This is a genomic window from Microbacterium sp. A8/3-1 (genome assembly GCF_040267695.1).
Lineage (GTDB): Bacteria > Actinomycetota > Actinomycetes > Actinomycetales > Microbacteriaceae > Microbacterium > Microbacterium luteolum.
In genome coordinates this window covers 3,552,064-3,608,899 of sequence record NZ_CP158357.1, presented here as the reverse complement: position 1 = coordinate 3,608,899, position 56,836 = coordinate 3,552,064, and the positions used below count along the sequence as shown (strand labels likewise).

Sequence of the window (56,836 nt, the reverse complement as noted above, 5' to 3'; positions counted from 1 at the left end):
CGGCCACGGGGCGAGCGTCGCGCCGCGGTACCCGGGCCGCACCTCGTCGGCATCGAACGGCACGACGAGGTCGCGGCCGTCGAAGGTCAGTGTGCGCAACGAGGCGCCGACGCTCGCGATGATCGCCTCGTACCCGTGTCCGGCGAGGCGCAGCTGGCGTCCGGAACGCGGCCCGACCGTCATCACAGTCCCTGCGCGAGACGGTAGTACGCCTGGTTCCAGCGCACCTGCTTCTGGAACTCCGGCAGCGTGGTGCTGTCGTCGATCACGAGCAGCTCGACCTCTGCCATCTCGGCGAAGTCGCGGAACGCCTCGATGCCGACGGCGGTCGACATGACGGTGTGGTGCGCGGCGCCGGCGGTCAGCCAGGCGGCGGCGCTCGTGTTGAACTCCGGCTGCGGCTTCCACACGGCGCGACCGACCGGGAGCATAGGGAGGGACGCCCGCGGAGGCACGTTCTCGACCACGTTCGCGGTGAGGCGGAAGCGGTCGCGCATGTCGCTCAGCGCGACCACGACGGCGGGGCCGGGGTCGGCGGTGAAGACGAGGCGCACCGGGTCGTCCTTGCCGCCGATGCCGAGCGGGTGGATCTCGAGCGTGGGCTTCGCGGTCGTGAGAGACGGCGAGACCTCGAGCATGTGGGCGCCGAGGATCAGCTCGTCGCCCGGGGTCATGTCGTAGGTGTAGTCCTCCATGAGGCTCGCGCCACCGGGGAGCCCTGCACCCATGACGTTCGCGATGCGCACAAGGATCGCGGTCTTCCAGTCGCCCTCGGCGCCGAACCCGTAGCCCTCGGCCATCAGGCGCTGCACCGCGAGGCCGGGCAGCTGCTTCAGCGCGCCGAGATCCTCGAACGAGGTCGTGAAGGCGCCGAAGCCGCCCTCCTCCAGGAACGACCGCAGTCCGAGCTCGATCGCGGCGCCGTCGCGCAGCGACTGGTGCCGGTCGCCGCCCTTCCGCAACTCGGGGACGACCTCGTACAGCTCCTCGTACTCCGCGACCAGCGCGTCGATGTCGGCGTCGGATGCCGCGGCGACGGCATCCGCCAGCTCGTTCACGCCCCAGGTGTTCACCTGCACGCCGAACCGCAGCTCGGCCTCGGTCTTGTCGCCCTCGGTCACCGCGACGAAGCGCATGTTGTCGCCGAAGCGGGCGAGCTTGAGGTCGCGTGACGCGGCGAGTCCCGCAGCGGCGCGCTGCCAGGTGCCGAGTTCACGGCGCACGCGCGGGTCGGAGGCGTGCCCGACGATGGTCTTGCGCGGCACACCGAGGCGCGTCTGGATGTACCCGAACTCGCGGTCGCCGTGCGCGGCCTGGTTGAGGTTCATGAAGTCGAAGTCGATGTCGGCCCACGGCAGCTCGACGTTGGCCTGCGTGTGCAGGTGCGCGAGGGGCTTGCGCAGAGCATCGAGACCGGCGATCCACATCTTCGCGGGGCTGAACGTGTGCATCCAAGCGACGAGCCCGATCACGCGGTCGTCGGCGTTCGCCTCGAGGGCGGTGCGCTTGATGGCGGCGGCATCCGTCAGCACGGGCTTCCAGACGATCTTCACCGGCACCTCGTCGGCGGAATCGAGCAGACGCGCGATCTCCTGCGACTGGTCGGCGACCTGCGCGAGCGTCTCGGGCCCGTAGAGGTGCTGGCTGCCGGTGAGGAACCAGACCTCGTAGCCGTCGAGGGAGGTGGTGAGGGCCATGGGTTATACCTTTCGGAGGCGGATCGGTCGCTGACGTTTCGTCTCGCTGCGCTCGCTCAACGAGCCGTGTGAGGCTAGGGGAGGGATGCGACGGCGGCGGCCTCGACGGCCAGCCCCGCCCGGTAGCGGTCGAGGTAGACCGCGAAGCCGGCGACGTCCGCCGGATCGGGTGCGGTCGTGGAGAGGGAGGCCGCGGCGAAGACCTGCTCCTCGAGGTACTCCCCCAAGGACAGCGAGTCGGCATGCGCCAGGTAGGAGGCGAGCACCGCGATGCCCCAGGCTCCCCCCTCGGATGCCAGCTCGCCGACGGCCACCGGCGCACCCAGGGCACTGGCGAGGAACCGCTGGGCGACTCCGGCGGTGCGGAACATGCCGCCGTGCGCGAACATCCGATCCAGCTCGACGCCCTCGTCGGTCAGCACCTGCATGCCGAGCGCGAGCGTGCCGAACACGCCGTAGAGCTGCGAGCGCATGAAGTTCGCGAGCGTGAAGGCGCTGTCGGGCGTGCGCACGAACAGCGGTCGGCCGGCATCGAGCCCGGCGATGGGCTCTCCGGCGAGATGGTTGTAGGCGATCAGGCCACCGGCATCCGCTTCGCCCTCGAGCGCCTCGCGGAACAGGGCGTCGAACACGGCGTCGTCGTCGAGCGGCTGCCCCGCGGCGGCCGAGAACCGGGTGAACAGCCCGGCCCAGGCTGCGAGCTCGCTGGCGCCGTTGTTGCAGTGGACCATCGCGACGGCGTCGCCGGCCGGCGTGGTCACGAGGTCGAGCTCGTGATGCACCTCGGCCAGCGGGCGCTCGAGCACGACCATCGCGAAGATGCTCGTGCCCGCCGAGACGTTGCCGGTGCGCGGGGCGACCGAGTTCGTGGCGACCATGCCGGTCCCCGCGTCGCCCTCGGGCGGGCACAGCGGGATGCCGGGCTGCAGGGTCCCGCTCGGGTCGAGCAGCGCCGCGCCCTCCGCCGTGAGAGCACCGGCGTCGGCACCCGCGGGGAGCACGGCCGGCAGGATCTCGGCGAGCGGCCGGGGAAGACGGTCGGCGGCGAGCGCGTCGTAGGCGCCGAGCATCCGCTCGTCGTAGTCACGGGTGGAGGAGTCGATCGGGAACATGCCCGAGGCGTCGCCCACGCCCAGCACGCGCCGACCGGTGAGCCTCTCGTGCACGTGGCCGGCGAGCGTGTTCACGCTCGCGATCCGCGGCACGTGCGCCTCGCCGTCGACGACAGCCTGATGCAGGTGCGCGATCGACCAGCGCAGCGGGATGTTGACGCCGAGAAGCCCGGTGAGCTCGGCGGATGCCACGCCGGTGTTCGTGTTGCGCCAGGTGCGGAACGGCACGAGCAGGTCGCCCGACGCGTCGAACGCGAGGTAGCCGTGCATCATGGCCGAGATGCCGATCGCGCCGAAGGACTCGGGGCGGATGCCGTGCTGCTGCTCCGCGTCGGTGACCAGTGCGGCGTAGGCGGCCTGCAGCCCGGCCCAGACCTCGTCGATCGCGTAGGTCCACAGGCCGTCCTCGAGGCGGTTCTCCCAGGAGAACGAGCCGGTGGCGAGCACCTCGGTGGGGTCGGACCCGATCAGGCAGGCCTTGATGCGCGTGGAGCCCAGTTCGATGCCGAGGCTCGTCCGGCCCGCGCGGATGTCTTCGGCGCTCATCGGCGGGCGTCCGCACTCTGGCCGTAGACGTTCTGGTATCGGTCGAAGAGGCTGTCGATCGCCGCCTGCGGGATCGGGACCAGCGGACCGGCCTCGCGCGCGAGGTGCACGGTGCGGGCGACGTCCTCGACCATGACCGCGGCCTTCACGGCATCCTTCGCGTCGACGCCGATCGTGAACGGGCCGTGGTTCTGCATGAGCACGGCCCGCGAGCGGTGGCCGCTGAGGGTCTCGACGATCCCCCGGCCGATCGAGTCGTCGCCGATGATCGCGAAGGGGCCGATCGGGATCGGCCCGCCGAACTCATCGGCCATGGCGGTGATGACGCACGGGATCTCCTCGCCGCGCGCGGCCCAGGCGACGGCGTAGGTCGAGTGCGTGTGCACGACTCCGCCGACCGCCGGCATGTTCCGGTACACGTAGGCGTGCGCGGCGGTGTCGCTCGACGGCGAGCGGTCGCTGCCGGGAGTGCCGGGGATGACGTTTCCGTCGAGATCGCAGAGGATCATGTTCTCCGCGGTCAGGTCGTCGTAGGAGACGCCGGACGGCTTGATCACGAACAGGTCGGCACCGGGAACCCGTCCGGAGACGTTGCCGCCGGTCCAGACGACCAGCCCATAGCGCACGAGCTCGCCGTGGAGCCGGGCGACGTCGGCGCGGACGGTGGCGATGGCTGCTTCGACGGCGGGGTCGAAGGCGGGGGCGTCGTTGCTCACAAGGACCTCGGATGGTTCGCGGCCGGCCGCTGTGACCGGTCACAGCAGTGTGTCACGGACGGGTTGCGGGCGTCAAGAGGAGCGGGCGCCGCGGCGGGCGGTGCACGATTCAGCAAGAACGCTCGGGGCAGTGGGAGCGACTCGCGGAAACGCGGGGGCCGACGACCCGCCAGACGGTGTTCTTGCGGAATTGTGCACAGCCGATCCGTGGGGCCGACCTCCCGCATGCCCCTGCCCAGGCGGCTCGACGGTCAGCCACGCGGCTCGACGGTCAGCGCGGCGGCGCGACCGACGCGCGCGCGACCAGCACGGGGGCGACCGGCGCGAGGGCGGAGGCCGCACTGTCACCGCCGATCACGACGGCGACGGCCCGTCGGGCGAGCTCCTCGAAGTCCTGGCGGACCGTCGTCAGCGCCGGCCAGTAGTACGCGGCGTCGGGCGTGTCGTCGAACCCGACCACGCTCACATCCCCCGGCACCGCGATGCCCGCCTCGTGCAGCGCGCTCAGCAGTCCGAGTGCCATCTGGTCGTTCGCCGCGAACACCGCGGTGGCGCCGGAACTCCGCACGGCATCGACGGCGGCGTAGCCCGACCCCGCGGACCAGTCCCCCGCGATGACCGGCCCCGGGGTCAGCCCCCGCGCGGAGAGCTCCGCGGCGAAGCCCTCGGCCCGCGACTCGGCCTCGAGCCAGTCCGCCGGTCCGGCGAGGTGCGCGATGCGGGTGTGTCCGGCGTCGGCGAGGGCCGCGACCGCCAGTCGGGCGCCGGCGGCCTGGTCGACCGACAGGCCGGCAGCGCCGAGTCCCGCGGAGTGCAGCGTGACCACCGGCACGTCGATCCGCAGAGCGGCGAGCGCCTCGAGGGTCTGCGAGTGCGGAGCCACCACGACGATCCCCTCCACGCCCTGGGCGATCAGATGATCCACCGCCGCCACGACCGCGTCGGCATCGCCCGCATCCGCGAAGGCCGCGCTGACCCAGTAGCCCGCGGCGCGAGCGGATGCCTCGAGCGCGGCGATGCTGCGCGAGGGACCGTACTGCAGCGCGTCGGAGGCCAGCACTCCGAGCGTGCGCGACCGGCGCGTGCCCAGCGCGCGGGCGGCGTTGTTCATCCGATACCCGAGCTCTGCCATGGCTGCCTGCACACGCAGCTGCGTGTCGGCGGCGACGTCGGGGTGATCGTTGAGCACCCGCGAGACGGTCTGCCTGGACACACCGGCGAGCGCCGCGACATCGCGGACACCGACCGTGCGATTCGATGTGCGGGGGGACTCAGTCACGCCGACGAGTGTACGACGCCCGACCCGCCTTGCTCGCAGCCGTGCCACTCTGGAAACATGCGCATCGCTCTCACGGGATCATCGGGCAAGCTCGGCCGCGTCGTCGCTCGCGAACTGCGCGCGAACGGCTACGACGTCATCGGCATGGACGTCGCCGGCGTCCGCGGGCCGGACTTCGTCCAGGTCGACCTCACCGATTACGGCCAGGTCGTCGACGCCTTCACCGCGGTGGGCGACACGCACGACGGCATCGACGCCGTGGTGCACCTGGGGGCGATCCCGGCTCCCGGCATCCGCAGCGATGTCGCGACGTTCCACAACAACATGCCGGCGACGTTCAACGTGTTCTGGGCGGCCGTGCGCCTCGGCATCCGCCGGATCGTCTACGCGTCGAGCGAGACCGTGCTCGGACTGCCGTTCGACGTGCCCCCGCCCTATGTGCCCGTCGACGAGGACTACCCGGCGCGACCGGAATCCGTCTATTCGCTGGTCAAGACGCTCGAGGAGCATCTGGCGACCGAGCTGGTGCGCTGGCATCCCGATCTGTCGATCACGGCGCTGCGTTTCTCGAACGTCATGGACCCCGAGGACTACGCCGCCTTCCCGTCGTTCGACGCCGACGCGCTGCTGCGCAAGTGGAACCTCTGGGGCTACATCGACGCCCGCGACGGGGCGCAGGCCGTGCAGCGGGCGCTCGAGAACGCGGCTCCCGGCTTCGATCGGTTCATCATCGCCGCCGCCGACACGGTGATGACGCGGCCGAACGCCGAGCTGCTCGCCGAGGTCTTCCCCGACGTCCCGGTGAAGGGCGAGTTCGGCCCGAACGAGACCCTGCTCTCGATCGACAAGGCCCGCCGCGTGCTGGGATTCGATCCGCAGCACTCCTGGCGCGACCACGTGTGACCCGCGGCCCTTCGACAAGCTCAGGGACCCAGGTACTTGGGTTGCTGAGCCTGTCGAAGCACCCCCGTGCTACCGCCGGGCGATCGTCGATCCGCGGATGACCAGCCGCACGGGAAGGTGGTGCGAGCCCTCGCCGATGTCGACGCCGTCGATCGCGTCGAACACGCGCTGGGCGGCCTGGCGCCCGAGCTGCTGCAGGTTCGCGTCGATGCTGGTGAGCTCGGGACGGGCGTTGGTCGCGAGCACCTCCCAGTTGTCGTATCCGATCACGGCGAGGTCGTCGGGCACCGAGCGGCCGAGGTCGCGCGCCGAGTCGAGCACGCCGCGCGCGATCTGATCGGAGCCGCAGAACACCGCGTCGATGTCGGGATGCCGCTGCAGCAGCAGCGCGCCGGCGTCTCTGCCCCAGTGCTCGGTCCACTCCGAGAACATCGGCTCGCCGACGAGCTCCAGTCCGGCCTCGCCGAGGGCGGCGCGTGCGCCGGCGAGACGATCCTGGGCCGCAGCGTATGACGGCTCGCCTGAGACGTGCGCGATGCGCCGCCGGCCGCAGGCGAGCAGGTGCTCGATCGCGAGACGCCCTCCGGCGTAGTTGTCGGGGGTGAGCGAGAGGTCGCGCGGGTCGTCCGACGGCGCGTACGCGTAGACGACCGGCACGGGCAGGTCCTGCCCGAGCGAGGGGCGCGGATCGGTCTGCCGCCCCACCACGATGATGCCGTCGACCCGCCGGCTCAGCAGCTCCTTCAGGTGGTGCTGCTCGCGGATGGCGTCGCCCCGGGCATCGCACAGGAACACGTTGATGCGACCGGCCCCGAAGGCATCCTCGGCTCCCATCAGGATCGGGATCATGAAGCGGCCCTCGAGGTCGCTCGTGAGCAGACCCACCGTGCCCGTGCGTCCGGCCAGCAGCCCCCGCGCCATCGCGTTCGGCGTGAAGGAGAGCTCGTCGGCGATCGCGAGCACACGGGCCCGCGTCGCCGCGGCGACGTCCCCTCGATCGTTGAGCGCCTTGGATGCCGTCGCGATCGAGACGCCCGCGAGACGGGCCACATCACTGAGCGTCGCCGCCTTGCCCGCTGGCTCGCCGTTTGCCATCTCGCCCCCTGAACGTTGCTGAAAGGTTATCGGAGCAGTCCTTGACCGCTGCGCAACATTCACGATATACCTTTTCGAAAGGGGTTTCGGAGTTTTCGGAACCGTTCATCCTCGCTAGACAGCGCCGTCGCCCGACGACAGCATCCGCTCACCGAAGAGTCCTGGAGGCATTCCATGCACACCACCCGACGCCGTGCGCTCCGACGCACCGTCACCGCCCTCGCCGTCACCGGCCTGCTGCTCGGCCCGCTCGCGGCCTGCGCCGCCGGCGGGACGGACACCGGCTCCGACGAGCCCATCACCGCGGAGGGCGTCGACGACGGTTCGACCCTGACGCTCTGGACCCGCGCACCCATCGAGCGCCAAGCGAAGCTGCTCGTCGACGCGTACAACGACTCGCACGAGAACCAGGTCGAGCTCACCGTCGTGCCGAACGACGACTACGTCGCCAAGGTCGGCGCCGCCGCAGGCTCCGGCGGACTCCCCGACCTCTTCGCCGCCGACATCGTCTACGTGCCCAACTGGGCGCAGCAGGGTCTCTTCGCCGACATCTCCGAGCAGATCGACGGCCTCGACTTCAAGGACGACATCAACCAGGGCCACCTCTCGGCCGGCACCGTCGACGACAAGGAGTACGTGCTGCCCTTCGCCCTCGACCTCTCGATGCTCTTCTGGAACAAGGAGCTGTTCGCCGAGGCCGGGCTCGACCCCGAGAAGGCGCCGGCCACGCTCGAGGAGTTCTCCGAAGCCGCGCAGGCCGTGCAGGCCCTGAACAAGCCCGACACCTACGGCACCGCCACTGGCCTGAACTGCGGCGGATGCCTCGTCTTCACGTGGTTCCCCTCGGTCTGGGCATCCGGCGAAGAGGTCATGACCGATGACGGCTCCGAGGCGCTGCTCGACGGCGACGCCGCGCAGGCCGTATACGACACCTGGGCGGAGCTCGAGAAGGCCGGTGCCGTGCTGCCCAGCTCCACGGATGAGGCCGGTCCCACCTGGACCGCGGCGTTCAGCGAGGGCAAGGTCGGCGTCATGCCGTTCCCGGCGACGCTGCTGCCGTCCCTCGAGTTCGACGCGGGCGTGGCCGGCATCCCCGGCGTCGACGGCGGCGTCTCCACGTTCGTCGGCGGCGACGGCATCGGCATCTCGAAGGACTCGAAGCAGTCGGCGCAGGCCTGGAACTTCCTCAACTGGATGATGTCCGAAGAGGCGCAGGTCGAGGTGCTCGCGAAGGACGGCAACGCGGTCTCGCGCGGCGATCTCGCCGACAACGAGTACGCCGCCGCCGACCCGCGCCTGGTCACGATCAACGAGGTCGCAGCGCAGGGCAGCACGCCCGTCGCCCTGAACTTCCAGCAGGCGTTCAACGCACCGGGCAGCCCGTGGCTCACGCTGGTGCGCAACCGGGTGCTGAACGGCGAGGACGCCGTCGAGGCCGACAACGAGGAGATCACCGCGATCCTCTCGCAGTGACCTCCGGTGGGGCGGCGCACGTCGCGCCGCCCCACCGCCCGCTCGCCCCCGATCGAAAGAGACTGAGATGACCTCGACCGCACCCCCGCTGCGCCGCCGCCGCGCGCGCACCGGATTCGGCGGCCCCGTGCAGGGCTGGCTCTACGCCGCCCCGACCGCGATCTTCGTGGCCCTGCTGTTCGTGGTGCCGCTGGTGCTCGTGCTGCAGATGTCGGGCTCCGACTGGCCGCTGCTCAGTGGCAACCGCGGCCCGAACTTCCCCGAGAACTACGTGGATGCCGTCAGCCACCGGCTCTTCTGGGACAGCATCCGCTTCACCCTGCTGTACACCGTCGTCACGACCGTGATCCTCATCGGACTGGGCCTCGGCCTCGCCCTCCTCGTGCAGGAGTCGACGCGCTGGAAGGGCCTCCTGCGCACGGCCTTCCTGATCCCGAGCGCGCTGGGGCTGGCATCCGCCTCGCTGCTCTTCTACGTGCTGTACTCCCCCATCGCCGGCCCCTTCGCTGGCCTGATGAAGTCGTGGGGCATCACGTTCCTCGGCACCCCCGAGGGCGCACTCTGGTCGACGATCTTCCTCATCGTGTGGCGCTTCGCCGGCTTCTACATGCTGCTCATGCTCGTGGGCCTGCAGGGCATCCCGGATGACATCTACGAAGCAGCGCGCATCGACGGCTCGAGCCGCTGGCAGACGTTCCGCTACATCACGGTGCCCCTCCTCAAGCCGACCTTCGCCCTCACGACCGTGATGTGCGTGACCGGGTCGCTGCTGGCGTTCGAGCAGTTCTACATCCTCACCAAGGGCGGCCCCGACAACAGCACCATGACCGTCGTGCAGCTCATCTACAACGTGGCCTTCCAAGGTCAGAACAGCCTCGGCATCGCCGGTGCCCTCTCGGTGATCGTGCTGCTCGCGCTCATCGTCATCAACGTCTTCCAGTTGCGCGCCTTCCGGCGTCCGGATGAGAGCTGAAGCCATGTCCCAGACACTGACGCGCACGATCGTCGCCCCGGACCACCAGCCCGCGACCCCGCGGTACCGCTCGAAGGCGGCGCGCATCGTCTTCGGCATCCCTTACTGGGTGTTCACGACCGCCCTCGCGGTGATCTTCCTCTACCCGCTCATCTGGACCGGGGTCTCGTCGCTCAGCCCGGTGGCGGGCACGAGCCAGACCGACGGCTGGGGCTTCGGCAACTACATCGCCCTCGCCGACTACCAGGCGGGCATCTGGGTGTACCTGGGCAACTCGCTGTTCGTCTCGGTGCTCACGGTCGCTCTCACCCTGTTCATCTCGCTGCTCGGCGGCTACGCGTTCGCCCGGTTCTCGTTCCCCGGCAAGAACGCGCTGTTCCTGCTCACCCTCGCGATCCTCATGGTGCCGTACGCGACGCTGCTGATCCCGCTCTACGTGATCCTCAACGCGGTCGGCCTGCAGAACTCGCTGGTGGGCGTGGCGCTCGTGATCACGATGTTCCAACTGCCGTTCTCGATGTTCATGATGCGCATCTCGTTCGAGTCGATCCCGAAGGAGATGGACGAGGCTGCGATGGTCGACGGATGCTCCAGCTGGGGCGCCCTGTGGCGGGTGCTGCTGCCGGCGGTCAAGCCGGGCCTCGTGACGGTCGGGCTGTTCGCGTTCCTCACGGCGTGGAACGACTTCATGGCCCCGCTGATCCTCATCAACGACTCCAACCGCATGACGCTGCCGCTCGCGGTCGCGAACCTCCGCGGGCAGGTGCAGGGCGTGGTCGACTACGGCGCGACCGAGGCCGGGGTGGTCGTGCTGGCACTCCCCTGCATCGTGCTCTTCCTGATCCTCCAACGACACTACGTGCGCGGCTTCATGTCCGGCGCCTTCAAGGGATGACGATGTACGACTTCACTGCACCGGCGGCGCCGGTGGTCCCCACGCGCGGTCGCCTGCGCCCGCTCGGCGTCTCCGAGGTGCGCATCGCCGGCGGGTTCTGGGGCGATCGCCAGGCCGTCAACGGCACGGCGACGCTCGACCACATCGAATCGCGCCTCGAGTCGGAGGGCTGGCTACCGAACTTCGATCTCGCTGCCGCCGGCACGCTGCCCGCCGGGCGCCGAGGTCGGGAGTTCGCCGACTCCGAGGTCTACAAGTACCTCGAGGCGCTCGCCTGGGAGATCGGGAGGACGGATGCCGCGGCAGACGCCGCGCTCGAGCAGCGGTTCCGGTCGGTCGTGGCGCGCGTCGCTGCCGCGCAGGAGGCCGACGGCTACGTGAACACGATGTTCGGCCGCTCTGGCCAGGGCGACCGTTGGTCGGATCTGGAATGGGGGCACGAGCTGTACTGCCTCGGGCACCTGTTCCAGGCGGCGGTCGCCAGACACCGCACACGACCTGAGGCCGACGACGGGCTCGTCGCGATCGCCCGACGCGCCGCGGATCTCGTCTGCCGCGTGTTCGGCCCCGACGGGCGCGATGCGATCTGCGGGCACGCCGAGGTCGAAGTCGGCCTCGCGGAACTCGGCCGCGCACTCGGCGAGCAGCGCTACATCGATCAGGCCGCGCTGTTCGTCGAGCGGCACGGGCGCGGGTCGCTCGCCGAGATCGAGTGGGGCCAGGAGTACTTCCAGGACGACGTTCCGGTGCGCGACGCCGTGGCGCTGCGCGGACATTCGGTGCGCGCGAACTACCTCGCCTCCGGGGCGACGGACGTCGCGATCGAGCTCTCCGACGACGGCCTGCTCGACGCGCTGCGCGGTCAGTGGGACCGCACGGTCGAGCGTCGCACGTACGTGACCGGCGGACAGGGCTCGCATCACCAGGACGAGGCGTTCGGCGCCGACTGGGAGCTGCCGAGCGACCGCGCCTACTCCGAGACCTGCGCCGGCGTGGGCTCGATCATGTTCTCGTGGCGCCTGCTGCTCGCGACCGGCGACACCCGGCACGCAGACCTCATCGAGCGGACGCTGTTCAACGTGGTGGCGACGTCACCCGCGCCCGACGGTCGCGCGTTCTACTACGCCAACACCCTGCACCAGCGCGTGCCGGGGGTCGAGGCCGATCCCGAGGGCACGTCGAAGCGCGCCTCGTCGTCGCTGCGCGCCCCCTGGTTCGAGGTCTCGTGCTGCCCGCCGAACGTGGCACGCACCTTCGCGAGCCTCGCCGCCTACGTCGCGACCGCCGACGACGACGGCGTGCAGGTTCACCAGTACGCGCCGGTATCCGTTCGCACGATGCTCCCCGACGGCCGCGCGGTGTCCTTCGACATCGTGACCGGATACCCGGTCGATGGCGGCATCCGTGTGACGATCGCCGAGGATGCGGAGTTCGCGCTGACCCTTCGTGTGCCGTCGTGGGCCGAGGGGGCGACGGTGCGCGTCGATGCCGGTGGCGAGAGTGCGCAGCGTCCGGCCGCACCGGGCACGATCGAGATCCGTCGGGCCTTCCGCGCCGGCGACGTCGTCGAACTGACCCTGCCTCTGGTCGCCCGGGTGAGCAGCGCCGACCCTCGCGTGGACGCCGTGCGCGGAACGGTCGTCGTCGAACGCGGCCCCGAGGTGTTCGCGCTGGAGTCGATCGACTTCGGTGCCGACATCGTCGACGCGGTGGTCGCCGGAGAGCCGGTCGAGCACGACGGCAGCGTGCGGCTCCCGGTGCGCAACCGCACGTCCGGCCAGGTCACGGACGCCGTGCTGGTGCCGTACCACGACTGGGCCCACCGCGGTCCGTCGACGATGCGCGTCTGGATCCCGACGGCCTGACCCGCGTCGGGGTGCTTCGACAGGCTCAGCAACCCAGGTTCACGGACCCTCGACTGCTGGGTCCCTGAGCCTGTCGAAGGGCCACCGGCTATTCCCGCTTCCGGGTCACCGCCCGCTGCAGCAGCACGAACACGAGCAGGATGCCGCCGGTGATGATCGTCGTCATCTCGGGCGGGATGCCGCCGTCGCGCGTGATCAGGACGTTCATCAGCCCCAGCACGAGGGCGCCGATCACCGAGCCGAGCACGTAGCCGTAGGCGCCGGTGAGCACCGTCCCGCCGATGACCGCCGCGGCGATCGCGTCGAGCTCCCACCCGATGCCGGTGATGTTCTGCGCCGTGCCGAGCCGAGCCGTGTAGAGCACGGCCGCAAGGCCGGCGAGCGAGCCGCTGATCACGTACACGAGCACCTTCGTGCGGTGCACCGGAAGCCCCATCAGCAGCGCCGAGCTCTCGGAGCCGCCGATCGCATAGACCGTGCGGCCGGTGCGTGTGCGGTGCAGGACGAAGAAGGCCACCGCGACCACGATCACGGCGATCACCACGGCCGGCGTGATCACGAGGTCGTTGACCTTCGGCCCGTCGACGATCTTGAGCTGCACCCCGATCCAGCGGATGGGCGAGTCCTCACCCAGGCGCTCCGGCTTGGTGCTGAGCAGAGACGCGAGACCGCGTCCGAGGAACATCATCGCCAGCGTCGCGATGAACGGCTGCACGCCGAAGTAGCGGATCAGCACTCCGGAGATCACGCCGAACAGCGATCCGATGCCGATCATCGCGACGATCACCGCGATCGCGTTCCATCCGGCGTTGGACAGCATCACCCCGGCCACCGACGACAGCGCGATGATCGAGCCGACCGACAGGTCGATGCCGCCGGTGAGGATCACGAAGGTCAGTGCCACGGCGAGCACGATCAGGTGCGCGTTGTTGATCAACAGGTTCGAGAGCGTGTTGGCCTGCACGATGCGGCCGTACGCGACCTCGCCGAACACGATCATGCCCACGAAGATGACCACCGACGCGATGGTCGGCAGCACGGAGGGATTCGCTCCGATCATGCGGCGCACGCGATCGAGCACGGTCTCCTGGATCTGCGGCGCTCGCGCCTCTGTCACGACGCTCATGCCGTCACCTCCTCTTTCGCGGTGAGCTGTTCGACAGGCGGCGCCTGGCGTCGACGGCGGAACCAGCTCCGCACGCGCTCGGACTGCAGCAGGCACAGCGCGACGATCACGATGGCCTTGAACGCGGGTGTCGCCGACGACGAGATGCCGAGATAGAGCACGGTCTTGTCGAGCGTCGCGATCAGCAGCGCTCCGACGAACGCCCCGCTGAGGGAGAACTTGCCGCCCGCCAGCGATGCCCCGCCGATGACGACCGCGAGGATCGCGTCGAGCTCCAGCTGGTATCCGGTACGCGAGATGTCGACCGTCATGACGGTGCCGACCGACATGATGCCGGCGATCCCGGCCAGGATGCCGCTGAGGATGTACGTGGTCAGCAGCAGTCCCTTGGGCTTGATGCCCGCCATCCGGCTCGCCCGCGGGTTGATGCCGATCGCCTCGATCATGAGGCCGAGAGCGCTCTTGCGCACGACCCAGCCGACGATGAGCACGAGCAGCACCGCGAGGATGAACACCACCGGGATGCCGATCACGAAGCCGTTCGCGATCCACCGGAACGGGTCGTTCGACGCCGTCGTGTTCTGTCCCCCGGTGATCACTTTGGCGATGCCGCGTCCTGCCAGCATCAGCACGAGGGTCGCGATGAAGGGCTGCAGGCCGACATAGGCGACGAGGATGCCGTTGACCGCCCCGAGGATGCCGGTGATGACGAGCGCGAGCCCGATCGCACCGAGCGCCGCACCGACGCTCCCCGAGTCTCCGGCGGCGCTGAGGAACTCCATCGCCACCGCGCCCGAGACCGCCATCAGCGATCCGACCGAGAGGTCGATGCCACCGGTCGCGATCACGAGGGACATGCCGATCGCGATCATCATCACCGGCGCCGCCTGGCGCAGGATGTCGATGAGGTTGCCGACGAGGTTGCCGTTGTTCGGGTTGATCGTGAGGGCCAGGTACGTCGGGTCCTTGAGCACGTTCAGCGCAAGGAGTGCGACGATCGCCACGATCCCCCAGAAGAAGGGCTTGTGGATCAGATCGCGCCAGAAGCTGGTGCGGGCTGCGGCGGTCATCGCGCTGCCTCCTTGTCGGTCGTGAGGGCGATGCTATCCGGCAGGGCGCCGTCGGCGTCGTCGAGGGTCTCGGCCGCGGCTTCCACGCCGTGCGCGGCGATCACGTCGACGATCGCCTGCGCCGTGACATCCGGTCCGTTCTGGAGCTCGCCGATCTTGCGGTGGTCCTTGAGGACGACGATGCGCTCGGAGAGCCGCACCACCTCCTCGAGCTCGGACGAGATGAAGACCACGGCGACACCCTCCTCGGCGAGTTCGGCGACGGCCTCCTGGATCTCGGCCTTGGCGCCGACGTCGATGCCGCGCGTGGGCTCGTCGAGGATGAGAAGTTCGGGCTTCGTCGCCAGCCAGCGCCCGAGGAGCACCTTCTGCTGGTTCCCGCCGGAGAGGTTCTTGATCATCCGCTCCGGATCGGCCGGTCGGACGTTGAGCTGGGCGATGTATTTCTCCACGATCGCGTCCTGCTCCTTGCGCGACATGGGTTTGGCCCATCCGCGCTCGGCCTGGACGGCGAGGATGATGTTCTCGCGGACGGTGAGGTCGCCGATGATCCCCTCGTCACGCCGGTTCTCGGTCGAGAACGCGATGCGCCGCGGGAGGGCATCTGCCGGCGAGCGCAGGTCGACACGGCGGCCGTGGAGCTCGATCGCGCCCTCGTCGGCGCGGTCGGCGCCGTAGAGCAGACGGGCGAGCTCGGTGCGGCCGGAGCCGAGGAGCCCGGCGAACCCGACGATCTCGCCGGGGCGGATGTCGAGGTCGGTCGCCTCGACGGCGCCCCGCCGGGCGATGCCGGATGCCGACAGCAGCGGCTCCTCGTCGGCCGCACGGGGCGCGCGCCGACGGTTGCCGCCGAGCGACTTCAGGGCGTCGAGGTCCTTGCCGATCATCTTCGAGATCAGGGCGTGGCGGTCGAGGTCGCGGGTGAGGTATTCGCCGACGTACTGTCCGTTGCGGAGGACCGTGAGCCGGTCGCTGATCGCGTAGACCTGATCGAGGAAGTGCGAGACGAAGAGGATCGCGATGCCCTCGTCGCGGAGGGAGCGGATCACCGTGAACAGTCCGTCGACTTCGGCGGCGTCGAGGCTCGACGTCGGCTCGTCGAGGATGAGCACCTTGGCCTTGATGGCCATCGCCCGGCTGATCGCGACGAGCTGCTGCAGAGCGATCGAGAGGGTGGAGAGCGGCTTGCGGGTGTCGAGGTGGCCGAGCCCGAGGCGGGTGAGGGCCTGGGTCGCCGCGCGGTGCGTCGCCCCCCAGTTGATGCCGAATGCGCCGCGGACCTCGTGCCCGAGCATGACGTTCTCCCCGATGGAGAGGTTCGGCGCGAGGTTGACCTCCTGGTACACCGTCGAGATACCGGCATCCTGCGCATCGCCGGCACCCGCGAAGCTGCGCTCCTGGCCGGTGACGACGATCGATCCGGAGTCGATCCGGTAGACGCCGGTCAGAGCCTTGATGAGGGTCGATTTCCCGGCGCCGTTCTCGCCCATGAGCGCGTGCACCTCACCGGGGAACAGGCGGAAGCCGACTCCGTCGAGGGCCTTCACCCCGGGGAACTCGATCGTGATCCCACGCATCTCGACGAGGGGGAGTTCTTCGTTCATCGCTGTCTTTCCCGTCTGGGCGACCCGGGTGACGCGGTGTTCCGCGCCACCCGGGTTCGTCGCCGGATCGCTCCGGCGCCTGGTTCCGTACGCCTGGCTCAGTACTTGCGGTCTGCGAGCACGGCCTTGGCCGCCTCCGCGGAGTCGAAGGCCTCACTCGGCACGACGATGTACGACTCGACCTTCTCCCCGGCGAGCGTCTTCTCTACGACCTCCATGGCGGTCTCACCGAACAGCGGGTTGTACTCGTGGACGTAGCTGAGCTGACCGTCGGCGAGCGCCTGCATGGCGTTCTTCGTGCCGTCGATCGTGGCGATCTTCACGTCCGTGCCCACGACGAGGCCGGCCTCTTCCGCTGCCTGGGCGGCTCCGAGTCCCATCTCATCGTTCTGTGCGAACACGAGCTGGATGTCGTTGTTCGCCGACTTGAGCATCGTCTCGAAGACGCTCTTGCCCTCCTCCGCCGACCAGTTCGCGGTCTGCGCGTCGAGCTTGGTGAGCGACGAGCCGCCGAGGCCCTCATCGAAGCCCTCGTTGCGCTCGTTCACGACGCCGACGCCGGCGGGACCCTCGAGGACGACGTAGTTGCCGCCGTCCGGGAAGGTGGCCGCAGCCCACGTGCCGACCTCTTTCGCGACCTCGACGTTGTCGGGAGCGATGCGGGTGACGTACAGGCTGTCGTCGTCGGGCTCGATGCCGCGGTCGAGCAGGATGACCGGGATCTCGGCTTCCTGTGCCCGCTTGAGGGAGTCCTCCCAGCCGGAGGCCTCGGTGGCCGACAGCAGGATCACGTCGACGCCTTCGTCGACGAACGACGTGAACGCGTCGATCTGCGACTTCTGGTCGAGGTTGGTGGCCGGTGCGTACTTGAGGTCGTATCCGGCATCCTCCGTGAAGGTGTCCTGGATGTTCTGCTCGTTGGCCTCTCGCCAGGCGCCCTCGGGGCCGACGGCGACGAAGCCGACGGTGGTGAGTTCGTCGGAACCGCCGGCGTCACTGCCGGAGCCACCGGAGCCGCCGGCCGAGCAGGCCGCAAGGCCGATGGTGAGTGCGCCGGCTGCTGCCAGACCGAGCGCGACGCGGATGCGCTTCTTCGCGGACATGTTCTCCTCCTTGAGACGCCGGCCGTCAGCCCGGCAATGGGTGGACCAGACGTGGTCCCTTGCGTGATTGCAGGTCACTGTCGTCGTGACCTGCGGCGATGTTACCGGGAACAAAATCTGGAACACAAGCAATGTTCCAAAAATCAGGAATGTTCCACGCCAGGATCTTTGTTACCGCTCACAGTCCCGCGTCAGGACCGGGATCCGCGGCGATCATCTCGACCACGGTGTCCACCGTCACACCGGGTCCGTTGCTGAGTTCGCCGATCTTCTCGCGGTCCTTGAGCACGATGATGCGATCACTCAGACGCACGACCTCTTCGAGTTCGGAGGAGATGAACACGACGGCGACCCCGTCGCCCGCGAGCTGACTGATGCGGCGCTGCACCTCCAGCTTCGCTGCGATGTCGATCCCCCGCGTCGGCTCGTCGAGGATCAGCACGTGCGGGCGCACGGCGAGAGCGCGGGCGAGCAGCACCTTCTGCTGCGTCCCGCCGGACAGCATCCTGACGGGCCGGTCCAGATCGGACGGCGCGAGGTGCAGGGCCTCGACGTAGGTGTCGACGAGCGCCGCCTCCTCCGCCGTCGAGAGCGGACGCGTCCAGCCGCGCAGGGCCTGCAGCGAGAGGATCATGTTCTCCCGGGCGGTGAGATCGCCGATGATCCCCTGCGTGCGCCTGCTCTCCGCCGACAGGGCGATGCGATGGCGGAGGGCGGCCGAGGGGCTCCGCAGCTCCACGCGTTCGCCGTCGACCCACAGCTCCCCGCTGTCGGCCCGCACCGATCCGCTCAGCAGCGAGGCGAGTTCGGAGCGGCCGGATCCCCGGAGGCCGGCGAGCCCGACGATCTCGCCGCGCTGCACATCGATGTCCGTCCGCTCGAGCGCTCCGCGTCGCCCGAAGGCCGTCGCCCGCATCGCCGGCTCGCCGTCCGAGGCGTAGTGATGGGCCTTGCGCTCGGAACCCAGGGCCCTCAGCCCGTCGATGTCCTTGCCGAGCATCTTGGAGATGAGGTCCGCCCGCTCGAGATCCCGCGTCGCGTACTCTCCGATGCGCTTCCCGCCGCGCAGCACCGTCATCCGGTCGCTGATCGCGAACGCCTGCTCGAGGAAGTGGGAGACGAAGAGGATCGCGACCCCGCGCTCGCGAAGACCGCGGATGACGCGCATGAGCGTCGCGACCTCCGCCTGGTCGAGGCTCGAGGTCGGCTCATCGAGCACCAGGACCCGCGGGTCGTCGACCACGGCCCGCGCCAGGGCGACGAGCTGCTTCTGCGCGGGCGTCAGCATCGACAGCGGCGTCTTCGGATCGAGGTCGTCGAGACCGAGCCTGCCGAGCGCCTCGGCGGCAGCCGCGCGCGTCCTCTTCCAGTCGATCCCGAGACGTCCCCGGCGCTCGCGCCCCAGCATGACGTTCTCGGCGACGCTGAGGTTCGGGCTGAGCTGCGTCTCCTGGAAGACGGTGGCGATGCCGGCGGCGCGGCTGTCCGCGACACCGCCGAACCGGCGGGGCTCCCCCGCGACGACGACGGTCCCGGCGTCGGGCGCCCGCGTGCCCGTGAGCACGGCCACCAGCGTCGACTTGCCCGCCGCGTTCTCCCCCATCACGGCGTGCACCTCGCCCGGGAACAGCCGGAAGTCGACGCCGTCCAGCGCCCGCACCCCCGGATAGTCGACCGTGATGCCCTCGAGCCGGATCAACGGCTCGAGGGCGGACTCGGCGATCACCGCACCTCCCGCGGAGCGGCGGACGACGCACGGGCGACCAGCTCGGTGGGGATGCGGGTGAGCGGCGGGATCTCCCTGCCTTCGATCGCGGCACGGAGCATCTCGACCACGGCGATTCCCAGCGCGCCGAAGTCCTGACGCACGGTCGTCAGCGGAGGCAGGAAGTGCCGGGCCAGCGGCACGTCGTCGAAGCCGACGACGCTGAGGTCGTTCGGCACATCGAAGCCTTTGTCGTGCAGACCGTGGATGAGGCCGATCGCCATGTCATCGTTGGCGGCGAAGATGGCCGTGTAGTCGGGCAGGCGCTGCAGGCCCTTGGCGAAGTCGTACGCGAAGTCGGCGGTCCAGTCCCCCACGACGATCGGCCGCTCGCGGATGCCCCACGACTTCGCCCTCGAGTGGAAGGCCCGCTCCCTGGCGCGCGCGTCGAGCCAGTCCAGAGGGCCGGACATGTGCAGGATGTCGCGGTGGCCGAGGGCGACGAGATGGTCGACAACGAGGGTCGTCCCGGCGTGCTGATCGATCGACACCGTGAGGAACGTCGGGTCCGCATCCGCCTTGACGACCAGCATGGGGACCGTGATGGCGATCCTGCGCAGCGCCGCGACCGACGACGACCGCGGAGCGATCACGCAGAGCGCGTCGACACCCTGCGTGACGAGGTTGTCGACGGCCTCCTGGGGCGAGAGGGCATCGCCTTCGTGCAGCGCGATGGGCGTGACGGAATAGCCCGCCGCACGGGCGGACAGCTCGATCGCCCGCAGGATGCTGGTCGGGCCGTGCGCCACCGCGCTCTCGACGATCACGCCGATGCGGCGCGTGCGCTGGGTCGCCAGCGCCCGTGCGACGAGATTCGGGCGGTAGTCGAGCTCCTCGATCGCCTCGAGCACGCGCCGCCGGGTGTCGGGCTTGATGTTCGGGTGATCGTTGAGCACTCGGGAGACGGTCATGTGCGAGACCCCGGCGATCGTCGCCACCTGCCGGATGTTGGGCTTGTCCGAGCCGACGTTCACCATGCGCACCTCCGTCGGCTGCTCCGGCGATGTTACCGAGAACAACCCTGCAGGTGCAACGGGATCGGTGCTTCGACAAACTCAGCAACCCAGGTCCTGGGTCCCTGAGCCTGTCGAAGGGCCGCTACAGCCCCAGCCGCTCCAGGTACGGGTTCACCAGGCGGCGCTCGGGATCGAAGCGGGCGGCGAGAGCGGCGAAGTCGTCGAACCGCGGGTAGCGCGAGCGCACCTCGGCGCCGTCGAGCGTGAACACCTTGCCCCAGTGCGGGCGGGCCGTCGGCGGCAGAGCCGCCTCGATCGCCGGGAGGAGCGCCCGGACCGCGGCCTCCTCGGGCTTCCACGTGAAGTGGATGCCGACGGCATCCGTCTCGAACGATGAGCTCAGCCAGAGGCTGTCGGCCCGCACGGTGCGGATCTCGTTGACCAGCAGCAGCGGAGCGATCTGGCCGGCGAGCGGGCGCACGGCCTGGATCGCGGCGACCGCATCGGCGCGAGGGACGAGGTACTCGCTCTGGATCTCGGCCCCGGCCGAGGGCGTGAACTCGAGCTTGAAGTGGGCCAGCCGTTCGGACCAGGATCCCGGCACGCCCAGCTGATCCGTGCAGGCCACCGGGTCGACACCGAGGATCGGATGCCGCTTGCTCACGGCTGCCGCCGCGCCGAGGCGGTCGAACAGCGACTCCCGCGCGGCCTCGTGCGCCTCGGGGAGGCGCTGCTTGACCCAGATCTGGTCGGCGATGTCGGTGCGCTGCCAGGTGGAGAAGATGCTCACGCTCGTGCCGGCCGCGGTCACATCGTCGAAGTCGCGGAGGATCGCGTCCCAGTCCGGATGCTCGAACACGTGCTGCGCGACCTCGTAGGTGGGCTCGACGTCGAGGGTCAGGTCGACGACGGCTCCGAGCGCGCCGAGACTCACCACCGCACCGTCGAAGTCGTCGTCGCCTCGGCGCAGCGTGCGGGTCTCGCCCGCCGGCGTGATGATCGTGAGCGCCCGCACCGCGCTCGACAGCGAGCCGATCGCGTCTCCGGAGCCGTGCGTGCCGGTGATGACCGCGCCGGCCACCGAGATATGCGGGAGCGAGGCGAGGTTCGCGAGCGCGAGCCCCTCCGCCTGGAGCAGCGGCGCGATGTCGCCGTAGCGGAGACCCCCCGAGACGCGGACCGCATCGCGCGCCTCGTTCACCTCGAACACCGCGGGCAGAGCGTCGAGGGCCACCAGCAGGCCGTCGGTGTCGGCGAGGTCGTTGAAGCTGTGCCGTGATCCCAGCATCCGCAGGGGACCGCCCTGTGCGAGCAGCGCGGCCAGCTCTTCCGTCGACGAAGGATGCTCCACACGGGATGCGCGATACGTGAGGTTGCCCGCCCAGTTGCGTTCGTTGCCCATGGCGCCATGATAGCCGCGAGCCATCCGGCTACATCGTTGTACTCCCCCGCCGGAGACGGTCCCCACTAGGCTGACCGGATGACAGCGACGCCCCCGCCACGCGCGACGATGAAAGACGTCGCCGCCCTCGCCGGGGTGTCGATCAAGACGGTCTCGAACGTCGTCACCGGCACCGTGGCCGTGCGCGAGGAGACGCGCGCCAGGGTCGAGTCCGCGATGACGCAGCTCGACTTCGTCCCGAATCTGAGCGCGCGCGGACTCCGCAAGGGTCGGTCCGGCATCATCGCGGTGGCTCTTCCCGATCTCGCCACCGCCTTCTCCGCCGAGCTCATGCACCGCATCGTGGAGGCCGCGCACGAGCGGGGCCTGGCCGTGCAGATCGAGGAGACCGCGTCGGAGCCCGAGCGCGAGAAGGAGCTCGTCTCGCGTGCCAGGGCGCACCTCGTCGACGGGCTGATCCTCAACCCCATCCGCCTCGAGGACAGCGTGATCAAGTACGCCGACCGCCTCCCGCCCCTGGTCGTGATCGGCGAGGTCGAGCAGAACAGGGCCGACCACGTGCGCATCGACAGTCGCGTGGCCGCCGCGGATGCCACGCGGCATGTGCTCTCGCGCGGCGCCACGCGGATCGCGGTCGTCGGCGCCGATGACGACCCGTCCGTCGCGACGGCGACCAGCCGGCTCCGACTCGAAGGCGTGCACGACGCCCTGCGTGAAGCCGGCATCCCGAGGGACCCGGCGCTCGAGGTGAACCGCCTGCCCTGGTCGATGTCGGGAGGAGCGGATGCTGCGCGCACCCTGCTCGCCCGCGGAGTCGCGTTCGACGCGATCGTGGCCTTCACCGACTCGCTAGCACTCGGAGCCCTGCACACGCTGCACGATCACGGCATCCGCGTTCCCGACGACGTGATCGTCACGGGCTTCGACGACGTGGAGTTCTCGAAGTACACCTCCCCCGCGCTCACCTCGGTGGCCTTCGACCGTCGCGCGTTCGCCGAGGCCGCGCTCGGTCTGCTCGAATCGCGAATGGACGATCGCAGCACCCCGCCGCGCTCCCTCACGCTGTCGCACCATCTCCTCGAGCGCGCGAGCACCGCCGGGCGCCCCGCGGGCTACCGCCCCTGAAACGCCTTTCGACCTAATCCGGTTCTGCTTCTTGCGCGCGGATTACATCGATGTAATGATGAGGTCGTCCACCCACCGGTCACGAAGGAGTGACGATGACGCCCCCACTCGATCTGTCCCGCAGGCAGTTCCTGACCGCCGCCTCGGTGGCCGCCGGCACAGCCCTGCTCGCCGGCTGCGCACCCGGCGCGGTCCCCGGCTCGGGACCCCAGACGCTGCAGTTCTGGCACCTGCTCTCCGGAGGCGACGGTGTCACCATGTCGCAGCTGCTCGACGACGTGAACGGCGCGCAGAGCGCGTTCCGCATCCGTCCCACCGTGCTCGCCTGGGGTACGCCGTACTACACGAAGCTCGCGATGGCGGGCGCCGGCGGCCGCGCACCCGACGTCGCGATCATGCACGCCACCCGCACCGTCGGCTGGGCGCCCGGCGGCCTGCTCGACCGCTGGGACGTCGACAAGCTCGCCTCCCTCGGCATCGACAGCTCGACGTTCCCGAAGCCGATCTGGGAGAAGGGCTTCGTCGGCGAGGGCATGTACAGCATCGCGCTCGACGCCCACCCGTTCGTGATGATGTTCAACACCGACATCTGCGACGCGGCCGGGGTCCTCGACAGCGACGGCCGACTCGCCGAGACCTCTTCCCCCGAGGAATTCCTCGACCAGCTGCGCGAAGTGGGCGGCAAGGCCGAGGGGCACGCGCTGTCCTACGGCTACCTCGGCGACGGCGCCCAGATGTGGCGCCTGTTCTACACCTTCTACTCGCAGCACGGCGGCGCCATCGAGCTCCCGCCGGGCGGCCCGGCCGTGATCGACAAGGACGTCGCCGTCGAGTCGCTGTCGCTGATGCGCACGCTCCTCGACGGCGAGATCGCGCTCGCGCAGGCCGACTACGGCAGCGCGGTCGCCGAGTTCGCGACTGGGAAGAGCGGCATGCTCTTCACCGGCGTCTGGGAGCTGCGCACGATGCAGGCGGCGGAACTCCCCTTCGACGCGACCATGATCCCCACCCTGTTCGGGACCCCTGCCGTCTACGCCGACTCGCACTCCTTCGTGCTCCCGCACCAGACGAACGCCGACCCCGTCCGTCGCGACCTGACCTACCAGTTCGTCGCCGACATGCTGAAGGGATCCTTCGGGTGGGCCGAGGCCGGGCACATCCCCGCCTTCCTCCCGGTCACGGAGTCCCCCGAATACGACGACCTCATCCCGCAGGCGCACTACGCCGAGGCCGCGCAGCACGTCGTCTACGACCCGACCGCGTGGTTCACCGGATCGGGATCGAACTTCCAGTCCGAGTTCGGCGCCGCCGTGCAGGGCGTGCTGCTCTCGGGCGACGACCCCGCTGCCGCGATCGACCGCTTCGAGGCACGCGTCAACACTCTGCTCCGACAGCCCAACCCGGCTGACCCCGAAGGGACGTTCGGATCATGACCACCTCGACCTCCGCCATCGGCTCCACCGATTCCACGCGCACCATCGTCACCGGATCGAAGACCGCGGCTCCCGCCCGCCGACCCGGCTCCCGCAACCGCGAGCAGCTGATCAGCTGGGCCTTCCTCGCCCCGTTCCTCGTGGCCTTCATCCTGTTCCTGGCCTGGCCGATCGTGCACGGCATCATCCTCAGCTTCACGGATCAGTCGCTGACCGGCGCCGGCGGCGCGTTCGTCGGCTTCGCCAACTACGTCGAGGCGCTCGGCGACCCGAAGATGTGGCAGTCGATGGGGAACACCGTGTGGTTCACGCTGCTCTCCACGGTGCCGCTCGTCGTGATCGCCCTCGTGATGGCAGCCCTCGTCGACCGCGGCATCCCCGGCCAGTGGCTCTGGCGGCTGTCGTTCTTCATGCCGTTCCTGCTGGCATCGACCGTGATCTCGCAGATCTGGGTCTGGATCTTCAACCCGCAGGTCGGCGCGGCCAACAACATCCTGAAGTTCTTCGGCCTCGAACCGCTCGCCTGGCTGCAGAACCCCGACACGAACATGATGTCGATCGTGATCGCCACGGTGTGGTGGACCGTCGGGTTCAACTTCCTGCTCTACCTGGCAGCGATGCAGAACATCCCGCCGCAGCAGTACGAGGCCGCGTCCCTCGACGGCGCGGGCGCCTGGCGCCAGTTCTGGTCGATCACGCTCCCGCAGCTGGGACCGGCGACCGTCCTGATCCTGATCCTGCAGATCCTCGCCTCGCTGAAGCTCTTCGACCAGGCGTACCAGATGCTCGGTGGCGTCGCGAGCGACACCACCCGCTCGATCGTCCAGTACATCTACGAGGCCGGTTTCGTCAGCTACCGGTTCGGCTACTCGGCCGCCATCTCCTACGTCTTCTTCGCTCTCATCGTCATCCTCGGCGTCGTGCAGGCTCTCATCACGCGCCGCCGGAAGGAGCAGTTCTGATGTCCACCGCCACCGTCACCGCCACCCGCACCGAGGCGATCACCACCCCCGACACGCGCAAGCCACGCCGCGGGCACCTGCCCGGCCAGAAACCGTTCGGGCCGCTGCGCATCACGGCCTTCGTCGTCCTGCTGCTGCTCGCGATCGGCTGGCTGCTGCCCTTCCTCTGGGCCGTCGCCACCGCGTTCAAGACCGAGACGGATGCCGCATCGGGCGACCCCGGCTGGATCGGCGCCGCCGGACCCACGATCGACGCGTTCACCGCGATCCTGTCGCAGGGCAACGTGTACACGTGGGCCTTCAACAGCCTCTGGACCTCGGTCGCGATCACCCTGATCACGCTGACGATCTCGGCGCTGGCCGCGTACGCCTTCTCGCGACTGGACTTCACCGGACGCAAGTGGCTGTTCGTCGTCATCATCGCCTCGATCGTGGTGCCGCCGCAGGTGCTGATCATCCCGCTGTTCTACGAGATGCTCGCGTTCAACCTGATCGACACCTATTGGGGTCTGATCCTGCCGCAGGTCGTCGCACCCGCGATGGTGTTCATCCTGAAGCGGTTCTTCGACGCGATCCCGATCGAGCTCGAAGACGCCGCCCGCGTCGACGGCGCCGGTCGTCTGCGCATCTTCTGGTCGATCGTGCTGCCGCTGTCCCGCCCGATCATGGCATCCGTCGGCATCTTCGTGTTCATCGCCGCCTGGAACAACTTCCTCTGGCCGTTCCTCGTCATCAACGACACCACGCTGATGACGCTGCCGGTGGGACTCCAGACAGTGATCAGCGCCTACGGCGTGCAGTACGCGCAGGTCATGGCGCAGGCCGTGCTCGCCGCACTTCCGCTCATCGTCGTGTTCCTCATCTTCCAGAAGCAGATCGTCAAGGGGGTCGCGACGAGCGGCTTCGGCGGTCAGTAGTCCTGCCCTCGCGGCATCCGTCCCCACACCCACGGCCCACTCACTAGGAGAGCAATGTCTCAGGCCCGCATCACCATCGACCGCGACTTCACGATCGCCGACGTCCCCCGAAGGCTCTTCGGCTCGTTCGTCGAGCACATGGGCCGCTGCGTCTACACCGGCATCTACGAACCCGGCCACCCGCAGGCCGATGCGCGTGGATTCCGTCAGGACGTGCTGGCACTGGTGAAGGAGATGGGTCCGACCGTGGTCCGCTACCCCGGCGGCAACTTCGTCTCCGGCTACCGCTGGGAGGACGGCGTCGGCCCCGCCGAGGATCGGCCCGTGCGCATCGACGGGGCGTGGCACACGATCGAGACCAACGCGTTCGGCCTGCACGAGTTCATGGACTGGGCGAAGGAGGCCGACGTCGAGGTCATGGAGGCGGTCAACCTCGGCACCCGGGGCGTCGAGGAGGCCCGCGCGCTCGTGGAGTACGCGAACCACCCCGGCGGCACGTACTGGTCGGACCTGCGGCGGAAGAACGGCGCCGAGCAGCCCTTCGACATCAAGCTGTGGTGCCTCGGCAACGAGCTCGACGGGCCGTGGCAGATCGGCGGCAAGACGGCGACAGAGTACGGCCGTCTCGCGCAGGAGTCTGCCAAGGCCATGAAGCTCGTCGACCCGTCGATCGAGCTGGTCGCGGTGGGTTCCTCCGGCCGCTCGATGCCGACCTTCGGCACCTGGGAGCACACCGTGCTCAGCCACGCGTACGACGAGGTCGACTTCGTCTCGATGCACGCGTACTACCAGGAGCACGACGGCGACGCCGAGTCGTTCCTCGCGGAGTCGGTCGACATGGACGCCTTCATCGAGGGCGTCATCGCGACGGTCGACGCGGTCAAGGCGGCGGGCAAGCACACCAAGCAGGTCGACATCTCGTTCGACGAGTGGAACGTGTGGGACCAGGTCAAGTACAACGACGTCGAGGCGGGCGAGATCGAGAAGGCCGGCTGGCGACAGCATCCTCGCCTCATCGAGGACACCTACTCGGTGACGGATGCCGTCGTCGTCGGCACTCTGCTCAACAGCCTGCTGCGCCACGGCGACCGGGTGAAGATCGCCAACCAGGCGCAGCTCGTGAACGTGATCGCGCCGATCCGCTCGGAGGAGGGCGGGGCCGCGTGGCGCCAGACGAGCTTCTGGCCGTTCGAGCGGATGGCGCGCCTGGCGAAGGGTCGGATCCTGCGGCTCGCGGTCGCCGCCCCGCAGATCGAGACGAAGCGCTACGGCGGCGTCGACGCGGTCGACGCGGCGGCCACCTGGGATGAGGCCACCGGACGCGTCGTGGTGTTCGTCGCCAACCGCTCGCTCGACGAGGAGAGCGACCTCACGATCGACCTGCACGGGCTCGGCGACCTGCGCGTCGTGAACGCCGAGACACTGACCATCCCCGAGGGCGGCGACCGCCACACGGCGAACCTCGAGACGGCTCCCGATTCCGTGCACATGGTGCCGCTCGCGCGTGCCGAGGTCGTCGACGGCGCCGTGCGCTCGACGCTCCCGCCGCTGTCGTGGTCGGTCATCGAGCTGGACGTGACCCGCGCCTGACCCCGCGTCGAGAACGAAGAAGCCCGGTATCTCTCCGATACCGGGCTTCTTCGTCGTCCGAGTGCGACCGAGGTCGTGTCGGATCAGGTTCCGATCAGTGCGGTCAGGCCTCGATCGTCCGACGACGACGTGCCATCAGCAGCAGTCCGCCCGAGAGCAGCGCGAGCGCGACGGCCGCGGCACCCATCGGGACCAGACCGTCGACACCCGTCTGGGCGAGGTTGCCGTTGCCGGTGCCGGTGCCGCCGGGAGCGACGACGCCGCCACCCGGTGCCGGCACGCCGAGCACGGAGAACGAGACCAGCGTCGCCGAGGAGACGAAGCCGGAGACGCTCTGCCGCGCGGAGACCGTGTACGAACCGGTCATGAGGACCTCGGGGAACGTCACGCTCCACGTGCCGCCGGCGACGGTCGTGGTGTAGACACCGCTCAGCGCCGCGAGGGCACCGGCATCCGCCTTCGCCACGGGCGCGTCGACACCGGTGAGCACCACGGTCACCGTGGCGCCGTCGATACCCGTGCCGGAGAGGGACGAGGGGCCGGCGTCATGCGGGAAGGCCGAGCCGCCCGCGATCGACGTCACGCCCGGAGCGACCGGCACGACCGTGAAGCTGGCCGTGGCCTCCGGGGAGACCTCGCCGGCGCGCGACTGCGTGACGACGACCGTGTGCGAGCCGTATCCGAGGGTCAGCCCGTCGACGGTCCAGTTGCCGGTCCCGTCGACCACTGCCGTGCCGAGCGTGGCGCCCGCACCGTCGACGACCGTGATGTCGGCAGTCGGGAGACCCGTGCCGGTGATCGCCGTGACCGGCGGCGTGATGGTCGTGCCGCTGGTCGGCGAGGTGATGATCGGCGCAGCGAGCGGAGCCGCCTTCACGGTGACGGCGATGGTGGTCGTGTCCGAGCGGCTGAAGCCGTTCGCGGACGTGACCGAGATCGATCCTGCGCCCAGTGCGACGGGGCCCGCGAAGGAGAACGCGCCGTTGGAGACGGGGACCGTCTGGTCGCCGGCTCCCACGTTCACGATGACGGAGGTCGCGCCGGGGGCGGTGCCGCTGACGGTCTGGCCGGGAGTGACGTCGGCGCCGGCGGCCGGGCTCGTGATGACCGGTGCGGCGAGGTCGAGTGCGACCTCGTATCCGCCGGTCTTCGGAAGCGCGTGCACGAGCGACGTCGCCCAGGTGAACTGCTCGGCGCCGGTCGCGGGATCTGCCGCGCTGCCGCCGCTGATCACGCCGACGGCCGTGTTGCCCTGGATGACCGATCCACCGGAGTCACCGGGAGCCGCCAGTGTGTTGCTGGAGAAGCCCCGGACCCACTGTCCGCTGATGTTCGCCCAGCCGTCGAGGACGTCGTTCCCGTCGATCGCGCCGGTCGTGTAGCCGGTCGTGCGGCCGCTCTTGGAGACGGCGCCGGCCGTCGGAGCACCGACCGCCGTCACCGGGATGGTGCTGGCGGCGAGCGAGTCGAGCGAAGCGCCCGCGGTCGTCCAGTCGGTCACGGCGGGAAGCGGGTTGAAGCCGGCCTCGAGATCGATGACCGAGATGTCGGTCGCGTTGGTGTCGCCGTTCGAACCGGCGGCGTTGTTCGTGCTGCCGAACTGGGCGAAGCCGAAGCGGCCCAGCAGCTCGGGGTCGGCCGGGAGGCCGCCCGTTCCGCCGACGGCCGGCTCCTGGTTGGGGATGCTCAGCGTCGTGGCCGAGAGCTTGTCGTCGGCGTCGTCGAACGCGCAGTGGCCGGCGCTCAGCAGCGCGGCCGAGCCGTCGGGAGCGAAGGCGGAGAAGCCGATCGAGCAGGCCCATGCCGCACCGTCGGACTCGCGCACGCTGAGGTAGCCCTGTCCGCCGACGAGGTCGCCCTCGGCGAACTTCTCCAGGGTGGCGGCGGCCGTGACGATCTTCGGGTCCTCGAGCTCGGCCTCGACCGCGAACTCCTCGATCGCGGCTTCCTCGCCGGCACTCGCCTCGGTCACGACCACGACGTCCTGGCCGGCCGCGTTCGAGCCGACGGCGAGAACCTCGACGCCGCTCTCCGCTGCCTCGGCCACAGCCTTGAGGACCTCGGGGGCCGGGGCGGCGGGCGCCTCGGTCTCCACCGGTGCCGTCGGAGCTGCGGTCTCCGCAGGCGCTTCCGGTGCAGCGGTCTCCGACGTCCTCACCGACGGGTCGGCGGGCAGGTCAGCCCCGTCTTCGGCGAAGGCCGGTGCGCTGATGAAGAGCCCCGAAAGGGCGATCGTCGCTGCGGCGGTCAACGCCAGTGGGCGCCGTCCTGTCCCTCTGTGCTTCATGTGATGTATGTCCTTGCTGGTCGCGGATCGTCATTCACTTGTGGACTGCGGCCTCGTGCTGATGCACACGGCCCGTCTGCGTCCCGGTCGGGGCGCGAAGTGCGACGCTGGTCCCCCGAGCAGCAGAGTCCCCCGCCGTCACAGCGAGGGATCGCCCCAACCCTACTCAGCGAACACACAGGAAAGCGCGGCCATTCACGAGGAATTCATAAGATGGACGAAAGTCTGCGCGCGTTGTTCCATCGACTCGATGAACCCTCGGCGTCGCGACTCATCCGACTACAGTGGCGTGCATGAGCCGAACTCTCGCACGAACCCTGATCGGCGTCGCGATGCTCGGCGCTCTCGCCCTGGTCGGCACCGCCTGCGCGTCATCGGCGGGAGACGCGGCACCCACATCGACGCCCACGAACGGCGGCGCCGCGAACGCCGCCGACGTCGTCGGCCACTGGGGCGACGATGCCACCGGCAAACCACACCTCGAGTTCACCGAAGACGGCACGGTGAACGGCAGCGACGGATGCAACGGCATCAGCACCACCTACGTCGCCGCGGACGGCCGCTTCGAACTGGCGCCTTTCGCGTCGACGCTCAAGGCGTGCGTCGGGGTGGATGACTGGCTGCGCGGCGTCCGCGCCGTCGAGATCGACGGCGACGTGCTCGTCGCGCTGGATTCCTCCGGCGCACGACTCGGCGAACTCGCCCGCTCCCACTGATCGGACGCCGAGGGGCCGATCAGCGGGCGGGAGCACGTCGACTCAGCCGGCGGCCTCCTCCGGGCGTTCGAGCACGTCGATCGCGGCGGTGTCGGGCTCGTACTCGTCGATGTGCCGCTCGTCCGGGCCGTCGTAGGCCGACAGCGGACGGATCAGCGCATTCGAGGACTGCTGCTCGATTATGTGGGCGGTCCACCCCGTGATGCGTGCGGCGACGAAGAGCGGCGTGAACGTGAGCGTGTCGAAACCGATCAGGTTGTACGCCGGACCCGAGGGGTAGTCGAGGTTCGGGTAGATGCCCTTGCGCGCCACGAACTCGCGCTCGAGCGTCTCGTACAGCTCGGCCACGGCCGGCTTGTCGTAGTGCGCGACGAGCGAGTCGAGCGCGGCCTTCATCGTCGGCACGCGGGAGTCGCCGCGCTTGTACACGCGGTGCCCGAATCCCATGATCTTGCGCTTCTCGGCGAGCGCTTTGTCGAGCCAGGCCTCGACCTGGTCGGCCGTGCCGATCTCGTCGAAGATGTGCATGACGGCCTCGTTCGCACCACCGTGCAGCGGACCCTTGAGCGCGCCGATAGCCCCGACCACGGCCGAGTACAGGTCGCTCAGCGTGGAGGTGATCACACGGGCCGTGAACGTCGAGGCGTTGAACGAGTGCTCCGCGTAGAGGATCATCGAGCGGTTGAACGCGTCGACCACCGCAGGCTCCGGCTCTTCGCCGAAAGTGAGCCAGAGGAAGTTCGCGGCGTAATCGAGGTCGTCGCGCGGCTCGACGGGCTCCAGCCCCCGGCGACGACGCTGACCGTACGAGACGATCGCGGGGAGCGCGGCGAACAGGGTCAGGCTGCGCTCGAGGTTCTCCTCCGGCGTGCCGACGGCATCGAGAACGTTGGCGATGCCGGCGGTCTCGATCGCGCCGATCACGCTCACGGCGGTGCGCACCTCGTCCATCGGGTGCGAGTCCAGCGGCAGCCGGTCGATCGCGTCCTTGACGACCGGCGAGAGGGCGCGGTGCCTGCGCTCGGTGAGGCGGAACGCCGCGAGTTCCTCCGCCGTGGGCAGCTCTCCGTTCCAGAGCAGGTAGGCGACCGCCTCGAAGGGCTGCGTCGCGGCCAGCTCCTGCACCGGGTATCCCCGGTACAGCAGGCTGTTCGTCTCGGGATTGACCTTCGAGATCGCGGTCGTGTCGACGACGACGCCCGCGAGGCCCTTCTTGATGTCCGGCTCGGTCACGGTCACTCCTTCTCGATGGTGAAGTTGAAGACGCCCGAGTCGAAGTGGTTGTACGACTCGTAGTCGATCAGGTCATAGAGATCGGCGCGGTGCTGCATCTCGCCGAGCTTCGAGGTCAGGTGCCCCTCGTCGTTCAGAGTATCCAGTGCACGGCCGGATGCCCCCATCGAGATACGCAGCAGCGACACCGGCCAGATCACGAGGTTCACTCCGGCGTCCCGCAGCTGGTCGACCGAGAAGAGCTCGCTCTTGCCGAACTCGGTCATGTTGGCGAGGATCGGCACGTCCAGCGCGTGCGCCATCGCCTCGAACTCGGCGAGGGTCCGCATCGCCTCGGGGAAGACGGCATCCGCTCCGGCATCCACCAGCGCGTTGGCGCGGTCGATCGCGGCATCCAGGCCCTCGACCGCGCGGATGTCGGTGCGGGCCATGATGAGGAAGTTCGGATCGCGACGGGCGTCGGCGGCCGCACGAATGCGCTTGATCGCGGTGTTCTCGTCGACCACGCTCTTGCCGTCGAGGTGACCGCAGCGCTTCGGATTGATCTGGTCCTCGATGTGCGTGCCGGCGAGCCCGGCATCCTCGAGCTCCTGTATCGTGCGGGCCACGTTCATCGGCTCGCCGAAGCCGGTGTCGGCATCCACGATCGCCGGCAGGTCGGTCATCCGGGCGATCTGCTTCGCCCGCCCGGCGACCTCAGTGAGGGTGGTGAGCCCGATGTCGGGGAGCCCGAGGTCTGCGGCGAGGACCGCCCCGGAGATGTAGACCCCGTCGAAGCCCTTCTGCTCGATCAGGCGGGCGCTGAGCGGATTGAACGCCCCGGGGAAGCGCAGCAGTTCGCCGCTCGCGAGCCGCTCCCGGAACAGACGCCGCTTCTCGGCGGGTGTCGTCGTGGAGTACAGCATCAGAACAGCCCCTTCGGCGCGTCGGCACCCTCGAGCAGGCCGGGCTTCGCGACGATCGACAGCTCGCCGACCTCGGCGGCCGTCAGCTCGGGCAGGCGCTGCACGAGCGCGAGGAAGCGCTCGATCTCGGCCGTCTCGAGCACGGGCTCGGCGAGCAGGCGGAACTTCGCGATGTAGTTCTCGCGGGCGAACGGCCGGGCACCGAGCGGATGCGCGTCGGCGACGGCGATCTCGTCGACCACGGTCGTTCCGTCGGTGAGCAGGAACTCGACGCGGCCACCGAACGCCTTCACGTCGGGGTCCTCGGAGTGGTAGCGGCGCGTCCACTCGGCATCCTCGGCCGTGGTGATCTTGTGCCACAGCTCGACGGTGTCGGGGCGCGCCGCGCGCGACGGCGCGTAGGAGTCGACGTGGTGCCAGCCGCCGTCCTGCAGGGCCACCGCGAAGATGTACGGGATCGAGTGGTCGAGCGTCTCGCGGGATGCCGTCGGGTCGTACTTCTGCGGGTCGTTCGCCCCGGAGCCGATCACGTAGTGCGTGTGGTGGCTCGTGTGCAGCACGATCTGTGCGATGTTCGCGGGGTCGCGGAGCGCCGGGTTCTCGGTGCCGAGCTTGCGGGCGAGGTCGATCCAGGCCTGCGCCTGGTACTCGGCCGAGTGCTCCTTCGTGTACGAGTCGAGGATCGCACGCTTCGGCTCGCCCGCGGCGGGCAGCGGCACCTCGTACGCGGCATCCTTGCCGTCGAGCATCCAGGCGATCACGCCGTCTTCGCCCTCGTAGATCGGGGCGGGGCTGGTCTGCCCGCGCATCGCCCGGTCGACCGCCTCGACGGCCATCTTGCCCGCGAAGGCCGGGGCGTGCGCCTTCCAGGTCGAGATCTCGCCCTTGCGGCTCTGGCGGGTGGCGGTCGTGGTGTGCAGCCCCTGGCCGACGGCCTGGTAGATCGTCTCGACGTCGAGCCCGAGGAGAGTGCCGATGCCGGCGGCGGCCGACGGGCCGAGGTGTGCGACGTGGTCGATCTTGTGCTTGTGCAGGCAGATCGCGCGCACGAGGTCCATCTGGATCTCGTAGCCGGTCGCGATCCCGCGCACGAGAGCGCGGCCGTCCTTGCCGGTGTGCTGCGCGACCGCGAGGATCGGCGGGATGTTGTCGCCCGGGTGCGAGTACTCCGCCGCGAGGAACGTGTCGTGGTAGTCGAGCTCGCGCACGGCGACGCCGTTGGCCCAGGCCGCCCACTCGGGGCTCGTGCGGCGGTCGAGCGCGGCGCCGAAGAGGTTCGCGCCGACGCCGCCGGTCGAGACCGGGTGGCTGAACGCCTGCGCGCGGGCCGCATTGATCGGACCGCGCGTGAGGGATGCCGCGGCGACCGAGGCGTTGTCGATAATGCGGTTGATGATCATGTCGACGACGTCCTGCTCGACCTCGACCTGGTCGGCGGCGACCTCCGCGATCTTCCAGGCGAGCTGGTCGGAACGTTCGAGGTTCTCGTCGCTGCGGTGCACGCGGACGTGGTGGGTGACGGTCATGAGACTCTTTCGGTCGTTGAGCGAGCGGAGCGAGACGAAACGTGTTCGGGGAGGGATTCGAGGATGCCGGTGAGAGCGTTGTGCAGGTGCACGTGCGTGGCGTGCGCGGCGAGGTCGCCGTCGCGCGCGGCGAGCGCCTGCGCGATCGTGCGGTGCTCGGCGGCGGATGCCGCGAGTCGGGCGGGCTTGTCCCGCGCCATCCGCCGCACGCGCACGAGATGGGTGCGCACGGTGCGGAGGGCGGAGGCGATGTAGTCGTTGGCGACGGCCGCATCGAGTGCGGCGTCGAAGCGGCCGATCAGGGAGTAGTAGGCGTCCCGCCCTTCGGCGCCCTCGAGATCGACGTGGGCGAACTCGTCGGCGAGGGCGGCGAAGAGGCGCGCGTCTCCTCTGGCGGCGGCGAGGCGGGCGGACGTCTCTTCCAGCGCACGGCGGATCTCGAAGAGCGAGCGGATGTCGTCGGCATCCAGATCCGCCACGACGGTGACCCGGGGCGACTGCTGCACGACGAGGCCGTCGGCGATCAGGCGGCGCAGCGCCTCGCGCATCGGGGTGCGGCTCACCCCGAGGCGATCCGCCTGCTCGACCTCGCCCAGGACGACGCCGGCCGCGAGGTCTCCGGACTGGATGCCGTCGAGCAGCGCCGCGTACGCGCGATCACTCGCGGAGGTGCGCTCGACGGAGAGGGTCATGGCCTCAGTGTATACACAAAGTCGCCCGCGAGAGCGTCGCAACGATCTGAAAGCCTCTCACGTATACATTGATCACCTGCCGGGCATCACGCTCGGCAGGCGTCATGCATCGGAGCGCGCCTTCCGGGTCATGGCGATTCCGGCGGCGACGGTGGCGACGAGCACGAGGGTGACGAACACCACCACGACGATGCTCTCCGGAACGAAGACCAGGGCGACCCCGGCGGCGAGCACGGGAAGAGCGAGCCCGCAGTACGCGATGAGGAAGATGAACGCGAGCGCCTCTCCGCGGCGTGCGGGCGATGCCAGCGACGCGGCAGTGGCGATCGACGACTTGAAGAGAACGCCCACGCCCAGCCCGGCGACGATGCCGCCTAGGAGGAACACGGCGAACTGCGGCGCCAGCGCTCCGATCGCGACCGCCGCCAGTCCCACCCCGCAGCTGATCGTCGCGATCAAGAGTTGGATGCGCAGCGCGATCCTCGCGAGCAGAAGCTGACCGACCGCCGCCGCTCCGAAGACCGCGAAGGTCGTGGCGCCAGCCACCAGGTGATCGTGCTGCGCGAACTTGCCGACGAGGATCGACGGGGCGAGCGACGTGAACAGGCCGAGCAGTGCGAACGACGCGAAGGCACCGAACCCGGCGGCGACGAACGTCGAACGGGACCCGGACGGCGCGGAGAGCCGCTGCGGCCGATAGTGCACGGGGGCCTCCGGCGCGTCGACGGTCTCGGGTACCGAGGCGACGGCGATACCCGCCAGCACCAGCGCGATGAGGAACACCGCGTGGGGCACGATCAGCGGGGAGGGAACGAACTCCGCGAAGAGTCCCCCGATCAGCGGGCCGAGGGCGAGGCCGCCGAGGTTCGCCGCGCCCGCGACGGATGCGGCGACGATGGCGCTCTCGCCGGGACGCGATCTCGCGCGCAGCTCGCTCAGGTGTGCGGTCGCCGTCGCGGTCAGCACACCGATGCTGATCCCGTTCACGAGCCGGGCGACGATGAGTCCGACGGGCGACGACCAGGACAGGAAGAGCACCGCTGAGACCACGGACACGAGGATCGCGATCAGCAGCATCCGCCGCCTGCCCGCCCAGTCGCTGATGTGCCCGAGGAAGAAGAGGCTGACGACGACACCGACCGCGTAGGCGGCGAAGATGACCGTGATCATCCAGACCGGGAACCCGTCGCGCTCCTCATAAAGCGGATAGAGGGGAGTGGGGACCGTGGAGTAGGCCATGACGACCAGGAAGCCGGCGGCGACGATCCAGAAACCCGTGCCGTGCGAGACCCGCCGGGGGCGGGCAGCAGACGAGCGCGCGGCGTCACCCATCGCCGAGCGCCTCGAGGGCGGTGGCCGACGGCGCGAAGAACGTCGAGCCCGTCTGCGGCACGGAGAAGTCGAGCAGGCGATCGTGCAGGCCGGGTGGATCTCCGATGAACATGCGCTCGAGCATCTTCTCGATCACCCACAGCCGGCGTGAGTAGCCGATGAAGTAGGTCCCGAACTCTCCCGAACCGGGGCTGCCGAACGGCATGTTGTCGCGGAGGATGTCGTGCTCGACGCCGTCGACGACGATCGTCGACAGGGTCTTGTGCGACTTCTGGCCGTCGGCCGCGTCGTCGAGCTCGATGTTGTCGGCCTTGGTGCGGCCGATGATGGCCTCCTGCTGTTCGGCCGTCAACGTTCTCCAGGACTGCAGCGGATGCGTGTACTTCTGCACGACCACGTAGCTCCCGCCCGCATGCGCCGGGTCCTCATCACCGACGAGGGTCGCCTCGGGCAGGGCCGCACCCACGGGATTGGCCGTCCCGTCGACGAAGCCGAGCAGGTCGCGCGCGTCGAAGTAGCGGAAGCCGACGGTCTCGTCGACGACGTCGACCGCGCCTGCGAGCAGGTCGAGGAGCTGGCGCTCCAGTTCGAAGACGAGATCCCGGCGTGACGCGCGGATGTGCAGCAGGAGGTCGCCCGGCGTGGACACCGCCGTGTGGTGGGCGCCGACGACCGGGCGGAACGGGTGCAGCTCCTTCGGGAGGGGCTGCCCGGTGAGAGGAGTCCACACGCGTGCGCCGATACCGGCGATGCAGGACAGCGAGGCGTCCAGGTCGCGGAAGCCCACGTTCGCGACGAGTCCGCCGAGGTCGCCGAGCACGCTCCGCACCGTGTCCAGCGACGCTTCGCCGTCGCGGATCGTGAGCACGAGGAACACCGCGCAGTCGCTGAGCGGCGCATCGACCGTCTGCGGTTCGATCGGCACTCGGCGCGACGAGGCGGGCGTCATGCCGTGCCTCCGGCAGGGAACGCCATCTGCTGCGGTGCGCGCACGTCTGCCTCCCGAGGATGAGGCTTCAAATCTAGAGGGAGCGCTGCGGCTTCACCACAGGTGGCGCCTCCGGCACGGGCTCGACGAACTCCGCCACTGCCGCCGGCACCGGCTCCCCGAGCTTCACGACCACGACGCCCGCCAGCACGAGCACACCGCCGAGGGCCTGGAGCAGGTCCGGCAGCTGACCGAGGAGCAGCCGCCCGAAGAGCAGCGCGGCCACGACCTCGGCGAGCGCGACGAACGAGGCGAGTCTCGACCCCAGCATCCGCGTCGAGGCGATGCCGAGAAGATAGGCCAGCGCCGTCGCGAGCACACCCATCGCCAGGACCGGCACGAACCACGGCACGGTGCCGAAGCGGTAGGCGATGTCGTCGGTGCTCCACGCGATGGGCAGGACGCCGACGGCCCCGGCAACGATCAGACCGAGCGCTCCGAGCAGCAGGCCGCTCCCGGCGAGCGCGACCGGCGGCAGCCCCGTGTCGGCCTTGGCCGAGAGCAGGAAGTAGGTCGCGGCGCCGACCATGGCGCCGAGGGCCCACAGGATGCCGGCGGCGTTCACCTCGGCACCGGTCACGATGTCGAGCATGAGCACGAGGCCGACGAACGCGATCACCGCGCCGAGGATGCTGCGTCGACTCGGCCGCTCGCCACGGCGGAGCCAGAGCCAGAGGATCACGGCGATCGGCGCCGTGTACTCGATGAGCAGCGCGATGCCGACATCCATCACCGCCACGGCCTGGAAGTAGAAGAACTGCGTGGCCGCCACCGCGAGCAGGCCGTAGGCCGCGATCAGGCCGATATTGCGTCGGAGCAGACCCCATCGTCCTCGCAGGGACAGGATCGTCGGGATAAGCAGCACCAGCGCGGCGACAGAGATGCGCGCCGTCACCGCAGCACCGGGGGTCCACCCGGCATCCATGAGCCCCCGCGCCCAGCCGCCGGACATGCCGAAGGCGAACGCGGCCCCGATCGCCAGCGGCAGCCCGAGACGCACGCCGGACGCGGCCGTGGCGACGGTGTCATTTGCCATAGTGCTCATGGGATGTGACGTTACGCGTCCCGGATGTAAGATGTCAACATGATCTTCACCGATGACACGGCCGAGGCGCTCCGCTCGGCGGTCTGGCTCGTGAACTCCGCGGAGGACCCGGAGACGCTCGCCGACCTCCACGACTACGCGGCATTCCTGGTGGAGTTCCCCTACACGGGTCGGCTCGACCGCGACGGGGCCGAGCTCACAGCGCTCCAGGAACTGCGCCCCCGCTTGCGGGCGATGCTGCTGGCCCCGCGCGACGAGATGGTCGATCGGGTGAACCGCGCCCTCGACGAGAGCACGCTCACACCGCACCTCGTGCGCCACGACGGCACCGACTGGCACCTGCATGCCGTCGCCGACGAGCGTCCGCTCGCCGAGCGCGTGCTCATCGAGACGGCGATGGCTCTGATCGACGTCATCCGCGCCGACGAGGGCTCGCGCATCACGATCTGCGACGACGACACGTGCGAGGCCCTCGCGCTCGACCTCTCCCGCAACCGCTCGAAGCGCTACTGCTCGGCCACGTGCGCCAACCGCAACGCGGTCGCCGCGTACCGCGCCCGCCGCGCCGACGCCTGACGCGGCCGCCGCTCCACCTCACCGAGCTCCTCGCTGCGTTTCGTCTCGCTGCGCTCGCTCAACGACCGAGGCCGCACTCGCGAGCACCGCTCGCCGCGCGGATGCGCAGCATGCCCTGGACGCGAACCTGTCATCACAGGTACACTCAACTTGTCATTACAGGTTGCGCAGCGCCGCAGCATCCGTTACGAGGAGCACCGATGCCCGAGTTCCACACCCCGCCGCTGTCTCCGATGGCGATCGCCTTCGATGCCGAGAAGCTGACCCTCTCCCCCGAAGGGCCGACCCTCACCCGGCGGATGTCGGACCTCGAAGGGCTCTTCCTCGACGCCGACGCCTGGGCCGCAGCATCCGCGGGCGACAACCCGGTCGTCTACACCGTCATGAGCTCCCCCGTCCCCGAGGTCGACCGCGAGCTCCCCCAGTCGATCACCACGATCATGCCGGGCGACACGTCGGGCGAGCTGTGGATGACGAAGGGGCACCAGCATCCGAACCACCAGGGCGAGATCTACCTCGCGCTGAAGGGCCGCGGCGGACTGCTCATGTTCGACGGCGAGCGCACCGAATGGCTCGACATGCTCCCGGGCACGATCGGCTACATCCCACCGGGCTGGGCGCACCGCTCGGTCAACACGGGCGACGAGCCCTACGCGTTCCTCGCGGTCTACCCGGGCGGCGCCGGCCACGACTACGGCTGGGTGCTCGAACACGGTATGGGCTCGCGCGCCTACCGGGCGACTGCCGGCACCGACGGCGTCGACCTGCGCCCGTACGCCGGATAGGGTCCGCCATGCTCATCGCGCACGATCTGGGGACCACCGGCGACAAGGCGTCGCTCCACCACGACGACGGACGACTGGTCGCGGCCGTCACCGTGCCGTATCCGGCGCACTTCGCCGCCGGCGGGATCGCCGAGCAGGACCCGGCCGACTGGTGGAACGCGGTCGTCGCCGCGACCCGCGATCTGCTCGCGCGCACCGAGACGGCCCCGGCCGACATCGCCGGACTCGTCGTGAGCGGGCAGATGATGGGCGCCGTGCTGCTCGACGCCGATGGCGAGCCCACGCGCCCGGCGATCATCTGGGCCGACACACGAGCGGGCGCCCAGCAGCGCGAGCTCGAGGCGGCCCTCGGCGCGGAGCACGCCTACAAGATCCTCGGACACCGCCTCAACCCGACCTACTCGCTCGAGAAGGTCATGTGGGTGCGCGATAACGAGCCCGACACCTGGTCGCGCGTGCGCCGCGTCTGCGTGGCGAAGGACTTCATCGTACTGCGGCTCACCGGACGCCTGGCGACCGATCGCTCCGATGCCTCCGGCACCAACGCCTACGACCAGCGCTCCGGCACCTGGTCCGACGAAGTGCTGCAGGCCGCGCGCCTCGACCCTGCCCTTTTCCCCGAGATCCTCGAGTCGACCGACATCGCGGGCGGACTGACGGATGCCGCGGCCGACGCGCTGGGCCTGCCCGCCGGCGTTCCCGTGGTGATGGGCGGCGGCGACGGCCCGCTCGCCGCCGTGGGCTCGGGCGTGGTCGCGCCCGAGGACGGCGCGTACGTCTGCCTCGGCACCTCATCGTGGATCTCGTTCGCGGCCGACGCCCCGCTGCACGACCCCGCGATGCGCACCTTCACGTTCGACAACGTCGTGCCGGGATCGTTCGTCCCGACCGCGACAATGCAGGCCGGCGGAGCATCTGTGCAGTGGATCGCCGAGGCCCTCTCCCCCGACCCCGCGCACCCCGAGACCGGACGGCTCATCGCCGAGGCGGCGGACGACATCGACACCGACGACCTCTACTTCCTGCCGTACCTGCTCGGCGAGCGCTCCCCACTCTGGGACCCCGACGCCCGCGGCGCCTTCGTCGGCCTCGCACGCCACCACACCAGGGCGCACCTGATGCGCGCGGTTCTCGAGGGCACCGCGTTCAACCTGCTCACCTGCATCCAGGCGTTCCGGGAATCGGGCGCCGTGATCGACCGTATCGACGCGGTCGGCGGCGGCGCGCAGAGCGACGTCTACCTCTCTGTCCTCGCCGACGTGTGGGGTGTCCCGGTGCGGCGGCGCACGATCGTGGAAGAGGCCAACAGCCTCGGCGCCGCGGTCACGGGTGCGGTGGGCCTGGGCCTCGCCGACTTCTCGGCGGCCCGCGCCCTCAGCGAGGTGACGGCCGAATTCACCCCGGATGCCGGGCGCCACGCCGTGTACGCCGAGCGCCACGCCCGGTTCACCGACGCCTACACCGCACTCGCCCCCTGGTTCGCAGGACGGCCGAGCTGATGGGCGTCATCCTCGTCACCAGCCGCTCGTTCTCGGACGGCGACCTCGACCTCGTCGGGCGCGCAGCGCAGGCCGGACACCGGATCCTGCGCGGTCCCGCTCACCACGACGTCGACGAGCTCCGACCGCTGCTCCATGGCGCCGATGCCTGGATCGCGGGCACCGGAGCGATCACCGACGAGCACCTCGAGGCGGCGCCGAAGCTCCGGGTCGTCGCCCGCTACGGCGTCGGCACCGAAGCCGTCGATCTGGAGGCGGCCCGTCGCCGCGGCATCCCGGTCACCAACACCCCCGGCGCCAATGCGGATGCCGTCGCCGACCACGCGGTCGGCCTGATGCTGGCCGCGCTCCGTTTCGTGCCGGACGGCGACCGCCGGGTGCGCGTCGGCGACTGGAGCGTGCGGCGCGGACGCGAGCTGGGCGCCGCCGCCGTCGGGATCGTCGGCTTCGGCCGCATCGGTCAGGGCGTGGCGAAGCGCCTGAGCGGATTCGGTCCGCGCGTCGTCGCCGCCGACCCCTTCCTGTCCGCTGACCTCATCCGGGCGAACGGCGCCGAGCCGATCGACCTCGACGAGCTGTTCCGCATCGCCGACGTGATCACCCTGCACGCACCGGGCGGACAGCTGCTCGTCGACGCCGGGCGACTCGCCCATATGCGTCGAGGCACCGTGCTGGTGAACACCGCCCGCGGCGACCTCGTCGACGAGGCCGCGATCGCGGAGGCCCTGCGTGACGGCATCCTCGCCGGCTATGCGGCGGACACCCTCGACGGCGACACCGCGGCGCAGGGCAGCCCGCTGCTCGACCCGGCACTCGCGGACCGCGTGATCGTGACACCGCATCTCGGCGCACAGACCACGCAGGCCGTCGACAACATGGGTTCGATCTCGCTCGCCGACGCGCTCGCCGTGCTCCGGGGCGAAGAGCCCGCCCATCCCGTGACCACTCGCTAGGAGACTCCCGATGACCTCGTCCCTCACCACCGATCCGCTCGCCGCCCCGACGACGCAGGCCGACTACATGGGCTTCGTCGGCGTGACGACGGCGTCATCGTCGATCATGAAGGTGTTCCCGCTGTGGGCCGACATCCTCGGCCTGCCGACCCGCACGCTGATCGGCCATGACCTGCCGATGGATGCGACGCCGGCGCAGTACCGCGCGATGGTCGAGCAGATCCGCGACGACCCGCACCACCGCGGCGCCCTGGTGACCACGCACAAGATGAACGTGTACGCCGCGGCATCCGATCTGTTCGATGAACTCGACCCGTTCGCGGTGTCGTGCGCCGAGATCTCGAGCATCTCGAAGCGCGGGCCGCTGCTGTCGGGGCGCGCAAAGGACCCGATCACGGTCGATCTCGCGCTGAACGATTTCCTCTCGGGCGACCATTTCGCCCGCACGGGTGCCGAGGTCGTCATCCTCGGCGCGGGCGGGTCGGGCACGGCGCTCAGCTGGGCCCTGGCGGAGCGCGTCGACGCTCCCGCCCGCATCACGGTGACCGCCCGGTCGCAGGAGAAGCTCGATCACCTGCGCGAGGTGCACCGACAGCACGGCACGCGTGAAGGATTGATCGACTACGTCATCACGGCGACACCCGACGACGCCGATGCCGTCGTCGCCGCCGCTCCCCCGGGGTCGGTGATCGCGAACGCCACCGGACTCGGCAAGGACCGGCCCGGCTCGCCGCTGACCGACGCGGTCGTGTTCCCCGAGGGCGCCTACGCCTGGGAGTTCAACTACCGCGGGTCGCTCGAGTTCCTGCACCAGGCCCGCGCGCAGGAGGCCGCCCGGTCGCTGCACGTCGTCGACGGCTGGCGCTACTTCATCCACGGCTGGTCGCAGGTCGTGGCCGACGTGTTCGAGCTCGATCTCACCCCCGAGACCGTCGAGCGGCTCGCCGAGGCGGCGGAGTCGGTGCGCTGATGCCGGTCGTCCGGACAGTGCTCGGCGACATCGAGCCGGCGGCGCTCGGGCGCGTGGACTATCACGAGCACCTGTTCCAGGTCTCGCCGCTGCTGCCCGGCGACGAGCTCGACGACGAGGCGGCGTCGGGTGCGGAGGCCGGACTCCTGAAGGCGAGCGGCTTCGAGGCCATGGTGGATGCCACACCCTTCGGCCTCGCCCGCGACCCCGCGGCGCTGGCGCGGATCAGCGCGACGACCGGGCTGCACATCGTCGCGACCACGGGCCGGCACCGCGAGGCGCACTACGGCGCCGACCACCCGATGCAGGTCTGGACCGCCGACCGACTGGCGGCGTTGTTCGTCGCGGACATCACGCGCGGGATGCCGGAGTCCGACACGGCCGTGTTCGAGACGCCCGAGGTGCCGTCGGCCGTGACGCCCGCCGGCGGCCCGGTGCGCGCCGGGATGCTCAAAGGCGGGGTGGATTACTGGCGGATCAGCCCGTTCGAGCGCACCACCCTCCTCGCTGTCGCCGCCGCTCACCGCGAGACCGGCGCCCCGGTCATGGTGCACCTGGAGTTCTGCACCGCGGCCCACGAGGTGCTCGATCTGCTCGCGGCCGAGGGTGTGGCATCCGATCGGGTGGTGCTGGCTCACGCCGATCGCGATCCGGATGCCGGACTCCACGTCTCGCTCGCCGAGCGTGGCGCCTACCTGGGGTACGACGGCTTCGCCCGCCCCCGCACCCGATCCGACGCCGAGCTGCTCGCGCTGACGGCGGCCGTCGTCGAGCGCGGAGCCGCCGACCGCATTGTGCTGGGCGGAGACGTCGCAAGGCGTTCCCGCTACATCGCCTACGGCGGGATGCCGGGACTCGCCTACCTCGGCGAGCGCTACCTCCCGCGGCTCCGCGCCCTCGTCGGCGACGACGCCGTCGACCGGATGCTCGTCGCCAACCCCGCCCGCCTGCTCACCCTCTCAGCCTGAGCCTGCGGCATCTGCATCTGCATCTGCATCTGCGTCGGCCCGACGCCGAGATCTCCGCCGACTCTATGTGCAACCCCAGGGTTGCGCTCATCTTCGATTAGTGCAACCCTGGAGTTGCACTAATCGAAGGGAGCAGATCATGAACTACGTAGCACTCGACCCGAACCAGGGCAGACCGATCGCGGGTGATCTCGTGTGGAGCGCGCTACCCGATGCCCCGGTGGTGGAACCCCCGCCGCCCGGCCGGTGGGCGCGACTCTTCAGACGCGCGACTCCCCGGCGAGCGCCGGAGGCGCGGGCGAGAGCCGCGAGGTACGAGCCGGTCCCCAGGCGAGCAGCACGACTGCGGCCAGAGCAACCGTGATCAGGAGTTGCGCGACGAGGACGACCGGGTCCTCCGACGGGAAGAAGGCGCCGATCGCGTTCCCCGCGAAATGGATGAGGATGGCCGCCCACATCTTTCCGCCCAGCCTTTCGGTGACGAACACATAGAGGAGCGAGAGCGGGATGCAGGTGATCATGAAGATCAGCCCGCCCACCGTGAACAACCCGGTCTCGTATTGCCCCGTCCCGGGAAGGAAGTAGAGCGGGACGTGCCACAGCGCCCAGACCGAGCCGAGCACGACCGCCGTGCGCACCGGGGTCCAGCACAACCGCAGTCGAGGCTGCACGAAGCCCCGCCATCCGAACTCCTCCGCGATCGGCCCCGTGATGAGGAAGAGGACCACGAACAGGAGGCCGCCGCCGAAGCCGGCCAGTACCTCGGGAGCGCGAGCGAGGTCGGCGGAGAATCCCCCCGGATCGACCAGCAGGTTCGCGGCGACAGTGGGCAGGATGCCGAGGACCACGGCGGCAGGTGCCCACAGCCACGGTGCGGCGACTCGCGTTCGGGCGACCCTCCGCCGGCGACGGGACCAGAAGAGAAACACAGCCAGCGCGGCGAGCGAGGGACCGGAGGTGCCCAGCCCGAACAGCCACAGGCCCGGGCCGCTGAGCACCTCCCATCCGGTCAGCAGGAGGATCACGTACGGCGCGCCCGTGAGGAGGACCGTGGCGATCGCGAACAGGGTCAGATCGGCTCGGAGGGGGCGACTCGATGTCTGCGAGGTCATGCCCGCAACGCTCGCAGCGGCCCGGAGAGCGGTCAATGCTACCCAGGGGCCGTCTTCGACCTCGGTCTCATACCCCGGAGGCAGCGAAGAAGCCCCCCGCCCGAAGGCGAGGGGCTCCCATCGATCACATCAGGTCACTCGTAGAGGACTGCGGCGATCTTCGGGTCTTCGATGTTGGTCTTGTCGTACCAGTAGGAGCCGGTGTCGTAGAACTCGTCGACCTTCTTGCCGTTGGCCGCGTCGTATGCGGCCTGCACGACCTGCTCGCCGATGCCGATCGGGTCCTGCGTGATGGCGCCGGCCATGGTGCCGTCCTTGATGGCGTTGATCTGCGCTGCACCGGAGTCGAACCCGACGATGGTGATCTTGCCCTTCTCCAGACCGAGCTCGTTCACGGCGTTCACGACGCCGATGGCCGAACCCTCGTTCGTGCCGTAGATGCCCTTGAGGTCGGGGTGCGCCGCGATCAGCGTCTTCGCGATGTCGGCCGACTTCAGGTGGTCGCCGTCGCCGTACTGGATGTCGACGATCTTGACGTCGGGGTAGTCGGCTTCCATCTTCTCGACGAAGCCGTCACGACGCTCGACACCGGTCGAGTTGATCTGCGAGTGGCCGACGATCGCGACCTCGCCCTTGCCGCCGATCAGGTCGGCCATGTGCTCTGCGGCGAGCGCACCCGCGACCTTGCTGTCGGTCGCGGAGAGGCTGAGTCCGACATCGCCGTTGCAGGGAGCGTCGAAGTAGACGACAGGGATGTCCTTCGACTTCGCCTGCTCGAGCGGGGCGACACAGGCCTCGGGGTCCAGCGCCGCGTAGGCGATGGCATCCGGGTTCTTGTCGATGGCGGCCGTCAGCATCTCGAGCTGGCCGGCGATCTCGGTCTCGGCCGCGGGGCCTTCGAACGTGATCTTGACGCCGAGCTCTTCCGCCTTCTGCTCCGCGCCCTTCTTCACGGCCTGCCAGAACTGGTGCTGGAAGCCCTTCGAGACGAGGGCGATGTACATCTCGCCGTCGCCGCTGCCGCTGCCTCCGCCGCTGCCTTCTTCGATCACGTCTCCGCCGCCGGCGCAGCCGGCGAACACCAGCGCGGATGCTGCCACGAGTGCCGCGAATGCGGTCTTCTTGCCGAATTTCATGGAAACTCCATTGTTCTCTGTGATTGCCGGCCAGGGCCGACGGTGGACTGCGTGGTGCTATTCAGTTGAGTCGGGTCGAACGGGCTCAGGTCCGCTGGCGGTTGCGCAGCGAGTCGAGGAACACGGCCAGCAGCACGACGACGCCGACGACGATGTTCTGCCATTCGGGCTGGATCGACAGGATGCGCAGGCCGTTGACGAGCACGCTCATGATCAGCGCGCCGATCACGGTGCCGAGGATGGATCCGCGTCCGCCGAGCAGCGAGGTGCCGCCGATGATGACCGCGGCGATCGCCTGCAGCTCGTACCCCATGCCGATCTGCGGCTGGGCCGAGTCGAGGCGGGCGGCGATCACGATGCCCGCGATGCCGGTGAAGGCTCCGGCGAACATGTAGATGAGGATCGTCCAGCGGCGGGTGTTGACGCCGGACAGGCGCGTGGCCTCTTCGTTGGAGCCGATCGCGAAGGTGTAGCGGCCGAGGAGCGTCTTCGACAGCACCAGCCACGCGATGATCGCGACCACCGCGGTGATCAGCACGGCGTTCGGGATGCCGGGGATGATCACGCCGAGCGCGATCTTCTTGAAGTCCGGTGCCGAGGTGGAGAAGTAGATCGGCGAGACGTTCGAGATGACGAGTGCGAGACCGCCGGCGATCATCATCATCGCGAGCGTGGCGATGAACGGAGGCAGGCGCAGGAACGTGATGTTCACGCCGTTCACCAGACCCATCAGCACACCGGTCAGCACGCCGCCGATCACGCCGACCCAGACCGGGAGGCCCATGTTGGTCACGAACACACCCGTCATCACGGCGCAGAGCGCCATGCCGGTGCCGATCGAGAGGTCGATGCCTCCGGTGATGATGACGAAGGTGGTGCCGAGGGCCAGGATGCCGATGACCGCGGTCGAGAGGAGGACCGTGGCGATGTTGCTGAAGGTGAAGAAGTTGGGGCTGGCGATCGTGAAGAAGATCACCAGGACGATGAGGGTGCCGAACGCCAGCGACTGCTGGAGCTGGCGCTTGAGGAAGGCGCCGACGTCGCGCTTGTCGGTGTCCTCGTTCACCGCCGTCTGGATGATCGTCGTCGTCGACGATCCGGGCTGCTGTGGGGTGCTCATCAGTCTTCCTCCCCGTGGGCTGCGAGTTGCATGATCTTCTCCTGGCTGGCTTCCTCGTTGCGGAGCGTTCCGGTGATGCGGCCGTTCGCGAAGACCGCGATGCGGTTCGCGACGCGGAGGATCTCCGGGAGCTCCGATGAGATGACGATGATGGACTTGCCCTGGTCAGCGAGCTGCTGCATCAGGCGGTAGATCTCTTCCTTCGCGCCGACGTCGATGCCGCGGGTCGGCTCGTCGAAGATGAGGATGTCGCAGTCGCGCATCAGCCATCGGGCGATGACGATCTTCTGCTGGTTCCCTCCGGAGAGGAGCTTGACGACCTGGTTGACCGAGGGCGTCTTCACCCGCAGCTGCTGCACGTACTCCTTGGTGCGGTTCTTCGCCTTGCTGTCGCCCATCCAGCCGATGCCGTTGGCATAGGAGCCGAGGGAGGCGAGGACGGTGTTGAACGTGACGTCCTGCTCGAGCATGAGCCCGAGCAGCTTCCGATCCTCCGAGAGATAGCCGAGGCCGTGCTTCACGGCATCCGCCGGCTGGCCGATGCGCACCGGACGTCCGCTGATCGAGATCGTGCCGCCGTCGCGGTGATCGGCGCCGATGACGGCCCGCGCCGTCTCGGTGCGGCCGGCGCCCATGAGGCCGGCGAAGCCGAGGATCTCGCCCTTGTGCAGCTGGAACGACACGTCCTTCAGCAGGTTCCTCGTGGAGAGACCCTGCACGTCGAGGACGATCGGATCGTTGATGTGCTCGCGGGCTTCGGGGCGCGTGCCCTCGTCGATCACGCGGCCCACCATCATCTCGATGATGGTGGGGATGGTGACCTCCGCGCGGTCGAGTGATCCGATGTATGTGCCGTCGCGGAGCACCGTGACCCGGTCGGCGAGACGGCGGAGCTCGTCCATGCGGTGCGAGATGTACACGATGCCGGTGCCCGACGCCTTGAGCTGCTCGATCAGCACGAACAGCGTCTCGACCTCGGTGTCGGTGAGGGCCGACGTCGGCTCGTCCATGATGAGGACCTTGGCGTTGAACGACAGCGCCTTGGCGATCTCGACCATCTGCTGCTCGGCGACCGTCAGCTCGCCGACGAGCTGACGCGGGTCGAGGCGGATGCCGAGACGCTTCAGCAGCTCCGCAGTCTGGGTGTTGAGCTTCCGCTCGGACAGGAACGGCCCGGAAGTCGGCTCACGGCCTACGAAGATGTTCTGCGCGACGGTCAGGTCGGGCATCAGGTTGAGCTCCTGATGGATGATCGTGATGCCGAGTTCCTGGGCCTGCAGCGGGCTGGTGAGCTCCACCTCCTGGCCCTCGAACGTGATGGTTCCCTCGTCCTTGGTGTAGATCCCGGACAGGATCTTCATCAGCGTCGACTTCCCGGCGCCGTTCTCTCCCACCAGCACCAGCACCTCGCCGGCACGCACCTCCAGGTGCACGTCTTTCAGCGCCTGCACACCGGGGAATCCCTTGCTGATCCCCTCCACTCGGAGAATGGGGTCACTCATGTGCTCACCTGCTTCCTTGAAGGTCATGTTGCGGTTCCGGCGATGCGGGCCGCAGTAAACATCGGATCAATTCTGCGGCCTGCGCCTCTTTCGCGCAAGTTGTATCTGAATGTATCTAACGGAGGTCGGATGGGGAAGGCTTGTAATAACATCTTGACCTTCCCGGCACCGGAACTCCGGCTCGCGCCTCAGTGCAACCGGATCGACTCGATCGCGACGAGCTTGTCGCGGATGTACGCGTTGGCGTGCGCGCCGAGTTCGTCGTTGTCGGTCCAGAGGTTCCGCCAGATGCCGAGCATCCGACTGAGGTCCGGAGCGACGACGGCGGACGAGAACGACTCGAAGACGATCGGGCCGTCGTAGCCGATACGGCCGAGCGCCTTGAAGAACGTGTCGAAGTCGACCGTCCCGGTGCCGAGGTAGCCCCGGTGGCTCTCGCCGATGTGCACGTAGCGCAGGGCGGGAGCGGCGTCGAGGACCGGCGCGAACATATCCGACTCCTCGATGTTCATGTGGTACGTGTCGAGGTGGATCCCGACGTTCGGCCGGTCGACCTCCGCCAGGTAGTCGAGCGCCTGCCTGGCCGTGTTCAGCACGTTGGTCTCGTAGCGGTTGACGACCTCGAGCGACACCGACACTCCCCGTTCGGCGGCGTGGTCGGCGACCCGCGCGATGGCGGCGCGACTGCTCGCGAGCCCTTCGGGCGTCACGGGCTCCATGTACTTCTTCATGGCGCTGTAGATCACTCCGCAGAAGTGCTCGCCGCCCAGCTCGGCGAGCACGTCCACCGCGCGGAGCAACAGCGCTTCGCCCGCCGCGACGATCGCAGGATCGGCACTCGTCACGTCGGTCGCCTCGGACAGCCCGAGCGATGCGCTCACCGCGAGGTCATGCTCCTCGAGGGCGTCCTTCGCGGCCGCCACGTCGAACGAGAACGGATCCATGAGCGGGAACTCGATGAGGTCGAAGCCCGCCGCCTTCGTCTTCTCCACAGCGAGGCGGATGCCGTCGGCATCGAAGTTCCCGGTCCAGACGAGCCCGTGGCAGCCGATGTTCATGGGGCCTCTCGCAGGCGGGTGTTCGGCACCGTCGCCTCGCCACTTGGCACGTTGCAAGTGGCGTGCCAGACACGCTACGCCCGCGGGAGGTGCGGAGTCAAGAACTTTCTTGGCACGTTGCAATTCTCCCGCTAGCCTGGTGTCGCCACGTCCGCCCGGCGCGTCCCGCCGGCGGCCCCATCCCGACGAGGAGCCTCCATGCCCGCGAGCGTCAAAGACGTCGCCGCTCTTGCCGGGGTCTCGTCCTCGACCGTGTCGAACTACCTCAACCACCCGCACGTGCTCGGCACGTCGAGCCGCGAACGCGTGCGGGCGGCCATCGAGCAGCTCGGCTTCGTGCCGAACGAGTCGGCGCGGCAGCTGCGCGCAGGGTCGAGCAAGGCGCTCGCGCTGATCCTGCTCGACGCGTGGCTGCCCTACTTCAATGAACTGTCCCGCGGCGTGGACGACGTGACGCGCGAAGGCGGCTGGTCGCTGTTCTTCAGCAACAGCAACCGCGATGACGCGCAGGAGCGACGCAACATCGACATGTTCGAGGCGCACCGCGTGCAGGGCATCGTGATCTACCCGCTCGGCGACGTCGTGCCGCGTCTCGAGCTCCTGGCCGAGCGCGGCATCCGCTCGGTGGTCGTCGGCCCCATCCGTGACTCGCCCACGGTCGCATCCGTGCTGTTCGACGACCGCGGCGGCGGGCGTCTCGCCGGCGAGCATCTGCTGTCGCTCGGACGCACGCGCATCCTGTTCCTCGGCAGCCCCACGGTCAGCCAGTCGAATGACCGCCTGGCCGGGCTGCGCGACGCGGTCGCCGGGACCTCAGCCACGATCACGGTGCAGAACGTGCCGCATCTCACGACCGAGGACGGGCTGCGCGCCGCCGAACAGCTCATCGCCCTGCCCGCCGGTGAGCGCCCCGATGCTGTCTTCGCCGCGAATGACATGGTGGCGCTCGGCGTGCTCACGCAGCTGCTGCGGCACGGCATCCGGGTTCCCGAGGAGATCGCACTCGTCGGATTCGACGATGTCGACCAGGCACACCAGGGCGTGGTGCCGCTGACGAGCGTGCGTCAGCCGGGCTATGAGATCGGGCGCGCCGCCGGTGCCGCGCTGCTGCAGCAGCTGGCCGACCCGACGGCTCCGCCGCCCGCGACCACGCCGTTCCCCGCCGAGCTCATCGTGCGCGAGTCGACCGTCGGGCGCTGAGGCGGTCTCGTCACGCGTCGACGGCGTGCACTATTCAGCACGATCGTCGAACCTTGGCCCGAATCCGCCCGGTTCCGGGCGATCTGCGTGCGTTCTTGCTGAGTTGTGAACGTCGAGCCCGGCCCGACGACACCCTCAGGCCGGGATCAGCCCCTCGGCGGCGAGGTTCTCCCACAGCTCCTCGGGAATCTCCTGCGCCGCGTAGGCGGCGTTCTGGCGCAGCTGCTCAGGACGACTCCCGCCCACGACGACCGAGCGCACTCCCGAAGCCTGCAGCGGAAACTGGATCGCGGCGGCCGGCAGCGGCACGCCGTGGTCAGCGCAGACGGCGGCGATCCGCAGCAGCCGCTCCCACAGCTCGTCGGGCAGCTGTCCGTATTCGTAGCGTCCGTCGCGGCGCGGCTCGTTCGAGGCGAGCAGTCCGGAGTTGAAGACGGATGCCGCGACGATCCCGGTCCCCCGCTCCCGGCACGCCGGCAGCACATCGACGGCGGCGGGCTGCTCGAGCAGCGTGTAGCGCCCGGCGACCATGATGAGGTCGAGGTCGGCGGAGCGGACGGCAGCGGCCAGGGCATCCGACACCATCGATCCGATGCCGATCGCCGTGACCTCGCCCTCGGCGCGCAGCTGCTCCATGGCGGGAAAGGCCTCGGCGAGCGCGAGGTCCAGATCGTGGCGCTCCGGGTCGTGCAGGTAGAGCAGGTCGATGCGCTCGATGCCCAGGCGTTCGCGCGACTCGTCGAGGCTCCGACGGATGCCGTCGGCCGAGAAGTCCCACACGCGCTGGAGGTCGTCGGGCACGTGGAAGTCGTTCGCGGTGTCGAGTCCACCCGCGTGCTGCGGGTTCGGGCGCAGCAGCCGGCCCACCTTCGTGGACAGCACATACTCACCACGGGGCTTGGTCTGCAGGAACGCGCCGAGCCGGCGCTCCGACAGGCCGAGCCCGTAGTGCGGGGCGGTGTCGTAGTACCGGATACCGCTCTCCCACGCGGCATCCAGGACGGCCCAGGCCTCGTCGTCGGTCATCGCGCGGAACAGGTTGCCGACGTTCGCGGCCCCGTGGCCGAGGGCGGGCAGCTCGAGAGCAGCCGCGCGCTCAGACCCCGACATGCGCGCCCGTCCACGTGTAGGTGGCGATGCTGTCGGCCTTCATCTCCATGCCGGCGCCGGGCGCGGTCGGCGCCATGTACGAGCCGCCCTGGATGTCGGTCGGCACGACGAAGTGCTCGTGCAGGTGGTCGACGAATTCGATCATCCGGCCCTCGCGGGTACCCGTGACGGCCACGAAGTCGAACATCGACAGGTGCTGCACGGCCTCGCACAGGCCGACGCCACCGGCGTGCGGGCAGACCGGGATGCCGAACTTGGCCGCCAGCAGCAGGTTCGCGATGTTCTCGTTCACCCCGGCGACGCGCACGGCGTCGATCTGCATCACGGAGATCGCCTCGGCCTGGAGCAGCTGCTTGAAGATCACGCGGTTCTGCGCGTGCTCACCGGTGGCGACGCGGATGGGCGCGACTCCGCGGGCGATCTCGGCGTGACCGAGCACGTCGTCGGGGCTGGTCGGCTCCTCGATCCAGGCGGGGTGGAACTCGGCGAGCGCATTCACCCACTCGATCGCCTCGGACACCTCCCAGCGCTGGTTGGCGTCGATCGCGATCGGGAAGTCCGGCCCGCACACCTCGCGCGCCTTGCGGAAGCGGCGGATGTCGTCGTCGAGGTCGGCGCCCACCTTGAGCTTGATCTGGGTGAAGCCGTCGGCCATGGCCTCGCGAGCGAGCCGCTCGAGCTTCTCGTCGGAGTACCCGAGCCAGCCGGGACTCGTGGTGTACCCCGGGTAGCCCGTGGCGAGCAGCTCCTGCTCGCGCTCGGCGCGACCCGGCTCGGCGGCGCGCAGGATCTCGAGCGCATCCTCGGGAGTGAGGGCGTTGGTGAGGTAGCGGAAGTCGACGAGGTCGACGAGCTCCTCGGGCGTCATCCGGGCGAGCAGCTGCCAGAGGGGGAGCCCTGCGCGCTTCGCCTTGATGTCCCACAGCGCGTTGATGACCGCGCCGATCGCCATGTGCATGACGCCCTTCTCGGGGCCGAGCCAGCGCAGCTGCGAGTCGCCGATGATCGCCCGGAAGGTGCCGCCCATGTCGTAGAGGAGCGGCTCGACCTCGCGCCCGACCAGGTGCCCGGCGAGCGCGTCGATCGCCGCGACCTGCACGTCGTTGCCTCGGCCGATCGTGAACACGAAGGCGTGGCCCTCGATGCCGTCGTCGGCATCCGTGCGCACGACCACGTACGCCGCGGAGTAGTCCGGGTCGGGGTTCATCGCGTCCGAACCGTCGAGGCTGAGCGACGTGGGGAAGCGGATGTCGGTGGTGTCGAGGGCGACGATGCGGCTCACGGGGGTTCCTCTCCATGCGCGAGCTGTTTTCTTCGCGCGGATCTCTTGGAGTGTAAACATCGGATGTCTATACTGTCAACGAGACCGGCCGCGCAGAAGCGGCCCCATGACCGATCAGGAGAATCATGAAGTTCGCGCGGCTTGGCAACCCAGGGAGCGAGATCCCCGTCCTGGTGGAGGGTGACCGCCACCTCGACCTCCGCTCCCTGACATCCGATGTGAACGGTGAATTCCTCGCCGGCGACTTCCGCTCTCGCGTCGCCGCCGCACGTGACGCCGGCGAGCTCCCCGAGCTGGCGGATGCCGCTGCCCTCCGCATCGGAGCCCCGATCGCCCGGCCCAGTGCTGTGATCTGCGTCGGCATGAACTACGCGGCCCACGCGGCCGAATCGGGATCGCAGCCGCCGACCATCCCGATCATCTTCCTGAAGACCCCGAACACCGTGGTCGGCCCGAATGACGAGGTCACGATCCCGCGCGGCAGCGAGAAGACCGACTGGGAGGTCGAGCTCGGCATCGTCATCGGCGCGCGCACCTCCTACCTCGACTCCCCCGACGAGTCGATGACGCACGTGGCCGGCTTCGTGGTGGCCAACGACGTCTCCGAGCGCGCCTTCCAGATCGAGGTGTCGGGCGGGCAATGGTCGAAGGGCAAGATCGCGCCGGGCTTCAACCCGACCGGCCCGTGGCTGGTCACCCCCGACGAGGTCGACCATCACGCCCTCGGGCTGCGCAGCTTCGTCAACGGCGAGCCGCGTCAGGACTCGAACACGAGCGACATGATCTTCTCGGTCGAGCACATCGTGCACCACCTGTCCCAGTACGTCACGCTCGAGCCCGGTGACCTCATCCTCACCGGAACCCCGCAGGGCGTGGCGCTCTCGGGCAACTTCCCCTACCTCGCGGCCGGTGATGTCGTCGAGGTCGAGATCGACGGCCTGGGCCGTCAGCGACAGGAGTTCGTGGCATGGAAGGCACAGAAGTGACCGGCGCACTGGAAGGACTGGTGGCGATCGTCACCGGCGGAGCATCCGGCATCGGCGCGGCGATCGCGCACCGCCTGCACGCCGACGGGGCGCAGATCGCGGTGCTCGATCGCGACACCTCCGGAGCGGATGCCGCGTTCGCGGCGTTCACGGCCGACGTGTCGGACCGCGCGAGCGTCGACGCTGCTGTCGGCGCGGTCGCCGAGCGGTTCGGCCGCATCGACATCGTCGTGAACAACGCCGGCATCGGCGCGCAGGGCGACATCGCGGCGAACGACGACGACGAGTGGGCGCGCGTGCTCTCCATCAACGTCACCGGCATCGCGCGGGTGACCGCGGCGGCGCTGCCCTGGCTGCGGAAGTCGCCGTCGGCATCCGTCTGCAACACGGCATCCATCGCCTCCACGACCGGCTTGCCGCAGCGGGCGCTGTACAGCGCCTCCAAGGGCGCGGTCTCGGCGCTCACCCGGGCCATGGCCGCAGACCACCTGCGCGAGGGCATCCGCGTGAACGCCGTCAACCCGGGCACCGCCGACACCCCGTGGGTCGGGCGACTGCTGGACTCGGCATCCGACCCCGCTGCCGAGCGTGCGGCTCTCGAGGCACGGCAGCCGCACGGTCGGCTGGTGAGCCCCGACGAGGTCGCCGCTGCCGTCGCCTACCTGGTCGGCCCGTCGGCCGGTTCCACGACGGGAACGTTCATCGAGGTCGACGGCGGGATGGCGCAGCTCCGCCTGCGCGCGGAGTAGCTCCGGCCCACGGCATCCGTTCCGACGCTCCGGCGCGCCGGTCCGCCGGTCCGGTCGCGAAATCCGCCGCGCCCCCGCGTTCCGGTCGCAAACGATGCTGCCCCGCACGACCAGAGACGGCAGAAACTGCGACCGGAACGAGAACTCCCGACCTACTCCCCGCGCAACCAGCCCAGGATGCCGCGGCGCGGCGGCTCCGTCGCGTCCGGCCGCCCCCCGTCGCCCAGACCGTAGAAGCGCTCGGCGTTCGCCCACAGGATGGCGTCGACGTCGTGGCCGCGCGCTTCCGCCCAGGCCACCACGACCTCGAGCCAGCGCGAGCGCGCGGTCGCCTGGTACGCGGCAGCGCCGTCGTCCGACGCGTGCGGATCGCCGGACTCCGCCGGACCGATCGCCGAAACGGGCCAGTCGCTGCCCCACATCAGCCGCTCGACGCCGAAGGTGTCGGCGGCGACATCGAGGAACGGCTCGAGCTGCTCCCTGTTCCAGTTCCCCGCCGCCTCCGCGGGGAGCCCCGACAGCTTGCAGAAGACCTCCGGATGCCGCGACAGCTCGTCGAGATCTCGCACCCACTCCACCGAGGGCGTGCGCGGCGCATCAGCCGTGCCGACCTCGGGCTTGCCCAGGTGGTCGAGCACCATGCGAAGCTCCGGGATGGCACCGGCGAGACGGGCGACATCGGGCAGCTGGGCGGCACGGACGCACGCGTCGAAGGTCCACCCGCGCGCCGCGACCTCGCGCGCTCCGGTGACGAACGCGGTGGACACCGCGAGGCCGTCCGCCTCATCCTGCAGGTTGTGCCGCACCCCGACCACGAGCGACTGCGCGGCGAGCTCGTCGAGGTGCGTCGTCGTGTCGACTCCGCGGTCGAGGCGCACGCCGGCCACGATGCCGATCACGCCGATACGCTCCGCAAGGCTCTCGACCCAGCGCACCTCGTCGAGGAAGCGGTCCTCGGCCGTCTCGGCCTGCACGAACACGGCCTTCTCCTCTGCTGCGGCGCCCAGCCGCGCACGCTCCAGCTCGGCCTCGGCGAACCGGGCGTCGTACGGCCCCTCGAGCCAGGAGTACTCCAGAAGCTCCGGATCCCACAGGTGCAGGTGTGAATCGATGACGCGCATGCGTCCATCCTGCCTCAGACATCCGATCAATCGCTAGGATGACGCCATGGCCGTGACTGACGAGGCGATCGAGAAGATCAAAGCGATGATCGTGTCGGGCGAGCTCTCGCCCGGAGATCGACTCCCTCCGGAGAAGGAGCTGTCCGAGCGGCTCGGGCTCTCCCGCAACTCGATGCGCGAGGCGGTCAAGGCGCTCGAGGTGATCCGCGTGCTCGACGTGCGGCGCGGCGACGGCACCTACGTGACCAGTCTGGAGCCGCACCTCCTTCTCGAGGCCATCTCGTTCGTCGTCGACATGCACGATGACGACTCGATGCTCGAGATCTTCGCCGTGCGACGGATGCTGGAGTCGCAGGCGACCGGTCTCGCCGCGAACCT

At 69.5% G+C, this 56,836-nt stretch carries 50 protein-coding genes (2 of these 50 running past the window's edge); 21 read left to right on the top strand and 29 right to left on the bottom strand.

The window, feature by feature from the left end; translation table 11 throughout:
• The 5 genes from ABS642_RS17660 to ABS642_RS17640 form a co-directional block, all read right to left on the bottom strand.
• Positions 1-183: the start of an aldose 1-epimerase family protein gene (locus ABS642_RS17660; RefSeq protein WP_350351144.1), read on the bottom strand. It extends 813 nt beyond the left edge of the window; 183 of the gene's 996 nt are visible here — the first part of the coding sequence; the start codon lies at positions 181-183; its stop codon lies beyond the left edge, outside the window.
• Positions 183-1,697, bottom strand: a complete 1,515-nt coding sequence (araA, locus tag ABS642_RS17655; RefSeq protein ID WP_350351143.1) for an L-arabinose isomerase — start codon at positions 1,695-1,697, stop codon at positions 183-185. The genes ABS642_RS17660 and araA overlap by 1 nt, the downstream gene beginning before the upstream one ends.
• Before the next feature lie 74 nt (positions 1,698-1,771).
• Entirely contained in the window at positions 1,772-3,355 is a 1,584-nt protein-coding gene (locus ABS642_RS17650; protein WP_350351142.1) for an FGGY-family carbohydrate kinase, read from the bottom strand.
• Positions 3,352-4,071, bottom strand: a complete 720-nt coding sequence (locus tag ABS642_RS17645) for an L-ribulose-5-phosphate 4-epimerase (RefSeq protein WP_350351141.1) — start codon at positions 4,069-4,071, stop codon at positions 3,352-3,354. The genes ABS642_RS17650 and ABS642_RS17645 overlap by 4 nt, the downstream gene beginning before the upstream one ends.
• Before the next feature lie 271 nt (positions 4,072-4,342).
• Complete coding sequence (locus ABS642_RS17640; RefSeq protein ID WP_282215838.1) at positions 4,343-5,350, bottom strand: LacI family DNA-binding transcriptional regulator; 1,008 nt, start codon at positions 5,348-5,350, stop codon at positions 4,343-4,345.
• A gap of 57 nt (positions 5,351-5,407) precedes the next feature.
• On the opposite strand from ABS642_RS17640, the gene ABS642_RS17635 reads away from it, so the two are divergent.
• Positions 5,408-6,253, top strand: coding sequence for an NAD(P)-dependent oxidoreductase (locus ABS642_RS17635; RefSeq protein ID WP_282215837.1), 846 nt, complete (start codon positions 5,408-5,410; stop codon positions 6,251-6,253).
• 69 nt (positions 6,254-6,322) lie between these two features.
• On the opposite strand, the gene ABS642_RS17630 is transcribed toward ABS642_RS17635, so the two are convergent.
• The gene (locus tag ABS642_RS17630) at positions 6,323-7,348 is read right to left on the bottom strand and encodes a LacI family DNA-binding transcriptional regulator (protein ID WP_282215836.1); all 1,026 of its coding nucleotides are present in this window, start codon (positions 7,346-7,348) and stop codon (positions 6,323-6,325) included.
• A gap of 174 nt (positions 7,349-7,522) precedes the next feature.
• Between ABS642_RS17630 and ABS642_RS17625 the strand changes: the two genes are divergently transcribed.
• The 4 genes from ABS642_RS17625 to ABS642_RS17610 all read left to right on the top strand — a co-directional run bounded on the left by ABS642_RS17625 (position 7,523) and on the right by ABS642_RS17610 (position 12,554).
• A complete protein-coding gene (locus tag ABS642_RS17625; protein WP_350351140.1) occupies positions 7,523-8,821 on the top strand; it encodes a sugar ABC transporter substrate-binding protein in 1,299 nt (432 codons plus the stop codon).
• A 67-nt stretch (positions 8,822-8,888) separates the two neighbouring features.
• The gene (locus tag ABS642_RS17620; RefSeq protein ID WP_350351139.1) at positions 8,889-9,794 is read left to right on the top strand and encodes a sugar ABC transporter permease; all 906 of its coding nucleotides are present in this window, start codon (positions 8,889-8,891) and stop codon (positions 9,792-9,794) included.
• Between the two features lie 4 nt (positions 9,795-9,798).
• Positions 9,799-10,689 carry a carbohydrate ABC transporter permease gene (locus ABS642_RS17615; RefSeq protein ID WP_350351138.1) on the top strand — a complete coding sequence of 297 codons (891 nt, stop codon included), beginning with the start codon at positions 9,799-9,801 and terminating at the stop codon, positions 10,687-10,689.
• A 2-nt stretch (positions 10,690-10,691) separates the two neighbouring features.
• Positions 10,692-12,554: a beta-L-arabinofuranosidase domain-containing protein gene (locus ABS642_RS17610; RefSeq protein WP_350351137.1), complete on the top strand. Its 1,863-nt coding sequence runs from the start codon at positions 10,692-10,694 to the stop codon at positions 12,552-12,554.
• Positions 12,555-12,642: 88 nt separating this feature from the next.
• On the opposite strand, the gene ABS642_RS17605 is transcribed toward ABS642_RS17610, so the two are convergent.
• From ABS642_RS17605 to ABS642_RS17575, 7 genes are all read right to left on the bottom strand, one after another.
• Positions 12,643-13,680 carry a sugar ABC transporter permease gene (locus ABS642_RS17605; protein WP_282215831.1) on the bottom strand — a complete coding sequence of 346 codons (1,038 nt, stop codon included), beginning with the start codon at positions 13,678-13,680 and terminating at the stop codon, positions 12,643-12,645.
• Positions 13,677-14,750, bottom strand: coding sequence for an ABC transporter permease (locus tag ABS642_RS17600; protein WP_350351136.1), 1,074 nt, complete (start codon positions 14,748-14,750; stop codon positions 13,677-13,679). The genes ABS642_RS17605 and ABS642_RS17600 overlap by 4 nt, the downstream gene beginning before the upstream one ends.
• Positions 14,747-16,354, bottom strand: a complete 1,608-nt coding sequence (locus ABS642_RS17595) for a sugar ABC transporter ATP-binding protein (RefSeq protein WP_350351135.1) — start codon at positions 16,352-16,354, stop codon at positions 14,747-14,749. The genes ABS642_RS17600 and ABS642_RS17595 overlap by 4 nt, the downstream gene beginning before the upstream one ends.
• 98 nt (positions 16,355-16,452) lie before the next feature.
• Positions 16,453-17,457: a substrate-binding domain-containing protein gene (locus ABS642_RS17590; RefSeq protein ID WP_350351134.1), complete on the bottom strand. Its 1,005-nt coding sequence runs from the start codon at positions 17,455-17,457 to the stop codon at positions 16,453-16,455.
• Positions 17,458-17,635: 178 nt separating this feature from the next.
• On the bottom strand, positions 17,636-19,183 hold the full coding sequence (locus ABS642_RS17585) for a sugar ABC transporter ATP-binding protein (protein WP_350351133.1): 1,548 nt from the start codon (positions 19,181-19,183) through the stop codon (positions 17,636-17,638).
• Positions 19,180-20,199, bottom strand: coding sequence for a LacI family DNA-binding transcriptional regulator (locus ABS642_RS17580; protein WP_282215826.1), 1,020 nt, complete (start codon positions 20,197-20,199; stop codon positions 19,180-19,182). The genes ABS642_RS17585 and ABS642_RS17580 overlap by 4 nt, the downstream gene beginning before the upstream one ends.
• A gap of 121 nt (positions 20,200-20,320) precedes the next feature.
• A complete protein-coding gene (locus ABS642_RS17575; protein WP_350351132.1) occupies positions 20,321-21,580 on the bottom strand; it encodes an FAD-binding protein in 1,260 nt (419 codons plus the stop codon).
• 78 nt (positions 21,581-21,658) lie between these two features.
• Here ABS642_RS17575 and ABS642_RS17570 point away from each other — a divergent pair, with 78 nt between their 5' ends.
• From ABS642_RS17570 to ABS642_RS17550, 5 genes are all read left to right on the top strand, one after another.
• Positions 21,659-22,705 carry a LacI family DNA-binding transcriptional regulator gene (locus ABS642_RS17570; protein WP_282215824.1) on the top strand — a complete coding sequence of 349 codons (1,047 nt, stop codon included), beginning with the start codon at positions 21,659-21,661 and terminating at the stop codon, positions 22,703-22,705.
• Positions 22,706-22,800: 95 nt separating this feature from the next.
• Complete coding sequence (locus ABS642_RS17565) at positions 22,801-24,138, top strand: substrate-binding domain-containing protein (RefSeq protein ID WP_350351131.1); 1,338 nt, start codon at positions 22,801-22,803, stop codon at positions 24,136-24,138.
• Complete coding sequence (locus tag ABS642_RS17560) at positions 24,135-25,100, top strand: sugar ABC transporter permease (RefSeq protein WP_350351130.1); 966 nt, start codon at positions 24,135-24,137, stop codon at positions 25,098-25,100. Before ABS642_RS17565 ends, ABS642_RS17560 begins: the two co-directional genes overlap by 4 nt.
• Positions 25,100-26,017, top strand: coding sequence for a carbohydrate ABC transporter permease (locus ABS642_RS17555; protein WP_282215821.1), 918 nt, complete (start codon positions 25,100-25,102; stop codon positions 26,015-26,017). Before ABS642_RS17560 ends, ABS642_RS17555 begins: the two co-directional genes overlap by 1 nt.
• A gap of 54 nt (positions 26,018-26,071) precedes the next feature.
• Entirely contained in the window at positions 26,072-27,607 is a 1,536-nt protein-coding gene (locus ABS642_RS17550; protein WP_282215820.1) for an alpha-N-arabinofuranosidase, read from the top strand.
• Between the two features lie 103 nt (positions 27,608-27,710).
• Here the strand turns inward: ABS642_RS17550 and ABS642_RS17545 are convergent, their stop codons facing one another.
• Complete coding sequence (locus ABS642_RS17545; RefSeq protein WP_350351129.1) at positions 27,711-29,894, bottom strand: Ig-like domain-containing protein; 2,184 nt, start codon at positions 29,892-29,894, stop codon at positions 27,711-27,713.
• 293 nt (positions 29,895-30,187) lie between these two features.
• Here ABS642_RS17545 and ABS642_RS17540 point away from each other — a divergent pair, with 293 nt between their 5' ends.
• Positions 30,188-30,610: an META domain-containing protein gene (locus ABS642_RS17540; RefSeq protein ID WP_350351128.1), complete on the top strand. Its 423-nt coding sequence runs from the start codon at positions 30,188-30,190 to the stop codon at positions 30,608-30,610.
• Between the two features lie 42 nt (positions 30,611-30,652).
• On the opposite strand, the gene ABS642_RS17535 is transcribed toward ABS642_RS17540, so the two are convergent.
• The 7 genes from ABS642_RS17535 to ABS642_RS17505 all read right to left on the bottom strand — a co-directional run bounded on the left by ABS642_RS17535 (position 30,653) and on the right by ABS642_RS17505 (position 38,331).
• Entirely contained in the window at positions 30,653-31,843 is a 1,191-nt protein-coding gene (locus tag ABS642_RS17535) for a bifunctional 2-methylcitrate synthase/citrate synthase (protein ID WP_350351127.1), read from the bottom strand.
• Between the two features lie 2 nt (positions 31,844-31,845).
• Complete coding sequence (gene prpB, locus ABS642_RS17530; RefSeq protein ID WP_350351126.1) at positions 31,846-32,748, bottom strand: methylisocitrate lyase; 903 nt, start codon at positions 32,746-32,748, stop codon at positions 31,846-31,848.
• Positions 32,748-34,274: an MmgE/PrpD family protein gene (locus ABS642_RS17525; RefSeq protein WP_350351125.1), complete on the bottom strand. Its 1,527-nt coding sequence runs from the start codon at positions 34,272-34,274 to the stop codon at positions 32,748-32,750. The genes prpB and ABS642_RS17525 overlap by 1 nt, the downstream gene beginning before the upstream one ends.
• Entirely contained in the window at positions 34,271-34,966 is a 696-nt protein-coding gene (locus tag ABS642_RS17520; protein ID WP_350351124.1) for a GntR family transcriptional regulator, read from the bottom strand. The genes ABS642_RS17525 and ABS642_RS17520 overlap by 4 nt, the downstream gene beginning before the upstream one ends.
• 102 nt (positions 34,967-35,068) lie before the next feature.
• A complete protein-coding gene (locus tag ABS642_RS17515; RefSeq protein ID WP_350351123.1) occupies positions 35,069-36,298 on the bottom strand; it encodes an MFS transporter in 1,230 nt (409 codons plus the stop codon).
• The gene (locus ABS642_RS17510) at positions 36,291-37,247 is read right to left on the bottom strand and encodes a Dyp-type peroxidase (protein ID WP_350351122.1); all 957 of its coding nucleotides are present in this window, start codon (positions 37,245-37,247) and stop codon (positions 36,291-36,293) included. The genes ABS642_RS17515 and ABS642_RS17510 overlap by 8 nt, the downstream gene beginning before the upstream one ends.
• Before the next feature lie 73 nt (positions 37,248-37,320).
• Positions 37,321-38,331 (bottom strand): DMT family transporter, encoded by a 1,011-nt coding sequence (locus ABS642_RS17505; protein ID WP_350351121.1) that lies wholly within the window; start codon positions 38,329-38,331, stop codon positions 37,321-37,323.
• Positions 38,332-38,370: 39 nt separating this feature from the next.
• Between ABS642_RS17505 and ABS642_RS17500 the strand changes: the two genes are divergently transcribed.
• The 6 genes from ABS642_RS17500 (at position 38,371) to ABS642_RS17475 (ending at position 44,082) form a co-directional block, all read left to right on the top strand.
• On the top strand, positions 38,371-38,907 hold the full coding sequence (locus tag ABS642_RS17500) for a CGNR zinc finger domain-containing protein (RefSeq protein ID WP_350351120.1): 537 nt from the start codon (positions 38,371-38,373) through the stop codon (positions 38,905-38,907).
• Positions 38,908-39,107: 200 nt separating this feature from the next.
• The gene (locus tag ABS642_RS17495) at positions 39,108-39,692 is read left to right on the top strand and encodes a glucose-6-phosphate isomerase family protein (protein ID WP_350351119.1); all 585 of its coding nucleotides are present in this window, start codon (positions 39,108-39,110) and stop codon (positions 39,690-39,692) included.
• A gap of 8 nt (positions 39,693-39,700) precedes the next feature.
• Positions 39,701-41,191: a xylulokinase gene (xylB, locus tag ABS642_RS17490; RefSeq protein ID WP_350351118.1), complete on the top strand. Its 1,491-nt coding sequence runs from the start codon at positions 39,701-39,703 to the stop codon at positions 41,189-41,191.
• Positions 41,191-42,144 carry an NAD(P)-dependent oxidoreductase gene (locus ABS642_RS17485; RefSeq protein WP_350351117.1) on the top strand — a complete coding sequence of 318 codons (954 nt, stop codon included), beginning with the start codon at positions 41,191-41,193 and terminating at the stop codon, positions 42,142-42,144. Before xylB ends, ABS642_RS17485 begins: the two co-directional genes overlap by 1 nt.
• Before the next feature lie 10 nt (positions 42,145-42,154).
• Positions 42,155-43,114, top strand: a complete 960-nt coding sequence (locus ABS642_RS17480; protein WP_350351116.1) for a shikimate dehydrogenase — start codon at positions 42,155-42,157, stop codon at positions 43,112-43,114.
• Positions 43,114-44,082, top strand: a complete 969-nt coding sequence (locus tag ABS642_RS17475) for an aryldialkylphosphatase (RefSeq protein WP_350351115.1) — start codon at positions 43,114-43,116, stop codon at positions 44,080-44,082. Before ABS642_RS17480 ends, ABS642_RS17475 begins: the two co-directional genes overlap by 1 nt.
• A gap of 260 nt (positions 44,083-44,342) precedes the next feature.
• Here the strand turns inward: ABS642_RS17475 and ABS642_RS17470 are convergent, their stop codons facing one another.
• The 5 genes from ABS642_RS17470 to ABS642_RS17450 all read right to left on the bottom strand — a co-directional run bounded on the left by ABS642_RS17470 (position 44,343) and on the right by ABS642_RS17450 (position 50,010).
• Positions 44,343-45,194, bottom strand: coding sequence for a CPBP family intramembrane glutamic endopeptidase (locus ABS642_RS17470; RefSeq protein ID WP_350351114.1), 852 nt, complete (start codon positions 45,192-45,194; stop codon positions 44,343-44,345).
• A gap of 134 nt (positions 45,195-45,328) precedes the next feature.
• Positions 45,329-46,330 carry an ABC transporter substrate-binding protein gene (locus ABS642_RS17465; RefSeq protein ID WP_282215803.1) on the bottom strand — a complete coding sequence of 334 codons (1,002 nt, stop codon included), beginning with the start codon at positions 46,328-46,330 and terminating at the stop codon, positions 45,329-45,331.
• Between the two features lie 85 nt (positions 46,331-46,415).
• Positions 46,416-47,450, bottom strand: a complete 1,035-nt coding sequence (locus tag ABS642_RS17460) for an ABC transporter permease (protein WP_282215802.1) — start codon at positions 47,448-47,450, stop codon at positions 46,416-46,418.
• Positions 47,450-48,952 (bottom strand): sugar ABC transporter ATP-binding protein, encoded by a 1,503-nt coding sequence (locus tag ABS642_RS17455; RefSeq protein WP_282215801.1) that lies wholly within the window; start codon positions 48,950-48,952, stop codon positions 47,450-47,452. Before ABS642_RS17455 ends, ABS642_RS17460 begins: the two co-directional genes overlap by 1 nt.
• 188 nt (positions 48,953-49,140) lie before the next feature.
• Entirely contained in the window at positions 49,141-50,010 is an 870-nt protein-coding gene (locus ABS642_RS17450) for a sugar phosphate isomerase/epimerase family protein (RefSeq protein WP_350351113.1), read from the bottom strand.
• 198 nt (positions 50,011-50,208) lie between these two features.
• On the opposite strand from ABS642_RS17450, the gene ABS642_RS17445 reads away from it, so the two are divergent.
• Positions 50,209-51,210 carry a LacI family DNA-binding transcriptional regulator gene (locus ABS642_RS17445; RefSeq protein WP_350351112.1) on the top strand — a complete coding sequence of 334 codons (1,002 nt, stop codon included), beginning with the start codon at positions 50,209-50,211 and terminating at the stop codon, positions 51,208-51,210.
• Positions 51,211-51,345: 135 nt separating this feature from the next.
• On the opposite strand, the gene ABS642_RS17440 is transcribed toward ABS642_RS17445, so the two are convergent.
• Together ABS642_RS17440 and ABS642_RS17435 are read right to left on the bottom strand one after the other, a co-directional pair.
• Complete coding sequence (locus tag ABS642_RS17440) at positions 51,346-52,320, bottom strand: aldo/keto reductase (protein ID WP_350351111.1); 975 nt, start codon at positions 52,318-52,320, stop codon at positions 51,346-51,348.
• Positions 52,307-53,602, bottom strand: a complete 1,296-nt coding sequence (locus tag ABS642_RS17435; protein ID WP_350351110.1) for an L-fuconate dehydratase — start codon at positions 53,600-53,602, stop codon at positions 52,307-52,309. Before ABS642_RS17435 ends, ABS642_RS17440 begins: the two co-directional genes overlap by 14 nt.
• A gap of 125 nt (positions 53,603-53,727) precedes the next feature.
• Between ABS642_RS17435 and ABS642_RS17430 the strand changes: the two genes are divergently transcribed.
• Positions 53,728-54,588, top strand: a complete 861-nt coding sequence (locus ABS642_RS17430) for a fumarylacetoacetate hydrolase family protein (RefSeq protein ID WP_350351109.1) — start codon at positions 53,728-53,730, stop codon at positions 54,586-54,588.
• Positions 54,570-55,337, top strand: a complete 768-nt coding sequence (locus ABS642_RS17425; RefSeq protein ID WP_350351108.1) for an SDR family oxidoreductase — start codon at positions 54,570-54,572, stop codon at positions 55,335-55,337. Before ABS642_RS17430 ends, ABS642_RS17425 begins: the two co-directional genes overlap by 19 nt.
• 152 nt (positions 55,338-55,489) lie before the next feature.
• Here the strand turns inward: ABS642_RS17425 and ABS642_RS17420 are convergent, their stop codons facing one another.
• The gene (locus tag ABS642_RS17420; RefSeq protein ID WP_350351107.1) at positions 55,490-56,458 is read right to left on the bottom strand and encodes an amidohydrolase family protein; all 969 of its coding nucleotides are present in this window, start codon (positions 56,456-56,458) and stop codon (positions 55,490-55,492) included.
• A 46-nt stretch (positions 56,459-56,504) separates the two neighbouring features.
• Here ABS642_RS17420 and ABS642_RS17415 point away from each other — a divergent pair, with 46 nt between their 5' ends.
• Positions 56,505-56,836 carry the beginning of a FadR/GntR family transcriptional regulator gene (locus tag ABS642_RS17415; protein ID WP_350351106.1) on the top strand. The gene runs 346 nt beyond the window's last position, so only the first 332 of its 678 coding nucleotides appear in the window; it begins with the start codon at positions 56,505-56,507; its stop codon lies off the right edge, out of view.

Bases quoted from the DNA above. Each gene is read 5' to 3' on its own strand.
- araA (WP_350351143.1), bottom strand. From the start codon at position 1,697: ATGGCCCTCACCACCTCCCTCGACGGCTACGAGGTCTGGTTCCTCACC.
- ABS642_RS17650 (WP_350351142.1), bottom strand. From the start codon at position 3,355: ATGAGCGCCGAAGACATCCGCGCGGGCCGGACGAGCCTCGGCATCGAA.
- ABS642_RS17635 (WP_282215837.1), top strand. From the start codon at position 5,408: ATGCGCATCGCTCTCACGGGATCATCGGGCAAGCTCGGCCGCGTCGTC.
- ABS642_RS17630 (WP_282215836.1), bottom strand. From the start codon at position 7,348: ATGGCAAACGGCGAGCCAGCGGGCAAGGCGGCGACGCTCAGTGATGTG.
- ABS642_RS17625 (WP_350351140.1), top strand. From the start codon at position 7,523: ATGCACACCACCCGACGCCGTGCGCTCCGACGCACCGTCACCGCCCTC.
- ABS642_RS17620 (WP_350351139.1), top strand. From the start codon at position 8,889: ATGACCTCGACCGCACCCCCGCTGCGCCGCCGCCGCGCGCGCACCGGA.
- ABS642_RS17615 (WP_350351138.1), top strand. From the start codon at position 9,799: ATGTCCCAGACACTGACGCGCACGATCGTCGCCCCGGACCACCAGCCC.
- ABS642_RS17610 (WP_350351137.1), top strand. From the start codon at position 10,692: ATGTACGACTTCACTGCACCGGCGGCGCCGGTGGTCCCCACGCGCGGT.
- ABS642_RS17605 (WP_282215831.1), bottom strand. From the start codon at position 13,680: ATGAGCGTCGTGACAGAGGCGCGAGCGCCGCAGATCCAGGAGACCGTG.
- ABS642_RS17600 (WP_350351136.1), bottom strand. From the start codon at position 14,750: ATGACCGCCGCAGCCCGCACCAGCTTCTGGCGCGATCTGATCCACAAG.
- ABS642_RS17595 (WP_350351135.1), bottom strand. From the start codon at position 16,354: ATGAACGAAGAACTCCCCCTCGTCGAGATGCGTGGGATCACGATCGAG.
- ABS642_RS17590 (WP_350351134.1), bottom strand. From the start codon at position 17,457: ATGTCCGCGAAGAAGCGCATCCGCGTCGCGCTCGGTCTGGCAGCAGCC.
- ABS642_RS17580 (WP_282215826.1), bottom strand. From the start codon at position 20,199: ATGGTGAACGTCGGCTCGGACAAGCCCAACATCCGGCAGGTGGCGACG.
- ABS642_RS17575 (WP_350351132.1), bottom strand. From the start codon at position 21,580: ATGGGCAACGAACGCAACTGGGCGGGCAACCTCACGTATCGCGCATCC.
- ABS642_RS17570 (WP_282215824.1), top strand. From the start codon at position 21,659: ATGACAGCGACGCCCCCGCCACGCGCGACGATGAAAGACGTCGCCGCC.
- ABS642_RS17565 (WP_350351131.1), top strand. From the start codon at position 22,801: ATGACGCCCCCACTCGATCTGTCCCGCAGGCAGTTCCTGACCGCCGCC.
- ABS642_RS17560 (WP_350351130.1), top strand. From the start codon at position 24,135: ATGACCACCTCGACCTCCGCCATCGGCTCCACCGATTCCACGCGCACC.
- ABS642_RS17555 (WP_282215821.1), top strand. From the start codon at position 25,100: ATGTCCACCGCCACCGTCACCGCCACCCGCACCGAGGCGATCACCACC.
- ABS642_RS17550 (WP_282215820.1), top strand. From the start codon at position 26,072: ATGTCTCAGGCCCGCATCACCATCGACCGCGACTTCACGATCGCCGAC.
- ABS642_RS17545 (WP_350351129.1), bottom strand. From the start codon at position 29,894: ATGAAGCACAGAGGGACAGGACGGCGCCCACTGGCGTTGACCGCCGCA.
- ABS642_RS17540 (WP_350351128.1), top strand. From the start codon at position 30,188: ATGAGCCGAACTCTCGCACGAACCCTGATCGGCGTCGCGATGCTCGGC.
- prpB (WP_350351126.1), bottom strand. From the start codon at position 32,748: ATGCTGTACTCCACGACGACACCCGCCGAGAAGCGGCGTCTGTTCCGG.
- ABS642_RS17525 (WP_350351125.1), bottom strand. From the start codon at position 34,274: ATGACCGTCACCCACCACGTCCGCGTGCACCGCAGCGACGAGAACCTC.
- ABS642_RS17520 (WP_350351124.1), bottom strand. From the start codon at position 34,966: ATGACCCTCTCCGTCGAGCGCACCTCCGCGAGTGATCGCGCGTACGCG.
- ABS642_RS17515 (WP_350351123.1), bottom strand. From the start codon at position 36,298: ATGGGTGACGCCGCGCGCTCGTCTGCTGCCCGCCCCCGGCGGGTCTCG.
- ABS642_RS17510 (WP_350351122.1), bottom strand. From the start codon at position 37,247: ATGACGCCCGCCTCGTCGCGCCGAGTGCCGATCGAACCGCAGACGGTC.
- ABS642_RS17505 (WP_350351121.1), bottom strand. From the start codon at position 38,331: ATGAGCACTATGGCAAATGACACCGTCGCCACGGCCGCGTCCGGCGTG.
- ABS642_RS17500 (WP_350351120.1), top strand. From the start codon at position 38,371: ATGATCTTCACCGATGACACGGCCGAGGCGCTCCGCTCGGCGGTCTGG.
- ABS642_RS17495 (WP_350351119.1), top strand. From the start codon at position 39,108: ATGCCCGAGTTCCACACCCCGCCGCTGTCTCCGATGGCGATCGCCTTC.
- xylB (WP_350351118.1), top strand. From the start codon at position 39,701: ATGCTCATCGCGCACGATCTGGGGACCACCGGCGACAAGGCGTCGCTC.
- ABS642_RS17485 (WP_350351117.1), top strand. From the start codon at position 41,191: ATGGGCGTCATCCTCGTCACCAGCCGCTCGTTCTCGGACGGCGACCTC.
- ABS642_RS17480 (WP_350351116.1), top strand. From the start codon at position 42,155: ATGACCTCGTCCCTCACCACCGATCCGCTCGCCGCCCCGACGACGCAG.
- ABS642_RS17475 (WP_350351115.1), top strand. From the start codon at position 43,114: ATGCCGGTCGTCCGGACAGTGCTCGGCGACATCGAGCCGGCGGCGCTC.
- ABS642_RS17470 (WP_350351114.1), bottom strand. From the start codon at position 45,194: ATGACCTCGCAGACATCGAGTCGCCCCCTCCGAGCCGATCTGACCCTG.
- ABS642_RS17465 (WP_282215803.1), bottom strand. From the start codon at position 46,330: ATGAAATTCGGCAAGAAGACCGCATTCGCGGCACTCGTGGCAGCATCC.
- ABS642_RS17460 (WP_282215802.1), bottom strand. From the start codon at position 47,450: ATGAGCACCCCACAGCAGCCCGGATCGTCGACGACGACGATCATCCAG.
- ABS642_RS17455 (WP_282215801.1), bottom strand. From the start codon at position 48,952: ATGAGTGACCCCATTCTCCGAGTGGAGGGGATCAGCAAGGGATTCCCC.
- ABS642_RS17450 (WP_350351113.1), bottom strand. From the start codon at position 50,010: ATGAACATCGGCTGCCACGGGCTCGTCTGGACCGGGAACTTCGATGCC.
- ABS642_RS17445 (WP_350351112.1), top strand. From the start codon at position 50,209: ATGCCCGCGAGCGTCAAAGACGTCGCCGCTCTTGCCGGGGTCTCGTCC.
- ABS642_RS17440 (WP_350351111.1), bottom strand. From the start codon at position 52,320: ATGTCGGGGTCTGAGCGCGCGGCTGCTCTCGAGCTGCCCGCCCTCGGC.
- ABS642_RS17430 (WP_350351109.1), top strand. From the start codon at position 53,728: ATGAAGTTCGCGCGGCTTGGCAACCCAGGGAGCGAGATCCCCGTCCTG.
- ABS642_RS17425 (WP_350351108.1), top strand. From the start codon at position 54,570: ATGGAAGGCACAGAAGTGACCGGCGCACTGGAAGGACTGGTGGCGATC.
- ABS642_RS17420 (WP_350351107.1), bottom strand. From the start codon at position 56,458: ATGCGCGTCATCGATTCACACCTGCACCTGTGGGATCCGGAGCTTCTG.